Source organism: Desulfovibrio intestinivivus, from assembly GCF_053570665.1.
Window position 1 is genome coordinate 169,864 of the sequence record NZ_JBRBQT010000001.1, and the last position, 57,671, is coordinate 227,534.

Here is a 57,671-nt window from a genome sequence, read left to right on the forward strand (position 1 = left end):
CAGAATAGACAGCGGGTAGTAAATCATGGGTTTGTCATAGATGGGCATGAGCTGCTTGCTCACGCTCAGGGTCAGGGGATACAGGCGCGAGCCAGATCCACCAGCCAGAACAATGCCTTTCCAGCCGCTCATGCCGCCCCCTTCTTTCAGTTGGCCCCGCCGCAAGCGCGATGGGCGTAGTTGGCTGCAATCCATTCCCTGTAAGCGCCGCTACGGACATTTTCAACCCACGCGGTATGTTCAAGATACCAGCGAACGGTTTCACGCAGGCCGGAATCAAACTTGTGGCTCGGCTTCCAGCCAAGCTCCGCTTCTATTCTGCTGCAGTCTATGGCGTACCGAAAATCATGACCGGGCCTATCGGCCACATAGGTAAGTTGATCGGCGTAAGACCCACGAGCCGAGGGAACCAACTGGTCAAGGATGGCGCACACGGCCCGCACAACTTCAAGATTGGTCTTTTCCGCATGCCCGCCGATGTTGTAACACCGCCCTACCCTGCCCGCTTCAAACACTCGGGCTATGGCAGCGCAATGGTCTTCCACATGCAGCCAGTCGCGAATATTGGCCCCCTTGCCGTAGACAGGCAAAGGCTTGCCATCAAGGGCATTGCAGATCATCAGAGGAATGAGTTTTTCAGGGAACTGGCGCGGCCCGTAATTGTTGGAACAATTGGTGAGCAGCACCGGGAGGCCGTAGGTTTCGTGAAAAGCGCGCACCATATGGTCGCTGGCGGCCTTGGACGCAGAATAGGGGCTGTTGGGGCTGTAAGGGGTCGCTTCTGTAAAAGCTGGATCGCCCGGTTGCAACGCGCCATATACCTCATCGGTGGATACGTGCAGAAAGCGAAAGGCTGAAGCGCGTTCCGCAGGCAGCGCGCGCCACCACTGGGCAGCCACTCTCAGCAGCGTGGCCGTACCCAGCACATTGGTGCGCACAAAAGCATCGGGGTCAACAATGGAACGGTCAACGTGGCTTTCCGCAGCAAAATTCACGATGCCATCAGGCTGGAAGGTTTCCAGCAGCCAGGCAACCAGCTCGGCATTGCCGATGTCGCCTCGCACAAAGACGTAATTCGGATCGTCTTTCAGTACTGCCAGATTGGCAGGATTCCCGGCGTAGGTCAGTTTGTCGAGGTTGATGACGCGCACACCCTGCCGCCGGGCCTGAAGAACGTAGCAGGACCCGATAAAGCCTGAACCACCAGTAACCAGCTGACAGGGCATGCGCGCGTTCAAATTACAGTCTCCAGAGATCAAACCCGGCAGCAAGCATTTCCTGCTTGTTCCAGAAACCCTTGATATCCATAAGCGTGACCGTATCGCCAGCAAACATGGCGCGTATGGCCGCATGATCAAGCTGGCGGAAGCTCTCATGCGATACCGCCAGAATAAGAACATCCAGATTTTTGAGATCGCTCAGGGGCAATAGCGTCTGCCCGTATTCATGATGGGCTTCCGCAGCATCGGCCTCGGGATCATGCACCAGAGCCGTGATGCCGTATTCCTTCAGTTCCGCTATGATGTCCACCACGCGGGTATTGCGGATGTCAGGCACATTTTCCTTGAACGTAAAACCCAGCAGGCCCACGCGCGCGCCCTTGACGTGTTTGTCCGCATTGATGAGGCGTTTGACGCAGATTTCAGCCACATACTTGCCCATGCCGTCGTTGATGCGGCGGCCTGCAAGAATAACCTCGGGGTGGCAGCCGATTTCTTCGGCCTTGTAGGTCAGGTAATAGGGGTCCACGCCAATGCAGTGCCCACCCACAAGCCCTGGACGGAACGGCAGAAAGTTCCACTTGCTGCCTGCGGCCTCAAGCACTTCCAGCGTATCAATGCCCATGCGGTTGAAAATAAGGGCCAGTTCGTTCATCAGGGCGATGTTGATATCGCGCTGCGTGTTTTCAATAACCTTGGCGGCCTCGGCCACCTTGATGCACGAGGCTCGGTGGATGCCCGCTGTCACCACCGCGCCATAGACCTTTACCAATAGGTCTGCGGTGGGAGCGTCAGAGCCGGAAACAACCTTGCGGATGGTTTCAAGCCGGTGAACCTTGTCACCAGGATTGATGCGCTCGGGCGAATACCCCACGGTAAAATCCGCAGGAAAGCGCATGCCGGATTCTTTTTCCAGCAGGGGGATGCATTCGTCCTCGGTAACGCCGGGGTATACCGTAGACTCATAACACACCACGCAGCCCTTGGGCATATGGCGTCCAACCGTGCGACTGGCGCCCACAACAGGCGTAAGATCGGGCTGTCGATGGCTGTCTACCGGGGTAGGCACAGCCACGATGATCACGCCAGCCTTGGCAAGCTCGGCTGCATCGCTGGTAAAACGGGCCGTGCTGGCGGCAAGGGAAGCATCGTCAACCTCATTGGTGGCATCGTGCCCCTTGTTGAGCGCATCTACCCGCGCCACGTTGATATCAAAGCCAATGACATCAAAGTGATGGGAAAGGGCAACAGCCAAGGGCAAGCCCACATAACCCAGACCAACCACAGCCACGGAAGATTTTTTTGCCAACAGGTCTTCAAATGAAACCATTTGATTGTCCTCAATACTACTGGATTCCTTCTAAGGGAACCACAGACGCAATCTTGTGTGAAGTAAAAAAGTCCGCATCGCAGCATGGGCCGACATGCCGTCTATACGGCAAAGTTGATACAACGCCGCAGGTTCAACAGACATACGACCTATAGAAAGACCACAAAAAAAACACTATTCTTTGCGCAAGACACTTCAAACGTTCTTTTTCAAAGCCTTGCCCTCGCAGAACATTAAACATTCTACCTGCTGATGACTCACAAAGTATCCATCAAACGGCAAAAAAATTCCAGCCAAGGACATTGCGCAGGGCTTTGCAGTAACATACTCAACAAAAGATACACCGCTCGTAAAAGATTGAAAAGGGGAAAATACACGGCCACCTGACCCAAAAGGGCACGATTCCTCGAAGGGCTGCAGCCGCCAGTTCCTTTACTTCGCAGTTTGGTGCAAGCTAAACATCCTCGTTTAAGCAGTTGCACTGATTTACCTTGGCACATGTCAAGGAGCACGCCATAGTCCGTACCATGCCCCACAACACAATGGGAGACAAGAAACATCTGTCACAACGCAGTGGCATCGCTGAAAAATGTTGTTGCCGCTACAGAGTAAGCCGGGTTGGCACAGTTTAGTAGATTTTTGATGCTGACAACACGCCGACACGCTTTAATGAAAACGCTGAGAATCTACGGTCAACGTCAGATACAGGTCGTGATAACGCCGTGCAATGTCAGGCAAGGCGTATTCGCCAACCGCCTTTTTCCGAGCCGCCCAGGACAACCGTTGCTTCTGGTCTACGGAACTCAGCAGTATTTTGGCAATGCCTTCCGCCAGGGCCTTCACATCATAACATGGTGCCAGCACTCCATTTTCCCCGTCATCAACCATATCAGGGATGCCGCCGGTACGGAAGGCTACCACAGGGGTACCGCAGGCAAGCGACTCCATAATAGTGTTAGGCAAATTCTCTTCACGGGAAGGACAAATAAAAACATCTGCAGCAGAGTAAACAAGCGCCAGTGATACGTCATCATGCAGTCGGCCGAGTTCTATGGCGGGAAGCGGCGTTTCCGAGGCGGCAACGCTTCCACCAAAAACAGCGCACTGTGCTTGCCCGCGCACGGCTATCGGCAACTCGCGCAATGCATCACACAGTAGATCAAACCCCTTGTTGGGATCGCGGCCAGGTGCCACTGCTCCAAAAACTAGCAACGGCACATCTTGCGGCAACTGCAAAATATGGCGTGCAACACGCTTATCGATCGGCCGAAAACGCTCAGTGTCAACGCCATTTGGGATACGCACAATCTGGTGATTCTGAAATAAAGGACTAGCCTTTGCGAGCATTTCCATGTGTCGACTGGGCGCAACAATGGTCATACGTATTTTTTTATAGGCAGCCGCGCGCAATAAATACCCCAACGAACTCATATCCATGCCTGCCCAACTGCCCAGTTCAGGACACCGACCGCAGCCTTGCAGATAACGCTCACAGCCTTTGAGGATATGACAGCCGCCAGTCAGCGCCCATTTATCATGCAACGTCCACACTATAGGGGCAGTCAGCCTAGCCAAAGAATGCAACGGCACGAAGCTGTCCGCGACCCAATGCAGGTGCACAACATCTGGGCGCAAGGCGATAATGTCCTTATGAATTCCAGATGGTCGCCAGGAAGGAGAAAAAAGAACATTCCGATCACGCTTGGGGTAAAGCAAGAGGGGCAGCCGCTCGCTCTGCCTAAAGAAGGGCTGGAGTGCGCGGCGCAGTCGGCTGGTAAGCGCTAGGCAGCCGGGAATATCCCCGCTCTGCTGCATGACAGCAAAGACACTATCATCACCCATCTGGCGCAACCCGAGATGGAGTCGCAGAGCGGCAATGGCAGCGCCGCCGCCGCAGTCAAGGGCATTACAAAGAACTGGCCGCACTAAAAGTACCCTCTCGTCAAAAAGGTGCGAAGCTTTGCTTTGAATGCTGCCCCGTCCCAATCACGCACAAGATGACGGGGTATGGCATAGCTGTTTGTCCAGGGCCGAACCTGTCCTGGAAAGTTGGCTGCTGCGCGTTTAAGCCCAAGCCTGCGGCAGGCCTGCATGCTGTCCACGTTATAATCGCAAAACCGGCCCAAAAGAGAACGAGCACCAAAGGGATAGGCGGCAACAGTCGGGCGGAGTGATGTCCAGCTTTCCAGTTTATCCAAGGATTTTTTTATCTCTTGATATTGATCTTCAGCTCCGAGGTTGCTTAAACGCGGGTGAGTATGTGTGTGTGCGCCAAGGCAGACCAGGGGATGGCAGCTGAACTCTTGCAGGGCCGCAATCGTTAATGGGTGACACTCTTCCAGAGCCTCAGCGGCAGGAGCACACTCTTCCAGCAGTGCATAAACAGCCTTATGTTGTTCTGAAGAGGACATAGCAAGAATGCGCCCATGGTCTTCCAATCTCCCGCATATGCTTAGAGCTTCCCACCAATAGGGCCAACCGTGCTCAACATGCCCTGTGCTCACAAAAAATGTAGCAGGTATCTTAAAACGTTCTAGTATAGGCAGAGCTATGGTATAGTTATCCGCATAACCATCGTCAAAGGTCAGACAAACAGATGGACGTGTGCTATGCAACTGGACAGCATCAAAACGCAAAACATCATCAAATGTTTCGGCAATGATCTCTAGTTGCTCAGTGAAATTCTGTGGAGTCACCGTCAGTTGAAGTGGGTCTTCTTTATGCGGCGCAACCCTGTGATAAGCAAGAACGATTGTAGGAGGACAGACCAGATTTATCCCGGCGGCGCATACGCGGTAGACACCAAAACACAGTTCTCGTGCCAGCAACTTGCACGAAGGGAGGCTGACCATAACTATCTCCGAATCTTTTTTCCGCGCAAAGCATCCCACACTTTTCCCAGAAAAGGAAAACACTGCCGAATACGCGTTTTAAAAATGCCGAAGCGCCCCCCACTTTCCTTCAATAAAATCAATAGTCTAGCCTCAACCATTATTGGGTTTGGCCGCACCTCAATGGAGGTCACCTCAATGGGGGTGGTGCTTAAAGGAACGTCAAAAAGCGTGTCGACACCGCAGTTTGTGCCAGAGCCGTCTGAACCAGCATGAAAAACAAGGGAACGCCCAGGGTAAAGCGTATACATATCGTGCAAATAGGCAGCAGCATGCCACCTCACCGCCCAAGAAGAATTGCGCTTCTCGGCCACATCAGCCAGCAACCCTGTAAAGTTATAGCAACCTTGAGCATTAAAATCGTGGACGCAGGCCGCATCGCGAATGCGCTGCAACAATCTTGCAGCGTCAGGATCAAAAATATCCCAAGCCCGTTTCCATGTTCCCCAGCCCAGGCAGTCTGTACCCTTCAGAAAAAAAGTTTCGGGAGGACAAGATACCTTATGTGGGAAAAGATAGCCGTGTACCGAAGCAACGCGAGGGTTATCGGCATACATCTCGAGTCCGGTATTCATGTACTCCAGAAAGAAAGGAGCTGTAAGCAAATCGTCTTCAAGCACGATAACGCGTTCATACTTTGCTATAGTTTCTGTCACGCCGCGTATGATGCTCTCGCCGAGGCCTTGATTAATTTCTGAGGCAACAACCGTGACCGAGTGAAAACCCAAGGCGTTACGGGCGACACGGCGGGTTTCTTTCGTCAGCCTTTTTTCCGCCTCAGAACGCGCCCCGTCGCAATAAATAAACAAATCACTTTGCGCCGCGAGAGAATTGCGCTGCAGCGCCTCAAGGGTGTTTTTCAGGTGATGTGGCCGATTAAAGGCAAAAATGATGATAGGCGCAATCATATGTCCCCGACAGAAGTTGCAACTGAATACGACGCTCCAGGCAGGCAGCTTGCGAGGCTTGCCGGAAGAGGAGTAAAGTTACCGAAAATACGTGGTGGGCACAACAAGCCCGTGAGCGCCGAACTCTTCTCCCCCTGACAGGTATAATTGTCGGCCTGCCGTCTGCATGACGTCGTTCGGCCAACAGCAAACGCATGCCGGCAAACAATCTCAATAGCGCTTACGCAATGCCTGATGCAAGCGCGTCACAAAATTCCAGATACTGGGGCATTTTTTGAGGAGTTTCACTGCAGTCACAGGAAGCGAAATTTCATCATCCTGCAACTGTCGCTTTAAGTCATCGGACAGCGAATGTTTTGGCAACACGGAAAGCCAGGCGGAGAGATTGCCGCCGTTCTTATACCAGTTGAGGCAGCGTTCTGCAAAAGCGCGAGCGGCAACTTTTTTTTCAACAAGTCTGAGGCTGTCATCAACAAAGGTTTGCATGGCGGCTGTCAGAGCATCCAGATTGACCAAACACTGGGGCCAGTAGTAACCGTCAGCGCGGGACCAGAGTTTGTCGACCGCCACCGCCAACCCGGATTCGGGAGCCACGAATTCGTTCATGGGAGGGTTGTCGGGAACAATAATGGGTAGCCCGCAAGCCAGCGCTTCCGCCTGCGTCAAACCAATCCCCTCAAGGCGTGATGGATACACATAGACGTCTCCCAAATGATACAACCCTGGAGCAGAGACTTCTTTGTTATAGATGGTAAGACGCCCCTGCTCTATCAGTTTATTGGCGAGAGGCTCGACATCGGCGATGGAACTAAAAGCTCCTTCCTGCATATGCAAAATAAGATGAGCAGGGCCCGTAAGGCGCGCAAAGGCCCTCAGCACAAGATCGGTCCCTTTGCGGTAAGGACTCAGCCCTGCGGAATGAAAAAAAACGGGGCCTTCATGATCTCGCGAACCCGTAGATTGAGGGTGAAACAGCTCTAGGTCTGTCCCCCAAGGAATATACTGACAGTATGGATGTTTTTTGAATACACTATAGTGGCGTTGAGTATTACAAATAAGCCCGTCATATATGGAGAAGCTATCCACCGTTGCTTCAGTATAGTAGTCAATGTATGCAACAGTCCTGCATCCACACTCCATAGCCCAGTATACTGGTGGAAGCCACCACTGCTCGTTAAAAAGAATCAATTCAAGGTGATGGCGACGAATCCATGATACGAAATCTTTCCTGTCAATACCAGTAACCCTCTGTACAGCGCATTTTTTCCCCCAAGTGACATCGGGGGTATTCCAGGTGGGATCATTTTGTGCGTACCTTTCTCCGCCTCTGGCATAGATCAAGACCTCATCGCCGTTCTTGCGTAAAAGATCCCGATATTGACGTGAAACGTAGGCAGCGCCGCGCTCAAACCATGCAGTGACTATACCTATGCGCATTTCAGGCTTTCTTTATTGAAAAAAATTCTGAAAGGATATCTGCGATACGCTCAGACGCGCGTCCATCTCCATAAGGATTCTTTGCTGCCACCATATGCTGGTAGAGACCATTGGGATCGGCAAGGATTGCCGAAACAGTCTGAACAATTTTACCGCAATCAGTGCCGACAAGACAGCTACAGCCAGTTGCAACCCCCTCGGGGCGTTCCGTCACATCCCGCATTACCAGGACGGGCTTTTTGAGCGAGGGGGCCTCTTCCTGCACCCCACCGGAGTCTGTCAACAAACAGTATGCTCCCTGCATTACTGCAACAAATTGTCTGTAGGGCAAAGGATCTGTAAGTACAATATTAGAACAATCCGAAAGTGCATGAAATACTGTACTGCGCACATTCGGATTCAGGTGAACCGGGTAAAGAAATGCCACATTGCGATGGATTGATGCCAACTTTTTTAGAGCCTGACAAATGGATTCAAATCCCTTGCCAAAGCTTTCCCGCCGATGACCGGTGATGAGCACATAGCGCTGACCAGAGTCGATAATTTTTTGAATCTGACTTGGTAGAACTGGTGGAGACATTAAGATGTCATTGGCTGTCCAGAGCAAGGCGTCAATACCGGTATTACCGGTCAGATAAACAGCATCCGATGGAACGCCTTCATCATGCAAAGCAGCAACTGCCCGGTCTGTGGGGGCAAAGTGCAGACTGGCCACAAGCCCCGCAACCCTGCGATTCAACTCCTCCGGGAAGGGCGAATGCATGTTGTAACTTCGCAGTCCAGCTTCCACATGCCCGCAGGGAATCCCCCGGTAAAAGGCGCATAGGGAGGCAACCATCACCGTTGTTGTATCGCCTTGCACCAAAACAATATCGGGGTTTTCCCGAGCAAGAACTGCATCAATGGAGGTCATCAGCTGTGAGGAGAGCTGCGCCAAGCTCTGGTTGGCAGTCATAAGATCAAGGTTGATGTCCGGCTCCAGGGCAAAATCTCCCAAGGTCTGCTTCAGCATTTCACGGTGCTGACCGGTCGACAGCAGAACAACATCAAATAGGTCGTTTCTGCTACGCAGAGCCTTTACCACCGGCGCCATCTTTATGGCTTCCGGCCTCGTGCCTACAAAAATGAGTATTTTACGCTTCATTATTATTCACCGGCAACAAATGTTCAAAATCTGAACGAAAGGGAAAAAATGATTCTGGATAATAGATACGATCATTGTCCGGACTCAGCTCGTCAATGACAAAAGGCCGATCAGGATCAAAAGGGTACGTCTTTTTATCCACAGCATCCTGAAGAACTCCCCGATCGGCAAGATGCCCATAGATGTCATTATGGGCGTAAGTTTTGAGCTTAAATAACATCTGCTCAATGGTCAGCTGCCACGAAAAGTGACACCCGGCCATTATTGGAAACTTTTTCCCATCGTAACGCCACTTATGGGGATGCGGCCTATGGTTGTAGTAACCCGCATATGCCGCGGTGGGGGCCCAAAACGTTTCATTCTTCCACAGGTAATTCATTCTGTAAAAAAACTGGTGCAGCGGAAGAATTAGGGGTCGCCCTGGGCGCAGCAATTTGAAGATAAGCGGGTATACCTTGCGATAAATGACCTCGTCGGCATCAGCAGAAATAACGATGTCATTATCCTGCAAATTTACATACTTTTCAAAGGAATCCCATAATACGTTTTCATTATTATGCATCTGGCAGCCATTGTTACTTCCAGTGCAATCAACGGTCTCATTTGAAATATCTGCCTTGATGTACAAAATTTTGTGTCGTAGCTCGGCCGGAATAGATGAGATATAGTTTTCAAAAATATATTCTCGTGGCTCACCCACATGAGTTCTATTCCCTTCAACAACGATAAATTTATCCACATAGTGCAGACTTTCAGCAAGATTCATTTTAATAAATGGTAATTCCAAGGGCGCATAAAAAATTGTTTTGAAGTACACTTTACCGCATGGCAACGCCCTTGCGATAGAGGTACGGGAATTGTCTTTACATTTTTCCAGATATTGAAGCCAGCGAAGGCACTGTCGAACTTTAATTGGAGAAATCTTCAACGCCGTGACGCAGGCGGCCACCCCACACTTGCCATTCTGTTGTGCGCAAAACTTTTCAATGGCAAAAGTATCCTCTGGCGCAGCAATAAAACACTCAAGAAATGACTTGACTGATGATTTTAACCATTTGGATATTAAATGCATCATAAAAAATCCATGTACAGTTGGCTTTTACAAAAGAAGCCAATTTTGAGGGAACAAGTCAAAAATATACCGAGACAGCAAAACCTTTTTTGGGGCCCACTGCCTTGGAGCAATAACAATCTTTTCAAGATTTGAATTAAGCCAAGCCCCCCACCATGAAAAGGTTGAGTTTGCGATTATTTGATGCTTACAGGAAGCGATCAGGGCCAGATCTTCTTCTGGTGACAGTGCAGGGCAAACTGTTGCATCAGGCCAATCGCCAAACATATCTCGGGCAGAATCACAATCATCAGAAAAAATAAAAAATTGTGGGTTTTCAATGCCCCTGCGTAGCAATGAGGCTGCGTAGGCATCCCCCGCTGCGCCTACCGTATAAAAACATTACAGACAGGCACAACTTCAAAAAAATAAAAATATCAGTTGCACCTGCAACATTCAATCCGTAAACACTGAAGATGAGCGCACGTAAAAAAAACCACGCAGTCTCGCCTTGAACATCATAAGCCGGTATTTTCTTGATCCAATTCCCTCAAAGGGAATTCTAAGCAATGGATAAATTATATTGAACACCTGAAACCACCACGGGAGCTTATGCTTACGCAAAAGATACATACGCCCCGTTGCATAAGATATAATTTTTTGTTTGTTGGCCATTATGGCCACAGCATCAACTTCATTGTGATGAACATGAACTGAAGGTGCGTATACAACTGTCAAACATTTTTCAATGGCGCGCAACAAATAATCCGTATCTTCCCCGCAACCATATGGCAACCCAGTTCCTGGTCCTAATATTGTATCAAAAAGACCAATGTGGTTTACAGATTCTTTTCTAAAAAACTGCACATAGGTTTCTCCCCGCTTAAAAATGGATAACGGCGTACACAGCCGATTGGAAGAACAAATTAGTTTGCGATCCCTGCCAGGGGCAGACCAACTCCCCTGAATGGCATGCACATGAAGGTGCGATTCAAAAATTTTTTGGACTTCAAGCAACGTATCAGATTCGTAAAAGCAGTCATCATCGGGAAAGGCTATATATTGCCCATGCGCCAATGGCACCAAGACATTTCGCGCGTGCGAAACCCCTATATTGGGCACTTGCACAACGCGAATGGACAGACGCTCTGCATAGTTATCAATCAGTGGTTGTAAAAAACCTGACGGGTTCTGGTCTGCAATAAGAACCTCAAATGAAGCGGTGCCGATCGTCTGTTCCAACAAGCAGTCCAAAAACTTCTGTAGCGGTTGCCGTCGGTTAAGTGTAGCAACTAATAAGGAGAAAACTGGCTGTTGCCTGCTGTACGGATTGGCTGAATTTTCAGGTAGCCGCATGACCTCAGGCAACGGAGGTCTTGCGGTCCAGAGTGGAGTCTTACGAAGCAGCCTACGATAACAGTCAGCGCACATAGCTGCAAATTGCACCCCAAACAATATGGACAATCCATTGAACAGATAAGACAAAGCTAGGCGCTTCCACAACATGACACGGGCGCAGTCAGGGAAAAACTTTCGGGATACCTGTAAAACTTCGCGGTTTCGCTTTGCCAAGCCTTCTAGGTTGCCACTTATCCCTCCAAGGCTCATACAGACCAGGGCTGGCAGATCAAGATAGACCAGATTGTCAGGCTTCAGAGTGCTGCAGAGAAAGCTATAATCTCCAGTAATCACTAAAGAAGTGTCGAATCTGTTCGCTGAAAACAAACAGCGCCGATGAAATAACCCCTGATGGGGTAGCGGCATCCCCATAGGAAGGTCGTGCTTAAGAGAGCGTGATGGGAAGAGGGTATCTACCGCAAAACCATCTCCATTGACCAGGGTAACCGGAGCAGCAGCGTATTCAGCATCTTTCGCAAGATTGCCAAGGGCAGTTACCGTTTCAGACAGGCGCTTCGGTGAACATATAAAGTCATCAGCTCCCAAAAAAAGAATCCATTGTCCCTGGGGGCCTCCGTCAAACGTAACGGCCTGATTCCATGCATCACAAATGCCAGTATCACGTTGGCATATAAACCGAATAGGTAGGCGATCCAAATATTCGTCAACGATATTCTGCGTGTCATCAACAGAGCAGGCATCTTTAATGATGATTTCGATTTTGTGCGTATCGCACTCCAATAAAGAATTCAGACAGCGCCGAAGAGTCTCACCGGCATTAAATGTAGCGATAATAAATGAAATAACGGGTGAGCAACTATACATTGCTTGTCCTTTAGCGATGTTATCACTAATATTTACTTTAAATTTATTGATCATTTCAATAAAAAAGAACGATGACAGGTTTAATAACCGGAACAGGGCAACTCAAAACTGTTTTAAATTAAATGCCCCGGGCACCATATACTCTCAACTTATGCTGCCAATATAATCCGGCTTCTCCCAATAAATGAAAAGAAAAAACGTTAACGTTTATTTATGAAGTTGATGGACAAAGCAACTCCTAGATTTATACTCTAAATATTGGAAATTATTACTATAAAATTCAACGCACTCCGACAACTTCGCCCTCTGGCTCTGGCAGCCTAAAAGAACTAATTCTGACTTGCAAGGGGAAGCATTTATAGGGTGCATATCCCGCACCATGTGACTTTCATGCTGTCCTCCGCTTTGCCCCAAGGGCTTTTCTTTGATACTAGATGCCCTTGTCGCTGCCAGTACACATTCCACCAGGCCTTGCAACCTGCCCACTGCTACGCACACTCTACCTCAATCCCTTGCGGCGTGTTGCAAATAGCTCAGGTCGTTTTTCCCGATCCACATCAATAAAAATGAACATCTATGCTCACACTTACTCGCGCTGTCTAATACTGCACCCTATCAATTGGAAAAATATCCTTATCGACAGCTACATGACATAGCAGGAGGCAGCTCGTCATATTCACTTGCTAATTGCCCCGTGATGTTGCGCAACCACCTCAACTGGCATTTCGCGCACGAGCGATATAACTCAAATACTGTGAAACCACATCCGTTTCAAGATTTACCTGAAAGGCGCTTGCCACATAAGATTTGCACCACAAGTTTCCTCGGAGGCTTTAAAATAAAGCTAATTATAATCAAGCCCTCTGACTTTCCAACTCACCCGAGTCCCCATTACAAACATCTATGCATCTGGTCAAATTCCACATTGAACATGAAAGCCCCGAAAAATATCGGCATGATTGCGGGCAAGGCTCAGCTGGGGCGTGGGTGATTCCTGATCTATACTTTCTTGAATTTTATTACACGGGTCCACCTAAGCAACTAAATAGACTATTGTCAGACCAATCGACAACTTAACCTTTGGCAAGTCCAGCCCGCTGTAATGCCCATTTTATAATTATGAACATCCATGGCATTGAAGATGATCGCTTCAGACCGATTGATCAGCGACTGGCGCGTCCTATTGTGCATACACAATAGGAGTAAGTTGCGCCGATTCGCAGTTCAAGACGGTATCGGCAAGCCTTGCCCCCATGTCCCAACAAGATATTAGTCTCTTGTGTGGAACATTGCGTAAGTTGCCGATGCCTTTAACCGATCAAGCTCGCTCGCGGCCTTCAACATTGTGGTCAAGGCTAGCGTCTTTGCCACCGAGAACAAGGGCACCACACCACAACGACCGTTGCCACTTACGAAGTTCCTCTGGATGCTTTTTAACCCCTCGCAAAAAGTAAATACGACTATGCTAAATATCGTGAAGGGGGCTATTGTGATACCCTTGTGGCTGCTTCCGTGGGCATTGCCATGATCTCAAGCGGTGAAAATAGAGTTCTAACACCTGTTATGATGTGAACACGTTGCGAAGGGTATAGCCAGATCATGCAACATCCCCCGACAAACAGGATCAACTGCACAACGGCTCGCGCCGAAAGGTTTTTGAGGTTTATTCCCCGCCAGATATCGCACGGCGTTACCAGACCCACGCGGGAACAGGTTGAAACACATTGCGGACGATTTGAAATTATTTGATGGAAGACTCGCCATCTTGACCCATACGTAGAGACAAGGTAATTAGCTGAACGCGGAAAAAACACAAACAATCTATTTTTTGCGAGCAACCGTCAGAAATTCTGACGACAAGTAAAAAACACGCTTTGTTTCAGCATTGAATAAATAGAGCAACATGCTCTTTTATTTTTTTATTACTGACCGTCATGAGAGTTTTGCAGTTTGTGTCGTGGTGTTAATTTTATGCAACGAACTCACAGTCTTCCGCAATTTCTAAGAAAAAATATTATTTAGAGGCAATTGTGAAGCCAGTCATTCAAGTTGAAGGGTTAAATAAAAAATACTTGCTGCGCCACCAGACGGAAGGGTCGCATCATAAAACCCTCCGAGAGGCAATCACAAATCTGCCCAAACGACTTATCGCGGGCGCATCAGAAAATAGCCAGGAAGAATTTTGGGCGATTAAGGATATAGATTTTAATATTATGCCCGGCGACCGGGTCGGCATTGTCGGTCGTAATGGCGCTGGAAAGTCTACGTTGCTTAAGCTTCTCTCCCGCATTACCGAACCCACTAACGGCAAAATCACCTTGCGCGGTAGCGTTGCAAGCCTACTCGAAGTTGGCACTGGCTTCCACCCTGAATTGACTGGTCGAGAAAATATTTTTTTAAATGGCGCAATTCTTGGCATGAAGCGGAGAGAAGTTCAGAGTAAGTTTGACGAAATTGTAGATTTTTCTGGGGTGGAAAAATTCCTTGATACTCCTGTCAAACGATATTCTTCAGGCATGTATGTGCGTCTTGCCTTTGCGGTCGCTGCTCACTTGGAACCAGACATTCTTGTTGTAGACGAAGTGCTCGCAGTTGGTGATGCCGAGTTCCAAAAAAAATGTCTGGGAAAAATGGAACAAGTGAGCCAGGGGCGCGGGCGTACGGTGCTGTTTGTGAGCCATAATATGGCTGCGGTCCGGCAATTATGCACGAGAGGATTGTATCTTGCTGATGGTTCTTTGAAACTTGATGCGGGCATTGAGCAAGCTATAAACAGTTATGCCGAGGATATATTTGAGCACAGCGCGTTTGCTCAATTAAAGCTGCCAGGTATTGATATTACAATTACCGATGTTGAAATTACCGGTGGTGGAATCGTTGATTCTCTGCACCCTTTTCAACCCTCATATGTCAAAATTTTTGTAACGGCTGAAAAAGAATATAAGGATCTTGAACTAGCAATTACTATATCGCATCCTGATGTTCAGGGGATTGTTTTTGCCAGCAGCAGCATATTCTCCAAGAAAGGGAAGCAGGGCATCCCAAAGGGATCGAGTGTCTTTATTTGTAAATTTGCACGGCTTGGATTTTGTTCTGGAAGCTATTTTTTGGGACTGGAAGTTAACGTCAAAGATGTCAAATCTCTATATCGGAATCTTTTTTGCAAAGGATTCTCCGTTATTGATGTCCATGCGCCTGAAACAAACCGTGCCAATTTGCCCGCATATGGGCATTTTTACCCAACACACACATGGGATGTTATGCCCACCAGTAAACAGAACAACTGATAGCAGGCGTATGTTGAGTTAAAATATCTCTTCAACAGATTAGATAGGATTCTTCTTATGAAAAAATTACTTAAAAAAATTTGCTCTCGATTAGGAATTAGGGCCTCTATTCCATATCACCCCAATGCGGTTTCCAAGCCGGAATCAATGATTCCCATTGCCTATCAGATAAAGACATATACAACACTTGCTCCAAGAAATATTTTTGAAATTGGAGCCAATTACGCCCAAGATGCCGCTGGGTTAAGTAGGTATTTTAATGTCACAGCAGAAAACGTGTGGGTGTTTGAACCGCATCCACAAATATTCAAGGAAATTGAAAAGCTTTATCGCTTTAAGGCGTTCAATGTGGCTGTCTTTAATGACTCACTTATTGCAGAATTTAATATGGTAGATATGGACTTACTTGAAGCGGCTAATAACAACTCCGTCAACTTAGGCATGTCTGGCCTCATGAATCGCGAAGATATCGTTGGAGTTATGAAAAAAGTGCCGATACAAACCATCCGGATGGATGAGTTTATGGATCAGCATCAGATTGAAAACATTGATTTTCTTAAGCTAGACGTTGAAGGTGCCACCTTTGAGGCATTGGAAGGTTTCGGCTTGCGCTTAAAGGATGTGAAGGCGATGCAGCTAGAGGCTGAGCATATTCAGGTTTGGGAAAACCAAAAACTATACGGTGATATCGAAAAGTTACTCACGGAACATGGTTTTTCACTGTTGAATTTCCAACGCAAATCGCAACAATCAGATTCCATCTGGGTTCAAGAAGAATATATAAAAATCGATTAGCCCCATGCATAACTTTTGCTTTCTCTTAAAAAGTTACTCAAATGACTTTGCCTTAGCCAAGCGATTACTGCTATCATTGCATGCCCATAACAAAGACGATATCCCTGTATACATCAGCGTCCCCAAATCTGACTATTCAGTTTTTCGTGAATTTGCGGCACCCAATGTTTATCTTCTTATAGATGAAGATATTTGTAGTGAGTTGGCGACTTCTGAGGTCGCAGGTTTCACGCCCGGCTACATAAACCAGGAAATAATAAAGCTTTCTTTCTGGGAGCAAAATAGGTGTAAAAACTATTTCTGCATTGATTCAGATGCAGTGCTGATTCGTGATTTTTATTATAGTGATTTTATGTATGATGAAACAACACCTTACACACCGCTAATCGAAGATAGCGATTTAGTTTCTGATCCAAAGTATTATGCCGATTACTGGCAGCCTCGCGAAGTTTACTTGCGCAAAATTCAAAAAAAAATGTCATTAGCACAGAGAAAGATATTGACAGTCCACGGAAACACAACACTCTCTGCTGCAGTTTTAAAATCGCTGAAAGAAAATTTTTTGATTCCCAACAACCTTTCATACTTAGATTTAGTTATTTATTCACCATATGAATTTTCATGGTATGCTTTTTGGTTGCAAAAAAACACTATTATCCCCATTCATCTTTCTGCGCCAATGATTAAGACTTTCCATATGGCACACCATGTATATCTAGCACGTTTAATTGGCATCTCGGAGAAGGATCTTGCACGAGGCTATGTGGGATATGTTGTAAATTCTAATTTTATGCAATCGCTTCCTAGCGAAGAGTATGAAAAAATCCAACCGAGAGACTCGCTTGCGCGATTAGTGCCGTTCAAGATCCTGAGCAGTGCGCTTGGATTGCGTGCAATACTAAATATACAACATTTTTTTGCACGTTTTTTAAAAAAGTATCTAGCATGATGAAAGGCAAATAACGTGATTGCAGTATGTGAACCCCAATGTACTGGCGGCGCGCATGAGATGTGCAATGCTGGATTCCTCATATTATTGCGCAAGACGTTTCCTCACAAAAAAATATTATTTTTCGCAGCGCCCAGCCATGTGGAAGCTGTGCAACAATGCCTTGTGCAAGCTAATATTTCTTTAGAAAATATTGTTTTTTCCCCCGTTGAAATTCCCCGAGTTGATTCTTCGTTACAATGTTTTTTTCAGACATACACTTTTTGCAAAAAGATACTTGGATTATTGGCGTTAAGAAATATCAGACATTGCGTCTTTCTTTCATCACACACGGTCAATCTTTTAGTATTAAAGTGGCTCAAAAAGAAACTCTGCCCCAAAGTTTCTTTTGTTGTTTTTGTACATGGTATACTTGAATATGCATGTCGCTCCTTTTTGTGGGGGATAATAAAAAAACGTGAAATCAGGTGGCTGCAATATTTTAAATATGCGCTTTTGCTTGGGGATAATAGCAAAATACGCTATATCGTGTTGTCACCATTTATAAAAAAACAATTGTCAAAAAAAGCCGATTTTTCAAAACTTCCAATAAGTGCGCTTATGCATCCGTTGGTCATAGATGTAAAAGGTGAACTTTTTACGCATAACAATGTACGTTTAGGGATAATTGGTTCTTGTGACAGCGCAAACAGTGCAAGAACGATTGATACTCTCCTTAAAGAAAAAAACTGCGCAAACTATACACTGAAATACTTTTCCCGAGGAGTTCCAGAAGATACGCTTTATTCAGCAAAAAATGTGCAACCAATCTATGATGCAGAGTTTATTCCTAGGGAGCGCATCTCAAATGAGATGCAAGACCTTGATGTTTTATTGTATTGTTACCCTAAAAACTCATATATTTACACACAAAGCGGTGCTTTTTTTGAAATTTTTCAGTACAATAAACCAGCTATTTTTTTGAACAATCGAAACTTTGTATTTTTCAATGAGTCAGGCCTCCCCATAGGACGGAGTGTGCTCAATTTTAAGGAAATGGCTGACCTGTTAGCTAAATTAGTCAACAAACAGGAAAGTATTATAAAGGAATTATTGACTTTCCAAAATAACATCCAAATCCGTAGACGCGAGATCGAATTGTCCCAGATTGAGACGTGTCGGGACCTATTTAAGACGTAAGCACGGGGGAAGGGAAGAGAGATGCCCTTAAAAAGGGATATTTTCTAAATCACATCCGCAAAGGTACGTTCTGCCTGGCGGAAAACCTTGATGCCACAAATCAGAAAGACAAGCGCGCAGCCAACACTGATGAGCATGGCGCGTTGTGGAAATGCAATTGAACCCAGCACCGCCCATCGGAAGCCGTCAATAACGCCGACCATGGGGTTGCATTCATAGAGCAGACGCCACTTTTCCGGCACGATTCCAGAAGAAAAGCCAACGGGCGACAGATAAAGACCAAACTGGGTTATGAAGGGAACAATGATGCGGAAGTCGCGGTAGGTCACGTTGAGCGCACATAGAATAAGCCCCGGTCCAAGAGCCACCAGGGCCGCCAGCACGGTCAGCGGTATCACGGCAAAAAACTGTACCGACGGAAGATACTGATACCAGAACATCATGGCGCTCAGCAGCACAAAAGATATGACGAAGTCCGTCAGTGCCACGCCCATAGTTGCCGCTGGCACGATAATTCTGGGAAAATACACTTTGGCCACAAGATTGCTGTTTGCTACCAAACTGTTGGCAGAGGATGCCAGGGCTGAACTGAATAATTGCCACGGCAGCATGGCCGTAAAAACCATCAAAGGATAAGGGGCTGCCCCCTCAGAAGGCAGCTTGGCCACCTTGGCAAATACAAATGTAAAGGCCGCCATAGTCAACAATGGGCGCAACACTGCCCACAATACGCCCACCACGGTCTGCTTGTACTGCACGGCCACATCACGCCATGTCAAAATGAGAAAGAGTTCGCGATAGTGCCACAAATCTTTCCAATACTGGTGCTCGCTACGCCCGGCTTCGATGACAAGTTCTTGAGACATAAGCGCTAATAGCCCCGTTTATGCTGTTTTTGCAAAAAATCGCTGTACGCATCGCGCAGACCATCTGCAAGCCCTACACGGGGTTTCCAGCCCATGCCCAATAGCTTGCCAGAATCCATCAACTTGCGAGGGGTGCCATCCGGCTTTGAGGGGTCGGTAACGATGTTGCCGTTAAAGCCCACAACCTTGGCAACCAGCTGAGCTGTTTCCAGAATGGAGTGTTCCACTCCGCTACCTACATTCACATGCTCAAAGTCAGAATAGTTTTCAAGCAAAAACACGCAGGCTTCCGCCATGTCGTCCACGTGCAGAAATTCGCGCAGGGCTTTGCCTGTACCCCAAATGGCAACCTCTGAGGCTCCGCGTTCTTTTGCCTCATGAAAACGACGGATAAGCCCAGGAATCACATGGCTGTTTTCCGGATGATAGTTGTCGCCGGGGCCATACAGATTGGTGGGCATGGCGCTGATGGCATCAAAGCCATATTGCTTGCGGTAGGCCTGGCACATCTTGATGCCCGAGATTTTGGCCAGAGCGTACGCATCGTTGGTTGGCTCCAGCGGCCCGGTGAGCAGATACTCTTCCTTGATGGGCTGCGGGCACAGCTTGGGGTAAATGCACGATGAGCCGAGAAACAACAGTTTTTTGCAGCCATTGCGGTATGCGCTGTCGATGACATTGTTCTGGATTTGCAGGTTCTGGTAAATGAACTCTGCGGGGTACGTGGCATTGGCGTGGATGCCCCCCACCTTGGCAGCGGCCAGAATCACCACGTCAGGCCTGTGCTCGGCAAAAAAAGCCCGCACTCCGGCCTGGTCGCACAGATCCAGTTCCGCATGCGTGCGTGTGAGCTGCCGTTCATAGCCAAAACGTGTCAAGGCACGACACAGAGCGCTGCCTACAAGCCCCCTGTGGCCCGCCACATAGACCAGAGCATCTTTGCGCATTGCCTTACTCGTTGTGGCTGAAGGTTTTAAAGCCCGCCACCTTGCACACGGCATCGCGCATGCTCAAGGCAAGATCTTCGCGCGCCATTTCGGCAACCATATCTTCAAAGGAGGTTTTCGGCTCCCAACCCAGCTTTTCCTTGGCCTTGGCCGGTTGGCCCAGCAGGGTTTCCACTTCTGTGGGGCGGAAGTAGCGGGGATCAACGCGCACAATAACATCGCCGGGCTTGAGATGGCATTCCAACCCCTGACGGTTGCCAGCGACCTGCTGCAAGCGGCTCACATCAACGCTTGTTACGGTGCCTGTTTCTTCCACGCCAGCGCCCTGCCAGTTGAGGCATACGCCAAGTTCTGCGGCTGCGGCATTGACAAAGTCGCGCACGGAAAACTGCCGCCCGGTGGCGATAACAAAATCATCGGGTTTTTCCTGCTGCAACATAAGCCACTGCATTTCAACGTAATCACGCGCGTGGCCCCAGTCGCGCTTGGCGTCCATGTTGCCGAGGTACAGACAATCCTGCAAGCCAAGCACCATGCGAGACAAGGCGCGGGTGATCTTGCGGGTCACAAAGGTCTCACCACGGATGGGCGATTCGTGATTGAAAAGAATGCCGTTGCAGGCATACATGCCGTAAGCTTCGCGGTAGTTGACCGTAATCCAGTAAGCGTAGAGTTTGGCGCAAGCGTAGGGAGAGCGCGGATAAAACGGTGTTTTTTCCGTTTGCGGCACTTCCTGCACCAGACCAAAAAGTTCAGAGGTAGAAGCCTGATAAAAACGGCTGGTCTCCGTGAGTCCGGCAATACGAATGGCCTCGAGAAGGCGTAGGGTTCCGAGGGCGTCCACATCCGCAGTATATTCGGGCGACTCAAAAGAAACCTGCACATGGCTCTGTGCCGCCAGATTATAAACTTCGTCCGGCTTAACTTCCTGCATCAGGCGCACCAGATTGCTGGAGTCGCTCAGGTCGCCGTAATGCAGAATAAAGCGCCGCCGATTGGCATGCGGGTCTTCATACAGGTGGTCAATACGGTCAGTGTTGAACAACGAGGCACGCCTTTTGATGCCATGCACCTCGTAGCCCTTCTGCAACAGAAACTCCGCGAGGTAAGCCCCATCCTGCCCTGTGATGCCAGTTATAAGCGCTTTTTTCATAATTTCAGTATATTATCGTTTTGACGGTGAAGTTACGAAGGCTGAAACTCCTTACTGCCAGCAAGGAGGCGGGTAAAATACCTTGCAAGGCTACCATTGTCCACTGGTCGAAGCAGTAGCATCCTGCCAGCAATGCTACCCTTCACGCCCGTACACATCCGCAAAGCGCACGATATCGTCCTCGCCCAGATAGGAGCCGGACTGGATTTCGATAAGCACCAGAGGAATAACCCCAGGATTTTTCAAGCGATGCATGGTGCCAACAGGTATGTAGGTCGACTGGTTTTCCGTAAACAGTTTAACCAGATCGCCATTTGTCACTTCTGCCGTACCGCTCACTACGACCCAGTGCTCGGCACGGTGGTGGTGCATCTGCAAAGAAAGCTCGGCGCCCGGGTTCACAATGATGCGCTTGACCTGAAACCGCCCGTCCATGACAAGGGTTTCATAGCTGCCCCACGGGCGGTACACCAGGGGATGTTGCCTGCATTCGGGCCGCTGTGCGCTTTGCAGGCGGCCAACAATCTTTTTTACGTCCTGCACACGGTCTCGCGGTGCAACAAGCACGGCATCCTGCGTTTCCACCACCACGAGCCCGCTCACGCCTATGGCCGCCAGCAGCCTGTGGTTGGCGTTAAAATAGCAATCCTCGGCACCCTCGGTCATGACATCGCCAGAGCATACGTTGCCGGCGGCGTCTTGCTGCCCTATCTGATAAAAGGCTTCCCACGAGCCAAGGTCGCTCCAGCTGACGCCCAGCGGCACAACAGCCGCCAGATCCGTTTGCTCCATAACCGCATAGTCTATGGAATCAGACGGGGAGGAAAGGAATGCCTCGCTGTCCGGGCGGGAAAATGCCTGATCATCCTTGCGGCCCTTCCAGGCGGCATTGCAGGCGGCGTAGATCTGGGGAGCAAAACGTTCCAACTCTTTCAGATACACAGAAGCCCGCAGCAGAAACATGCCGCTGTTCCACGAATAGCCGCCTCTAGCCAGCATGCTCGTGGCTTTTTCCGCATCTGGTTTTTCCACAAAACGGGCAACCCGGTAGCCGTTCACGCCGAGAGCCTCGCCTTGTTCAATGTAGCCAAAGCCGGTTTCCGGCCCGGTGGGGGCTATGCCAAAGGTAACAATACGCCCCAGTTCCGCCAGGGCCGCCGCGCGTTTTACGCCTTCAAAAAAGGTACCTTCATCGCCAATGGCATGATCAGAGGGCAATACCAGCATGAGCGGATCTGCGCCGTCTTCCTTCAGGGCAAAGGCCGCCAGCGCAATAGCCGGCGCAGTATTGCGCGGCGCGGGTTCCAGCAGGATTTTGCCATGGACGCCGCATTCGTACAGCTCGGCGGTCACATAGAAGCGGTGAGCCTCATTGCATACAATAACAGGCTCCATGCTGTCTGGCGTGTGCTGCGCCCGCAGCACGGTATCCTTGAACAGCGTTTTCCCGCCGCCCATATCCACAAACTGCTTTGGGTATGTCTCGCGCGAAAGCGGCCACAAACGCGTACCACTACCACCGCACAGAATCACAGGAGCAATATTCTGCATGAATTTCCTCACCATTGCATCAATGTTGGAACACCGGTCTGACGCACTGCCAGTAGGGTCAACGAGCCCATGCTACGTCATCCCCCGCCCTCAAACAAGCGCCTCGCGACCTTGCATATCTGGCATTGCTCCAACCGTAAGCGGCAGAGCCTCTCACGAGTTCCTCAGGCAGGTACGGCCCCGCCCTGCTCTTTCAGAAACCGCAGTATCTCAGCCGTTTTTTCTTCCATCAGCGCAGGATTCCCCCTGCTCTCCACATTCAGGCGCAGCAGGGGTTCGGTATTGGACATGCGCAAATTGAAACGCCAATCGGCAAATTCCAGATTAACGCCGTCCATGCTGTCTTCGTGCAGAGCCGAAGCCGCATAACGATCCCTCACCTGCCGCATGAGAGCGGGGGCATCCTGCACACGGCGGTTGATTTCACCACTGCACGGATAGGCCTCCATGCGTTCTGCCACCAGCGCGGCCAGGGGCTTGCCCGTGCGGTGCAGCAACGAGGCCACCAGCAGCCAGGGCAGCATGCCCGAATCGCAGTAGGCAAAATCGCGAAAATAGTGATGCGCGCTCATCTCGCCGCCATACACGGCATCTTCGGCGCGCATGCGTTCCTTCATGAAGGCGTGTCCGGTCTTGCCCATGACGGGCTGCCCGCCTGCGGCCTGCACCACCTCTCGGGTGTTCCAGTACACTCTGGTGTCGTGCACCACCTTGCCGCCAGGCACACGCAGCAGCAGCTCCCGCGCCAGCAGGCCTATACAGTAGTAACCTTCAATAAAATTGCCGTCCGCGTCATAAAAAAAGCAGCGGTCAAAATCGCCGTCCCAGGCAACGCCCATGTCCGCGCCAGATTCGCGCACGGCAGCGGCTGTTGCCGCACGGCGCTCCGGCAGCAGGGGGTTGGGCACGCCATCGGGAAAAGTTCCGTCCGGCTGCATCTGTCGGCAGACAAATTCAAAGGGCAACGAGGCCATCAGATCGTTCAGCACTAGTCCGGCGCAGCCATTACCTGCATCAGCCACAATCTTCAGGGGCTTGCGTCCAGCAATTGGTGCAAGCTGCGCTGCACCGCTGTATTCCAGCAGCCAGGCCACATAGTCAGCACGGAACGAGGCATGGTGCAGAGGGGAGACTTCAAGGCACTCGGCAGAGTCGCCGTTTTCGGCAAGAATGGCCTCCACGCGGTCGCGCAGGGCAAACAGGCCGGAATCGCCGCTGATGGGTATGGCCCCGCCGCGCACCAGCTTGAAGCCATTTTCGTCCGCCGGATTGTGGCTGCCCGTAATCATGACGCCCGCGCCAAAGGGTTGGTTGGCGGCGGCATAATAGATTTCTTCCGTGCCGCACATGCCGATGTCCGTTACCTGCGCCCCGGCCTCACGCAAACCAAAGGCCAGCGCATCACGCAGTTCGGGGCCGGAAAGCCGGGCATCACGGCCAATCACAATGCTTTTTGCGCCCAGTATTTCAACAACGGCCCTGCCCAGTGCGCGCGCCAGCGGCGCATTGAGAACACCCGGCACACGGCCCCGGATATCGTAGGCTTTGAAGCATGAAAGTGAATTGCCCATGACGTCCCTCTTCTGAATTATATTGATGCATTGCCCTTCTCATTCCAGACCAAGAGAACAATGCATACCTTTTATCCAACTTGCAGCCCGATTGCCAATGTATTTTGACGCATACAGGCTCCGTACGGAATCTGACCGCCGTGCATACAAAACCTCAAAGTCCGCACAGCAGCCTTTACGGACATGTAACGCATAAAAAAAGGGGCCACGGTATTATCCGTAACCCCTTGATATTGTGGTGGAGAAGAAGGGATTTGAACCCTCGACCCCCGCCTTGCGAAGGCGATGCTCTCCCAGCTGAGCTACTTCCCCACAATGGAAAGCTTAACGCAGGAAATGAGCAATAGGCAAAACCGCACGACTTGTCAAGCCTTTCTCCTGTTCAGCTGTGCATCCAGCCTCCGCCGCCTGTCAGGCAAAAGTTTCGATAATCTGCTGGATACGTTGCTCATAGCCGTGCTGCGCGCGCAGATGCTCGCGCCATGCCCGCCGCAGAGCATACGCAGCTTGCGGATGCGCCCGAAACCATGCGCGCTTGACCATAAAGTCGCTCGGTCCGCGCAATGTCATGGGTTCGGTCAATTCCGCAGGGAAGATTTCCAATCCAGATGTGGCATCACTGAGCAGCAATCCGCCGCTGGCCCAAACGTCAAAATGGCGCTGGCTCAGGCTCTGCGGCAACAGGAGGCTCGTTACGTTCAGCACGGCTTCTGCCCGCGCGTACACTTCGGGCAGTGCCGTATAGTAATCCACTGGCGGCAGTATTTCCGTGCCAGGCAGCAGAGCTTTCCAGCCGTCATCGCCGATGACGCGCAGCCCGCCCTTGCCAGCCCCTGCGGCTAAAAGCCAGCGTTTTCTGTTGGCCTGCGCGCAACGCTCGGCCCCGAGGCCCGGACGGCGCACATCATAGCCAGGCCACAGCCTGCCCCCCAGTTTGTCGTGCCACCAGAAAAAATGCGGCGCATTCTGCGGCCCAGTGCTGGCCTCAAGCAGCGCTGCGGCCTCAGCCTCCAAAGCTTGCGGCACACTGGCCGCAGCAAAAAAGCGCTCTTTTTCAGGAAAGGTGGAACGCCCCACAAACAGGGGCGGCTCCATAGTAATGGATGACGGAGCAAAGCTCGGCAGATCGCGCCACATATGTGGTGCAACAGCCAGGGGCAGATGAAAAACCCGGCCCGCGCCATATGCTCTAAGGCCGTCCGCAAAGCTGACATCCGTCACAAAAATATGGGCATCCCGCCACCAGGGCAGCCGCACACCAGACAAAATATGCCAGGGATTGTCCACAAACCACAGGGCAACGGGAATCCCAAGGGCCCGGCAAAGCTCAAAAACGCGCCCGTCAGCATCCAGCCCGCGCATGTTGACCGAGAGCAGAAATGCAGGTTTGCCTCCTCGCAAAAGGACGCGCCAGCGGGCCAAAAAATCATCTTCACGGGACGCCTGCTTTCCGCTCATGTCAGATACAGGCTGTGGATGGGCATCCACCACCGGTCCGAAACCGCACCCGGCGAGAGCCGTGCGTAATTCCTGATGCAGCAACTGCCCATCGTTGCCCGGCAGCAGAACTGCCCCGCGCGCGCCTGCCCCAACTCTAGGGAAGCCTCCCCTGCCCGCTGCCGTCATGGGCCCACTCTGCGTAGCAGATGCAGGAAGGGCGAGGGTCGCATCCACGCGGCCCAGCAACGGCCCCCAAAAATCAGGATCAAGCCGTAAGGCGGGCGTGTAAAAGCAGCAAAGGCACTGCCCGGCCAGAGCCGCTGCCTGCTCTGCGGTGACCGCGCGCCAGCTGGCGGGCAACGGCTCGCGTGGCAAAAGCCCGGCCTCCAGCCTCCATACCTCCATGGCGCGGGCCACAAGTGGGGATTCCAGCCAGTATACGGCGGGAGCATTTGCAATCAGGGGCAAAACCTGCGGCAGGTTTGCTCCTGATTCTGGCCCCAGCCCGAGCAGCAGCACGGCATCGCCCTCTCCCCGGCAGGTCCAGGCTTCCGGGCCATCGGGCAGGCTCACGGCCCGGCCCGCAAAATCCAGCAGGCGAACCCGCTGCGGGCGTTTGTTTTGTTCGGCCATTTTCTTCTCCGCGAATACTGGCTCCTTGCGGAACTGTCCCATCAATAAAAAGCCCCGCTGCGGCAAGCAAGCGGGGCAGAATAATCCTAAGCTCCGCGCCGATTACGGCAGCCGGAGGTTCTCCCCTGTGGCTGGCATACTTTGCGCCGATAATGGCGCGCCATTGCCAGAACTGCAAGACCCACACAAGGGAATGCATGAACTATCCACGCAAGCAGGTAACTTTTCTGCCGCGTGAACGCAAAAAACATAATCCTACTTGATCACGCCGCAGGCGATACGCGCCCCGCCGCCGCCAAGGGGAGCTGGCTGGTCGGAATAGTTGTCGCCGCCGGCATGGATCATGAGCGAGCGGCCCTTGATGTCGGTTGTGGTCAGATCAGCCACATGCAACTTGGCCTTCACATTTTGCTGCGCATCTGCGGTTATAAGCGGCAGATCACCCTTGTGCCCATGCTTGCCGGGGCCTTCATGTTTGCCAGCGTGGGAGGGATCATAATGCCCCCCGGCGGCAAGACCGGCCACATTGACGCCATCCTTGGCAGCGGGCGCACACGAAGGATTTTCATGCACGTGCATGCCGTGGTCGCCCTGAGGGATACCGACGACATCAACCATAATATCCATGCCGCCCTTGCCGTCGTCCTCAAAAACAACAAAGCCGATGGCCTCGCCAACGCCTTCGCTGCTGATCTTGTTCACAGGAACTTTAACACTTTCCGCCCGTACCGTCTGCACTCCAAAGGCGAGCGCGCAACCCGCAAGACAAGCGGCCAACAAAATCCGTTTCATAGCCTCTCCTTACTGGTGATAGTGTGCGAGATCAAAGGTTCTGGAAACTTATTGAAAAAATATCCTGATAAATCCTGGAGGTCAACCTGTTCAGCAATTTTGCGCGGCTCATCACGAGGGGCTGCACTGCGCACTTGGCGAGCGCAAGAAAAAAGGGTATGGTCCCCTGCTGGAATTTACCATGAAAGAATATCGAGATCATTATTTTCTAAAGGCCAAGCGCGAGAACTATCCCGCCCGCTCGGTCTACAAGCTCAAGGAGCTGGACTCCAAGTTCCACCTGCTGCGCCTCGGCCAGCGGGTTCTCGACCTTGGCGCGGCCCCCGGCTCGTGGTCCATGGGTGCAGCGGAAAAGGTCGGCACGCGTGGACTTGTGCTTGCCTGCGACATTCAGAGCACCGAAACGGTGTTCCCGCCGCAGGTCACATTCATGCAGGAAGACGTGTTCAACCGCTCTGCCGAATTTGAAGCCAAGCTCAAGGAGCTGGGGCCTTTCGACGTTGTCATCAGCGACATGGCTCCGCGCACTACGGGCACGCGCTTTACGGATCAGGCCCGTTCTCTTGAGCTTACGGTTGAGGCATTGGATGTAGCCTGTCTGCACCTCAAAAAGGGCGGCAGCTTTGTGGTCAAAATTTTTATGGGGCCGGATATTCAGGAGCTGCTTGCACCTATGCGCAAAGCTTTTGATGCGGTCAAATCGTTCAAGCCCAAAAGCTCGCGGGCCGAAAGCAAGGAAACATTTTTTGTCGGCCTTGGTTTTCGTGGTCAGGCGGGCGCGGCCCCAACGGCGCACATGCCGGGCGAAACCGCCGGGGAAACTTCGCACGAAGTTGCCGACGACGCGCCGCCGGGTATATAAACATACTCTACATGAGGTTTCGGAGGTTTTATGTCAGGTCACAGTAAATGGGCCAATATCCAGCACCGTAAGGGTCGCCAGGACGCCAAGCGCGGCAAGATTTTCACCAAGGCCGCCAAAGAAATCATCATCGCAGCCAAGGGCGGCAGCGATCCTGTGGGCAACTCCCGTCTGCGCGCGGCCATAGCCGCCGCCAAGGCCGTCAATCTGCCCAAGGACAAGATTGAGGCAGCCATCCGCAAGGGTACGGGTGAAGACGCAGGCGGCGACCTGACAGAAACCTTCTACGAAGGCTACGGGCCCAGCGGCATCGCCATCATGGTGGAAGTTGCCACTGACAATAAAAACCGCACCGTGGCCGAAGTTCGTCACCTTTTTACCAAACATGGCGGCGCCATGGGTGAAAATGGCAGCGTGGGCTGGATGTTTGACCGCAAGGGCGTTATCGCCGTAGACAAGGCGGCCTACCCCGAAGACAAAATCATGGAAGCCGCTCTTGAAGCCGGCGCAGACGATGTCATCGATGATGAGGACGTGTGGACCATCCACACCGCCATGGCCGATTTCACCGCTGTGCGCGATGCGCTGGAAGCTGCCGGTATTGCCATGCAGGAAGCCGAACTGGCCATGATTCCGCAGAATCTTGTGGCTGTGAGCGCCGAAGTGGGCATGAAGGTGCTGCGCCTCATGGACGCGCTGGACGACAATGACGACGTTCAGAATGTCTATGCCAACGCGGACTTCCCCGACGATATGCCCACCGACTAACGCATTTTCACTTTGAGATGTCTGGCGGGGGAGAATCCCGTTTGTAAGACGGGTCACTCCCCCGCGCAGCCAGCCAAACTTCGCAAAATCACGCCGACCGCGCCCCCAGCGTTGCGCATCAACCGCACTTGTTCCTCCTGCCTCCCTGCGTTATACTGACAAAGCGCCACAAGGCCCGCAGGCCATCCACCTGCTGACGGCGCTCCTACATCAAGGCATTCTCACGTTGAAATACTTGCTTAAAAGCGAAACGAATTCGCCTGGCAAAATATTTTTTAGCGGGAGTTTTTACAAAAAAACGTGCAGAGCAGATGCATACTTTCAACGATAATCTGCTCCAACCGATAATCCATATCAGAGGCGACAGGCGGTATTCATGCAGGCATGGGACATTGAATTTCGGGCTCTTAGCGTGGGCTACGGCGAGCATGTGGTTCTGCGCGATGTCAATGCGGTGCTTCCGGGCGGCAAGGTTTCTGTAATTCTTGGCGGTTCCGGCTGCGGCAAATCCACCCTGCTGCGCCATATTATCGGCCTTTCGCGTCCGCAGGCTGGTCATGTGCTCATAGGCGGCAAAGATCTCTTTGCCCTGCCCCAAAAAGAATTTCGGCGCATGCGCCGCAACATGGGCGTGCTGTTTCAGGATGGCGCGCTGCTAGGCGCGCTGTCGCTGGTGCAAAACGTCACCCTGCCCCTCACAGAACATCTGAATCTTCCCAAAAAGCTTGTTCGCGAGGCGGGCCTGCGCGTACTGCGCATGGTGGGTCTTGAAGATTTTGCCGATTTTTATCCCAACCAGCTTTCTGGGGGCATGCGCAAACGCGCGGGCCTTGCGCGGGCCATTGTGGCCGAACCGCGCATTTTGCTGTGCGATGAGCCGACCTCCGGCCTTGACCCCATCACCGCCGCCCGCATGGACGAACTACTGCTTGCCATGCGTAGAGAATATACCGACATGTCGGTGATTGTGGTCAGCCACGATCTTGCCAGCCTGCGGGCCATTGCCGACCATGTTCTGGTGCTGGGCGAAGGCCGCGCGCTTTTTTCCGGCTCGCTGGCCGAGCTTGAAGCAAACAATGACCCGTATCTGCGGCAATTTTTGCTGCGCGAACCCGGCGACACGCAGGCCGCCATGGGCGAAGCGCCAGATCCGGCGGTGCGCCAGGCCCTTGACCGCTGGCTGGCATCATAAAAAATGCGCCGCCTGCATAATAAATTGCGATAACCAGGCGATTTACGATTACCTACTCAACAGTAGGGCTTGAAACTTTGTCATGGCGCACTTATACTGAGATTTGATCTTATTGCCGAATTATCTGTGGAGCTACCTGAACCTTATGAGTACTGTTCGTGAAACCGCTGTGGGCCTTTTTGTCCTGTTCGGCCTTGTATGCGTTGCTTACCTGACCATCAAGCTGGGCAAGATGGAAGTTTTCAACCAGCAGGGCTTTGAACTTTCTGCCAACTTTGATTCTGTTTCCGGCCTGCGGGTCGGGGCGGATATTGAAATGGCCGGGGTGCCGGTGGGCCGCGTGGTAAGCATTGGTCTTGACCCAGACCCGGTGCGCAATCAGGCAGTGGTACGCCTGCGGCTCGACAAAGACCTGAAACTTTCGGACGACAGCATCGCCTCCATCCGTACCAGTGGCCTCATTGGCGACAAATATGTCAGCCTTTCGCGCGGTGGTTCGGAGCATGTCCTTGCGGCTGGTGACACAATTACTGAAACGGAATCCGCCGTTGACCTCGGTTCCCTCATCGGCAAGTACGCCTTCGGAGGAGTCAAATAACAATGACCATTCATGCGATCACACGCCATATAGCCGCAGGCTTTCTGCTTGCGCTGCTGACAGTTGCGCTGTTGCCCGGCGCGGCCAGTGCGAGTTCTCCTGCGCAGCTGGCGCTGGAGACTTCCATCAGCCGCATCCTCAACTCCATCAAGAACCCCGACTACGTCAATCCTGCCACGCGCCGCCCGCTACGCCAGCAGATTGAAGATGAAGTCCTGCACATTTTTGATTTCAAAGAATTTTCTTCGCGCACGGTGGGGCCGCGCTGGGGCACATTCAGCCCGGCGCAGCAACAGCAGTTCAGCGATGCCTTTGCCGAACTGCTCCTGAATACCTACCTGAGCAAGATTGACGGCTACAATGGCGAGCAGGTCGTGTACACTGGCGAGGTTTCGTCCCCCAAGGGCGACCGCACCGAAGTGCGCACAATCATCACCATGAAGGACTCGAAGAAAGTCCCCGTTGCTTATCGCATGCTCCCCAAAAACGGATCATGGCTTGTTTATGACGTGCTGATTGAAAATATCAGCTTGGTCAAAAACTATCGCACCCAGTTTCAGGACATTCTGAACACCGGCAGCCCTGACCAGCTTATTGCCAGGGTCAAGGCCAAGGCGCAGGAGGTCCGGCAGGGCAATGGCCAGTAGCTACTCATCAACACTGCCGGGGCATCTCTATGTGCCCGGTTTTCTGCTGGCCGCACTGCTGTGCTTGTGGCATGCGCCAGCCAGTGCAGCCCCCAGTCAGGCGCCTGCCCCCTCCACTGTGTACGGCAAGTCGCCTCAGCTTCAGCCTGGGGCCATCACAGTAACGCCCTACGGAACCATGAGTGCAGACAATACCCTGGACGACTACGACAACGAGCCGATCCAGAGCATTTCTGACCCCATTGAACCGTGGAACAGGTTCTGGTTCCACTTCAACGACATTTTCTTTCTATACGTTGCCAAACCCACCTACACAGCATGGGAAACCGTCACGCCGCACCAGTTGCGGTCCGGGTTGAAAAATTTCTTTTCCAACCTTCTGTTCCCTGTGCGTTTTGTGAACAACATTCTGCAGTTCCGCTTTTTTGAAGCGGGGGTGGAATTTGGGCGGTTTGTCATCAACACCACTTCCAGCGCGGGCTTTGCCGATGTGGCAAAGGGACACAAAACCATTGTGCCCATTGATCCCACAGGCGAAGACTTTGGCCAGACTCTCGGCCGCTGGGGCCTTGGGCATGGTTTTTACATTGTCTGGCCCATCATTGGCCCAAGCTCCGTGCGCGACACTGTGGGCCGCGCTGGTGATCTGTTTGCCGACCCGCTTTTCTACCTGCAACCCACAGAACTGGGCCTTGGCGTTGGCGGCGGCCTGCGGTTCAACGCCCTTGGCGATGTGCTGCCTCTGTATGAAGACCTGAACACCGTGGCTGTCGATCCCTACATTGCCATGCGCGAGGCCTATGTGAACTTCCGCAAGGCGCAGGTGTTGCACTAGATATTGTCCTATAAGCCAGAATGAAGCCCCCGGCGGAAACGCATAGTTTTTGAGCCGGGGGCTTTTTACGTTTTGGGATATATTTTGGGCGTAGATGAGGCGCGTTTTCGGCCGATCTGTATGATACTATTTTTTTCTGCCCTTCGGGCGCAATTTTCCGCCTTCCGGCGGGGTTTGGGACGCCTGTGCGGCGCGCAGCAAGGCGGGGCCGGTTATGGGGCTACGCCCCCTTCTCGGCCCCCCTTGCATCCCCCCCCGAAGCACCCCCTTGAGTTTTCAGCTTCCACAAACCGGCGAGGGCAACGCGGCCATAGCTGCGGGAGCTTCCCTCGCTCGCTGCACTCGCTCAGGTGATCTCCCTCCGCGCCGCGTTTATGCCAGAGAACATTTCCGCTCCGAATGGAATTCCGCTTCAGCCAACTACCATTGATTTTATTGCTGCCAGAGAATGAGCCTTGTACCTTTTTAGTTGCTCTGAATATTCTGGCAGTACTACGCGTGGATAAATTCTGATAGCAAACAAAGACATGCACCACTTCGACAAGGTGCATGTGATAATGGCAAGTTTCATTCAGCCATGACCAAAGGAATACCTTACGAGTCAGAAAAATTTGTACTCCATCAGGAGCTGGTCGTTGCGTTGCCTTCCTTAAACTCGCCGGAGCGAATGCGAAGGTGATGGTTGGTGTTGGGCGAATTTGCAAAATACGCGTTTTGCGGTCTGAAAAGGAAGCGCCGGGATTTTGAGCGCAGCGTACTCACGTACGTGAGCATCAAAATTTCGGCGCTGACGCATTCAGGGCGTAAAAGTCGGGTTTGCGTAAATCAGCCTGACAGGCTCACCCACCCCGCAAAAAACCTCCCCCCTGCCTTTGCCTTTTCTTTCCCTGCCGCCCTGCCCGGCCTGCCTTCCATTACCTTGCCCTCTGCCTCAGCACCTCAGGGCACAAGGCTTTTTTTTGCCAGCACCTTCTGGTAGGCTCTGCCCATGAACAAGCCGTCCACCCAAGCCCCAAGCCCTCTGCTGCAACTGGAAAACCTCTCTGTGACCTTTGCAACCGCAGACGGCCCGCTGCCCGCCGTGCGCAGCATAAACCTCTGCCTGCATGAGGGTGAAACAGTTTGCCTCGTTGGTGAATCCGGCTGCGGTAAAAGCCTCACGGCCAAAGCCATTTTGCGGCTCACCCCGCCCAACGCGGTGCTTGAAGGGCGCATTCTGCTGCACGGTCAGAATCTGCTCGAGCTTTCAGAAAAAAAAATGCGCTCCGTGCGCGGTCGTCAGGTGGGCATGATCTTTCAGGAGCCCATGACCTCCCTCAACCCGGTGCTCAAAATTGGCGATCAGGTGGCAGAACCCTTGCGGCTGCATCAGGGCATGAGCCGCTCTGAAGCCCGCGAGGCTGCCGTAGAACTGCTGACAGAAGTGGGCATTCCCGCGCCGCAAAGCCGCTATGACGATTACCCGCACCAGCTCTCGGGCGGTATGCGCCAACGCGTCATGATTGCCATGGCATTGTCGTGCAAACCTGCCCTGCTACTGGCTGATGAACCCACCACAGCTCTGGATGCCACGATTCAGGGCCAGATTCTGCGCCTGCTGGCGGCCCGCTGCCGCGAGCGCTGCATGGCCGTGCTGCTGATTACCCACGATCTCGGCGTAGCCGCCCAGATGGCGGACACAGTGGGCGTCATGTATGCCGGGCGCCTGGTAGAATGCGCTCCAGCCCAGGAGCTGTTCGCCGACCCGCGCCACCCCTACACGCAGGGATTGCTGCACGCTGCGCCCAGCGCCCGTTCACGCGGCCTTGAGCGCCTGCCAACCATACCGGGCACGGTTCCATCCCTTGCCAACATGCCTGCGGGGTGTCCATTCCACCCCCGCTGCAAGTCAGCCCTTGCGCGTTGCGCCGCCGAAATGCCGCCCGCAGTGGCCAGCGGCGCGCACAGCACGGCCTGCTGGCTTGTCGGCCAGTCATAGCCGAGCACCCATGCGGGCAATCATCACGCTCAGCCATTGCAGCAGACCACCTTGCGCAGACATATTGCCTCTGCTATAAACTTATTTTCCAGTTCTCCGTAAATTCAGACAGTGGCTCTGTCCGGCTTGTTCCTGAAGCCGCGCCATGCCGCATCTGATTGCTCCCCCCATCGCGTTGCATCCCCCCTACTGGCAACGCTTGGCAATCGGACTTCTGAATTGCGGCGTATCCAAGCATTCCGCCAGACTGTCAGTTTCTGGGCCGCCCCCCTACGGCCCGCCAGAGCATTTCGTGGCGCGGATTTTCAGAATCCACGCGAACAGACAAACTTGTTCAATGTTCATCTGCTCTATGCTGTCAACAGCGCTGCCCGCGACAAGCGGGGCAGTTTCAGCTGAACGTGGAGGATGCCTCACATGAAACTAGGCGCAAAACTTGTGCTCTCTTTCGGCAGTCTTATTGCCGTCATTCTGGTGTCTTCTGCCATCACGATGCACAACGTGGGCGAAATGAACGGCAAGGTACGCGAGATTGACGAGGCATGGCTGCCTTCCGTCACCGCCATCCAGTCCATGAATGTGCAGCTCAATTCGCTCCGCGCCGATCTTGCGTCAATAATGTCGCAAACCTACGCCGACGAGATCCGCAAGTACGAAAAGAATCTTCAGGATTCCATGGACTCCATCCAGCGCGATCAGGCCGCCTATCTGCAACTACGCAACGCCACCCCCGGTATGGATAGTGAGCAAGGCAAGGCCCTTATGGCCCGCATTGGCGACCTTTCCCAGCAGGAAAGCAAAGCGCGCGAAGGCATCATCAAGGGTGTGCTGGACGGTCGGCGCGGCGTGGCAAACGTGGCCTTTGACAAAAAATACCGACCTGTTTTTCAGGAGCTTGGCGAGACCTATGGCGAAGTTGTGCGCATGAACGTCACGGGCAGCAAGGCCGCGGCCCAAAGCGCCACTGACGCAGGGCAAAAAACCCGCAACATGTCCATTGCCATCACTCTGGCTGCCGTTATCATCAGCATCTGCATTACCTGGATGCTCACGCGTTCTGTGGGGCGGCAACTGGGCAAAGACCCCGGCGAACTGGCCGTCATAGCCCGCCGGGTTGCCAACGGCGATTACGATATTGACGATGGCAGCGTCAAAACCGGCGTGTATGCAGATATGGTTTCCATGGCGCAGACGCTTAAAGAAAACATGGCAAAGGCGCACCAGGAATCGGAAAACGCCAGGCAAAGCGCCCAGCGGGCAGAAGAAGCCCTGCGGCAGGCGGAGGCAGCAAGCGTTGAAGCCCAGCGCAAAGCCGAAGCAATGAGCGCCGCTTCTGAGGGGCTTCAACAGGTTGCGCAGGTTGTGAGCGACGCTTCAACGCGACTGGCAGCGCACATTGAGCAGTCTGACAAGGGAGCATGCGAAACGTCGCTCAGGCTGACGGAGGCCGCCAGCGCCATTCAGCAGATGAACAAGACCGTGCTTCAGGTGGCGCAGAACGCCGCAGCCGCCAATGCCGCTTCGCTCGAAACGCGCCAAAAAGCCGAGCAAGGCGCTGAAATCGTCAAGCGCTCCCTGCACAGCATCAGCGAGGTGCACCATGTTTCGCTGGCGACCAAGAACGATATGGCGCAGCTCCGGGAACATACGCAAAACATCAACCGCATCATGAACGTTATTTCAGATATTGCCGACCAGACCAACCTGCTTGCCCTTAATGCCGCTATTGAAGCTGCCCGCGCGGGCGATGCCGGGCGCGGTTTTGCCGTGGTAGCTGATGAGGTGCGCAAACTGGCGGAAAAAACAATGGCTTCCACACATGACGTGGCCAACGCCATCACGGCCATTCAGGACAGTGCAGCAAAAAGCATGGATTCTGTGGATAACGTTGCCCTTCAGATTGAGCAGGCCAATGACTTTGCCCAACAATCCGGGCAGGCGCTGACAGATATAGTTGTGATGGTGGAATCCACCTCTGATCAGGTTACCGCCATCTCTTCGGCCAGCGAGGGGCAGTCCGCCGCCAGTGACCAGGTCACAAGCGTTATTGACCAAATCAACGGCATGTCCCGGCAAACAGCCTCTGCCATGCGTGCAGCCACAGAAGCAGTGGAAGACCTGGCGGCCCAAGCCAACGGGCTTTCGGGCCTTATTGCGCAGATGCGCGCCCAGTAATTTTTTTTCAGGGTATTCACGGTTTGTTGCAACAGATGTTGCAAAAACGCCGGCCTTCGGGTCGGCGTTTTTGTTTATGAACAGGGATAATAATATCAATTTAGCAATAAAACCTGCCAGAGATGTTCCCAATGCAACATGCATTGCCACAAAAGCCCCATATCATTTTTTGAACTTGACCAGCCGCTATTGTGCATAGAATGCAACACCACCTGTGGGGAGATCGTCTGCCATGAGCCTGAGAGCACGTCTGATTCTGTCTTTCGGAAGTATAATTATCATAATGTTAATAACGTCCGGCCTGACCATCAGGAATCTCACCCGCATGAATGCCGAGATCGCATCCATAGGCAGCACATGGATTCCTGTGGCTACATCCATCCAGAACACCTATGCCCTGCTGTTTTCTTCCAGAGGGGATCTTTCGGCCATTACAACGCTGCACGACCCCAAGGAGATAGAGAACTACAATACACATATGGCGGGGCTGCTGCGGCGCATTGGCGACAGCAAAAAGGCTTTTGCTGTCGCCCTTGAAAATATGCCGCCGTCAGACCGCAAGCAGGCCATCCTGGACATAACAGCCCAGATAGAAGCGCAATCAGGCCAATTTGTAACCATGCGCAAAGACCTGCTTGCTTTTATCAGAGCCGGTAAAAATGAAGAAGCCGCCCAGTTGCTTGCCAGCAGCCGCACTCCCTTTCTCAGGCTGGCTGACCTCTATGAACAGATTGTCAGCCTGAGCAACGAAGGCGCAAACATTGCCATTACAAACGCCAGCGGCGTCAGCGAACAATCAATTATTTTTTCATCAGGATTATCTCTGGTTGCTGTACTTATTGGCATGGCTGTCATTCTGCTTCTGCTCAGGGTGGTTCATAGGCAGCTTGGCAAAGACCCCGGCGAACTGGACACCATAGCCAGACGCGTGGCCCAGGGGGACTATGCACTTGGCGATGAGACTGAAAAGCGCGGCGTCTACGCTTCAATAATTGCCATGGTGCAGGCGCTGAAAACCCACATTGAAAGCGCCCAGCGCGAATCGCTGGCGGCACAAGAGCAGTCAGCCAAGGCAACAGAAGCCCTGCGCCAGACGGAAGCTGCCAATATAGAAGCCCAAAACAAGAGTGAGACTCTACGTGCAGCAGCCGCCAAACTTCAGGAAGTGACGCATGTAGTAAGCACCGCCACCGCGCGCCTGGCCGCGCAAATCGAGCAATCGGACAAAGGTTCGCAAGAAACAACGGGCAGGCTGAGCGAGGCGGCTTCTGCCATGCAACAGATGAACGCAACTGTGAAGGAAGTGGCGCGCAACGCATCCATTGCCTCGCAAGCCTCCACAGAAACTCGCGCCAAAGCCGAAAATGGCGCGCAGATCGTCAAGCGTTCGCTGCACAGTATTGATCAGGTGCACGAAGCGTCCATGACGCTCAAGGACGATATGGCTCTGCTGCGGGAGCACACGCAGAACATCAACCGCATCATGGGTGTTATTTCAGACATAGCCGACCAGACCAACCTGCTGGCGCTCAATGCCGCCATTGAGGCCGCCCGCGCGGGAGAGGCCGGGCGGGGATTTGCCGTGGTTGCTGATGAAGTGCGCAAGCTGGCGGAAAAAACCATGGCCTCCACCCATGACGTTGCCAACGCCATTGAGTCTATCCAGTCCAGCGCCGCCCAGAGCATGGATTCTGTGGACAGGGCGGCAAAACAGATTGAAGAAGCCAACACCTATGCCAGCCAGTCTGGTGCGGCGCTGGCCGACATTGTTGCTACGGTCGAGAGCACTGCCGATCAGGTTAATGCCATTGCAGCCGCCAGCGAGCAGCAGTCTGCCGCCAGTGATGAAGTGAGCGGCGCCATCACGCAAATCAGCGAGATGGCGCGCCAAACGTCCGAGGCCATGAGCGAGGCGGCGGAGGCCATAACCAACCTTTCCGCCCAGGCCAGCAACCTCATGAAATTGGCAGAAGCCATGAATCACGATTGATCCCGGTTCGCGACGGCGTCCCCCATATACTGCATGGCACGTACAAAGCGGTGGTTCAGAAAAACCACAGCTTTGTTGTATATTTTGTCATTCATACTACTGAAAAAAATTTAGCACGTTCTTTGCATAAGTTATACATTCATCGCAAGTGCCTGAAGCACAAACCCAGGAGGTGAAAACCTATGCGACTGATTGTAAAACTTGGACTATCATTCTTTTTTATTACACTTGTTCTGCTTGCGATGAGTGGCATGTCGATCAAAAACATTTCTGCAATGAATAAAAGATTCATTGAAATAGATACATCTTTGCTCCCATCTCTCATAGAACTTCAGGAAATGCATCTGAAATTCTGGATTATCCGCTCTGACGTATTGGCGCTTATTTCACAAACATCGCCCTCAGAGATCGAACGTTATTCCTCCAACATCACCAGCACGATGGATTCCATTAGGGAAAACCATGACAGATATTTTGCCATTGTGGGGGAATCAGAAGACCAGCACAACGTTGCGGCAAAGGAACTGATAGAAAAGATTGATGCAATTTCTCGCAAACTCAACACAGTACGCAAAGAAATCCTTGCATTTGTGCAATGTGAAGAACGTGGAGAGGCAATAAACATATTTGAAAATAAATACACTCCGCTATTCAACAGCCTTGAGCCACTCTATGAAGAGCTGATGGCACTCACCAAGTCAGACAGCAAACAGGTGTCTGCCGAGGCCGTCGCCGCAGGCGAAAGCGCAGTTAAAGGCGCATCTGCGCTCAGTGCTGCCGCCGTATTTTTCAGCATCATCGTTTCTCTTGTACTTTCGCGCTCCATAAAGCATCAACTTGGCAAAGACCCCGGAGAACTCCAGGCTGTGGCAAGCCGTGTTGCTGCCGGAGACTACGACATTCATGACGCAAATAGCGACAGCGTTGGCGTGTACGCTTCCATCGTCGCCATGGTGCAGGCACTGAAAACCCACATCGAAAGCGCTCAGCGTGAATCACTGGTGGCGCGGGAGCAATCCGCCAAGGCAACCGAAGCCCTGCGCCAGACGGAAGCCGCCAATATCGAGGCCCAGAGCAAAAGCGAAGCCCTGCGGATGGCCGCCGCCAGACTTCAGGAGGTGGCCCGGGTAGTGAGCGCGGCCACCGCGCGCCTGGCCGCGCAGATTGAACAGTCAGATAAAGGCGCGCAAGAAACATCGGCCCGACTGGGCGAGGCGGCCTCTGCCATGCAGCAGATGAATGTCACAGTGCAGGAAGTGGCGCGCAACGCGTCCGTTGCCTCGCAGGCCTCCACAGAAACACGCGCCAAGGCGGAAAACGGCTCAGAAATCGTCAAACGCTCGCTGCGCAGCATTGATCAGGTGCATCAGGCATCCATGACCCTCAAGGACGACATGGCCCAACTGCACGGACACACCCAAAACATCAACCGCATCATGGGCGTTATTTCCGACATCGCCGACCAGACCAATCTGCTTGCCCTCAACGCCGCCATTGAGGCTGCCCGCGCGGGCGATGCCGGGCGGGGCTTTGCCGTGGTGGCGGATGAAGTGCGCAAACTGGCGGAAAAAACAATGGCCTCCACCCATGACGTTGCCAATGCCATTGAGGCTATCCAGTCCAGCGCTACCCAGAGCATGGATTCTGTGGACAAGGCCGCAAGGCAGATTGAACAAGCCAATACCTACGCCAGCCAGTCTGGTGCGGCCCTGACCGATATTGTGGCCACGGTTGAGGGCACGGCGGATCAGGTCAATGCCATTGCCGCCGCAAGCGAGCAGCAGTCTGCCGCCAGCGATGAAGTAAGCCGCGCCATAACCCAGATAAGCGAAATGTCGCGCCAGACCTCTGCCGCCATGCGCGAAGCGGCGGATGCCGTGGCCGAACTGGCAGGGCAGACCCAAAATCTTATGGATCTCATGTCCAGCATGCAGCAATAGTACAAAAGAAAGGGGCTGTTCCGGCAGCGCATTGCGCATCTCTGCCGGGACAACCCCTTACAGGCCCGAAATTTTTTTGTCTACGGCTCTTCCGCCACGGCAGGCTTGCACCGCCTGCCCAGCCAGCGGGCGATCACAGGGGGCAGCCAGCCAGCGGCCTTTTGCCCGGCCCCTGCGGCGTCATCCCTGCTTGGCGTGTACTGCTTTTTGACAATATAGACGCCCACCAGCACCACCGCTATGCCCAGAACTTCCAGACCCGACAATTTCTCTGAAAATATGGCCCACGAGTAGACAGCGGCAATGGCAGGCTGGCAAAGGCAGATCACCGCAGAAAGGTTGACGCTGAGCTTGCCCTGACAATGCGTGAGCATGTTATGCCCAATCACCTGCACGCAGAGCGTAAGAGCCAGTATGGGCCACAGATCGTCCCAGCTCCGCGGAATCTGCAAGCCCTCCACAGCCCACGAGGCAAAAAACAGGCCCACAAGTCCGCCAACGGCACTGCCAAGCATGATGACGCTGCTCTCCATCCTGTCGCGCAGGCGGTAGGCAATAAGCAGAAATCCCGCGTAAAAAAAGGCCGCGGCCAGTGCCAGAAAATCACCAAAATAGTTGCCCGGCACAGGGCTGGCCTTGCCCCCCACCAGAAGCACCACCCCGGCAAGGGTAACAGCCGCGCCGGGAATGAACAGCCTCGGCAGCCGCTCGTGAAACAGAAAGTATGAGACCGGAATAACCGTGAACGGCGTCAAATTGGTGAGCAGGTTGGCATTGGCAACCGTTGTATAGCTGAATGCCGTGTTCCACAGGGCCACATCGCCCGCCAGAAACACGCCGGACAACAGCAGCAGGACAACATCCCTGCCGCTGAGCCGCCCAAGCCGGCCATAGGCCAGCGGCCAGAGCAGCGGGATGGAAAACAGCATGCGGTACATCCCCGTATTGATGGGTGACAGGCCGCTCTGCCGCACAAATATGCCCCCAGTGGCCAAAAAGGCCACTGCCAGCACCGCCAGCAGAACATATTTTGTGCCGTTCCCCCGCCGCATTCCGCCCTGCGGCGCAGTATCGCCTTGCGTGGACATGGAGCCTCCCATCCTTTTGTTGTGTTTGTTGCCCCCTTTGATACAGTGGACTTGGCACCATCAAAAGTGCCACATGACACATATTTTATGGTGCCACCTGGGGACAGACATGATCAGCACGGGCAAGGACGGCTCCGGGCCGCTGTATTTGCAGATATACAGCCAGTTGAAGCAGGATATTGCCTGCGGCGCGCTTGCAGAAGGCACGGTTCTGACCGGCAGCAGGATGCTGGCATCCATGCTGGGGGTCAGCCGCAATACTGTGGACAATGCCTATAGTCAACTGGTGGCGGAGGGCTACATAGCCGCCCGCAGGGGTGTGGGCTTTGTGGTACAGCATGTTCCCAGCATTGACGCCCCAGCCACGCCATCCGCCCACGCCGCGCCGCAGGCGGCGCAGTGCCCCACGCAGCCAGAAATATGTGCGCAAAGGCAGACGCAGGCGCACGGGCAACCTCTGGCCTACGACCTGACAAACAGCAGCCACACGGTTGATCTTTTCCCCAAAAGCCTCTGGAAAAAATACACCTTTGAATGCCTTGAGATGCTGGAGAGAGAAGAAAAAATTTCTGCCTTGCAGGTCATGCAGGGCGAACCCTACCTGCGCAGGAACCTGCTGGCCTACCTCAAGCGCATTCGCGGCGTGAACTGCACGGAGGACCAGATCGTCATAACCTGCGGATTGCAGCAGTCGCTGGAATATCTGTGCAAAATAGCAGCCCGGCGCGGGCAAAAAATCCTGATGGAAGAACCCGGCTTCAACAAGGCAGCCGCGGTATTCCGCAACAACCACCTGCCCATTGAGACCGTACCCGTGGATGAAAACGGCCTGAAAGTAGCCGACCTGCCCCACAGGCCGCAGGCCTTTGCAATCTACACCACGCCGTCCCACCAGTTCCCCACGGGGGTCACGCTCCCCATCGGGCGCAGACATGCCCTGTTGCGCTGGGCGCAGAGCAACAACGTCTACGTGCTTGAAGACGACTTTGACAGCGAGATGCGCTACTATTCCAAACCCATACCTTCGCTGCAATCCATAGATGCGGAAGCGCGGGTCATCTACCTTGGCACATTTTCCAAGGGCATATCCCCTTCCATCCGCATGGGATACATGATTCTTCCGCCGCAGCTTGCCGCCGCCTTTCGCGAAATGTTTGACGAATACAACAGCACCGTCCCCGTACTGAACCAGTACATCATTGGCCGCCTGCTCGAAACCGGCCAGTACGACAGACACATCCGCCGTCTGAGCCATGTGTTCAAAAACCGCCTTGAGCTGTTCATCCAGGAATTTTCCCGTCTTGGATCGAGCCTGCGCATTACAGGCAACGGAACGGGCCAGTATTTTCTTTTGCGTTTTTCTGCCGGTACAGACCAGAAATTACTCATAAAAAAAGCTCTGGATCAGGGGGTGCGGGTCTACCCCACCATGCAGTTCTGGCAGGACAAGGCCGAATGCACGCCGGACACGCTGTTCCTGGGATTTGGCAAAATTCGCCTTGAGGACATCCCCGATTGCGTGACGCGCCTCAAAACTGCCTGGGCGGAATGGCTGCACTGAGCGGGAGCAGATCGCCGCCTGCGCCGGGGGGGGCCAGAGCGTACACCCCTCCTGAATACTTCCGCATCCTGAATGCAAGAGGGCCTCTGCGCGGCTTTGCACCGCACAGAGGCCCTAAGTATTACAATCTGTGTCCTGAGCGAGGGTTTCGTTAATTTTTCATGTCCACAATCAGCTCGGCCAGCCCCCTGGTCTGAACTGCCAGATCAGCCACTGCTTTTTGGGCCTCATTCATGGCTTCTGCCGTTTGGTGTGCAACCTGGGTGGCATCGTCAATTGAATGGTTGATTTCTTCGCTGGCGGCAGACTGCTGCCCACTGGCCTCGGCAATGGCGTTCACCTGGCTGGCGGTGGCTTCTACGGTAGCCACGATTTCCTCCAGAGCCTTGCCCGACTGATTGGCAAAATCCGTGGCCTGCTCCACCTGCTCAACAGCATCATCCATGTCCGAAACGCTCTTGGACGTGCTTTCCTGAATGGCCTTGATGGCGTTGCCCACATCCTGGGTTGAGGCAAGGGTTTTTTCCGCCAGTTTGCGCACTTCATCAGCCACCACGGCAAAACCGCGCCCGGCGTCGCCCGCGCGGGCAGCCTCGATGGCGGCATTGAGCGCGAGCAGGTTGGTTTGATCCGCGATATCGGAAATAACGCCCATGATGCGCGTAATGGCCTGTGAATGGTCGTTGAGTTCGGCCATGCCATCCCTGAGCCGCAACGAGACTTCGTGCACATGGCCAATGCTCTGCACGGCCTTTTCCACAATGCCTGCTCCACTCAGGGCGCGCTCACGTGTCTGGCTGGCCGCGTCAGATGCGGTTGCGGCGCTGAGCGCCACCTCCTGCACGCTGGCGTTCATCTGGTTCATGGCTGTTGCGGCCTCTGCAAGCATCTGGGCGGAATGCACTGCCCCTTTGTCCGACTGCTCTATCTGGGCCGAAAGCTGGGTTGAGGCAGTGCTCACAGCCTGGGCAACCTGCTCCAGCCTTTCTGCGGCCTGGAGCATGGCGGCGGTTTTGTCCTTTGCCTTGCGCTCGGCTTCAAGAGCCTCTGTCTGCGCCTGCTGGGCTTCACTGGCGGCCGTGCCAGCAAGACGAGTCTGCTCTTCGGCCTGACCGATAAATTCCTTGAGCTTCACAACCATTGCGCTCAAAGCCTGTTGCAGAGTAGCCACTTCATCGCGCCCAGTTGTTTCAAATTCTTCATCAAGGTTGCCCTGCGCCACGGCGCGGGCATGCCGGGTTATGCCAGCCAGGGGCCGGGTTATGGACACGACCATGACATAGGAAAGCGGGCAGACCACCAGCAATAGAACCGCCAGAAAACCACCGCCATAGATCGCCAGCTTGCTGTGCAGGATGGAGCGCATGGTGGTGATGAGGTGGCTTTCGGCCTTGTCCACATTGTCAATATACACGCCCGTGCCAATCCAGAAGGGCGTGCCAGATATAGCTTCCGCATAGCCCAGCTTGAACACGTCGCCAGAGCCGGGCTTGGGAAACACAAAATCCACAAAGCCGCCGCCACGTTGGGCGGCCTTGTACAATTCGCTGACATAGTGCATGCCCCGGCTGTCGGCGGTTGACGCCAGGTCCTTGCCGATCAGCTGCTTCTGCAAGGGGTGGGCCGCGTTGACCGTGCCTTTGTACACATAAAAATACCCGGAGCTGTCATCCTCAAACCGGGCGCTGTCCACATACTGCGTTATGGTGCGCAACTGCTCGGCCTCGGGCTGACCTTGCGTCATGGCTGCCAGACCAAGCGCCTGGGAGTGCGTGATATCCTTGATGCGCGCCCTTTGGGAGTCGAGCAGCATTTCCTTGGCAAGTGCTGTGCCGTCAGCAATGACGCCTTCCGTCATGCGCACGGACAGGCCCGCGATGGCAATAATCAGGGCGATCATGAGGATGACAAAAAAGACAATCCGCTGACTGATGCTGAAATTTCTGAGCACGTCTTAATCTCCTGAAAAATCAAGGTGCAGACCGACACGCCGAAAAGCCGCAACCGACTCGCCTGCGCAGGCGCGCGCTGTTGCAGCGGGCGCGGGGCGCAAAAAAGTACAGCGCGGGCACAATGCCAGGGCAGGTCATACCAGCGTAACTGGCTGCGTAAATTGGCGGTCGCAAGGCAAAGGCGGGAAGCAATGCACACATGATAAAACCAAAAGCGGAAAGGCCATGCCCGTAAAATACGGCACACCGATGCAGCCCGCAGGATGCTCCGGCGCATGGAAGACAACAACTTTATATACAAGCTGTATGACCTGATTGTGGCAAACAGTAACTATTTTTGCAACATGTAGAAGTCGATAAAATTGATCAATTTACTATGGCAATATCCCCTGTCAGCCTGAAATAATGTCGGCTGCGTCCCAATCCTCTACGGGCAGGCTCCTTGAAGGACATCGGCTTTGTTATTTTTCAGCAGATATAAAAATTGGGGCTTCTCACGGAAATACCGCGAAAAGCCCCAACAAAACGCTTTCAGCCTGCGGCTGAAACAGCGGAACTAGTCTTTCTTGTCCTTCTTGAGCCAGGACATCATGCCGCGCAGTTCCTTGCCCACCTTTTCGATCTGGTGTTCAGATTCGTTGCGGCGGGTGGTGAGGAACATGGGGTACTTGGCGCGGGCTTCAAGAATGAAGTTGCGCGCGAACACGCCACTCTGGATGTCCTTGAGCACGCCCTTCATTTCCTTTTTCACCGTTTCGGTGATCAGGCGGGGGCCGGTGACGTAGTCGCCGTATTCAGCGGTGTTGCTGATGGAGTAACGCATGCGGGAAAGGCCGCCCTCGTACATGAGGTCAACGATGAGCTTCATTTCGTGCATGCATTCAAAGTAAGCCATTTCTGGCTGATAACCGGCTTCCACCAGGGTTTCAAAACCGGCCTTGATCAGGGCGGAAACGCCGCCGCAAAGCACGGCCTGTTCGCCGAAGAGGTCGGTTTCGGTTTCTTCACGGAAGGAGGTTTCAATAACACCGGAGCGGGCGCCGCCGATGCCCTTGGCATAGGCCAGAGCAATCTTGAGGGCTTCGCCAGTGGCGTCCTGATGAATGGCCACGAGGCAGGGCACACCGCCGCCTTCGGTGAAGGTGCGGCGCACCAGATGGCCGGGGCCTTTGGGGGCGATGAGGAACACGTCCACATCCTTGGGCGGCTGGATCTGGCTGAAGTGGATGTTGAAGCCGTGAGCGAACAACAGGGCCTTGCCCTTGGTCAGGTGGGGCTTCACGTCGTTTTCGTACACGGCGGCCTGCACTTCGTCAGGCAGCAGAATCATGATCAGGTCGGCCTGAGCGGCGGCCTCGGCAGCAGACACGGGGGTGAAGCCGTGTTCCTTGGCCAACTCGTAGTTGGCGCCGCCGGGGCGCTGACCCACCACAACCTTGACGCCGGAATCACGCAGATTCTGGGCATGGGCATGGCCCTGACTGCCATAACCGATGATGGCCACGGTCTTGTTTTTCAAACAATTAAGGTCTGCATCCTGATCGTAATAAACTTTCATCTGAACATCCTCTGAGATCACTCACGGTTAGACAAAAAAATACATCCCTTGCCGCCCTTGCGGCAAGGACAGAGGGGGGCCGACTGGATACGGCGGGCAAGGCCGCCTGTGGGACGTTTTGCCAATGACCCGGGCTGGTTTGAATGGATATACTCCCCACCCCGACCTCATGCGCGTTGTCAAGGAGACCTTTTGGGCCATTGACACGCTCACGGGCTAACGCTCCTGTAATCTCGCGGCGCAAGGCCGCGCGACCGGATTCTTTACGCGTGGGGGCAGCCATGCCTTGCGGGATGTTTTGTGCCAAACACCCCCGGCAAAAGGCCGCACTTCGCGTCCCGGAACCCTAATCCGTTTTCTTGGAACGACGCATGGCAACTGCGCCTGTGCGCGCCAGTTCCTTGATTCCAAACCGTTGCAGCAGGCTGATGATGGCGTCCAGCTTGTTCTGGTCGCCAGTGGCCTCAATGGTCATCTCATTGGGGCTTACATCAACCACCTTGCAGCGGAATATTTCAACAGTTCGCAGAATTTCGCCCCGCATGGGGCCTTCTGCCTGCACTTTGACAAAAATCATTTCACGCGCCACAGCGGGAATATCCGCAAAATCCACCACCTTGATGACCGAAACAATCTTGTGGAGCTGCTTCATGATCTGCTCCAGAATAAGACTGTCGCCATCGGTGGTGATGGTCATGTGCGAAACGCCCTCTTCCAGGGCCGGGGCCACATTGAGCGAATGAATATTGAAGCCGCGCCCGCTGAACAGGCCAGCCACGCGGGAAAGCACGCCGGGTTCGTTTTCCACCAGCACGGAAAGCACATGTCGTTGCATAGCCATCTCCCTTACACCAGCAACATTTCATCAAGCGCCGCACCGGCGGGCACGATGGGGTACACGTTTTCTTCGCGCTCTACCACCACGTCAATGAAGGCAGGGTTGGGCGAAGCAAGGGCCTTTTCAAGCACGGCCCGCATGTCTTCAGCCTTTTCAATGCGATAGCCTTCGGCCCCGTAGGCCTCGGCCAGCTTCACAAAGTCGGGCTGGGCTTCCATGTTGGTGGAACTGTAGTTGTTGTTGTAAAAGAGCTCCTGCCACTGACGCACCATGCCCAGATAGCGGTTGTTCAGAATGACGACCTTGATGGGCAGCCTGTTGGCAACCACGGTTGCCAGTTCCTGAATGTTCATCTGCAGCGAGGCGTCGCCTGCCACGGCAATGACCTTTTTATCCGGAAAGGCAAACTGCGCCCCCACCGAAGCGGGAAAGCCGTAGCCCATGGTGCCTAGGCCCCCGCTGGTCAGCAGGGTGCGCGGCTTGGTGAACGAATAGAACTGGGCCACCCACATCTGGTGCTGGCCCACCTCGGTGGCGATGATGGCATCGCCGCCGGTGATGTCATACAGGGCCTCAATGACCGACTGCGGCTTGATATTGCCGTTTTCCTGATAGCACAGGGGCTTGCTTGCCTTCCATTCGGCCACGGCGGCAATCCAGGCGGCATGTTCGCCCGCCCAGTCCTTGTTTTCCAGCTTGGCCTCGCAGATTTCTGCAATGCCCTCCAGCGCCAGGCGGCAATCACCCACCACAGGAACATGCACCTCCACATTCTTGCGAATGGATGTGGGGTCAATGTCGATGTGCACAATGCGGGCCTTGGGCGCAAAGGCCGCCAGCCTGCCTGTGACGCGGTCGTCAAAGCGCGCGCCCACGCACATCAGCACATCGCAGTTGTTGATGGCAAGGTTAGCCGCGTAGGTGCCGTGCATGCCCACCATGCCCAGCCACAGGGGGTCTGTGGCCGGGAAAGCCCCAAGCCCCATGAGGGTGCAGGTTACGGGTATGTTCAGCTTGCGCGCAAGGCTCGTTAGAGCCTCTGCCCCATTGGACAGAATAACCCCGCCGCCCGCCAGAATCACCGGGCGCTCGGCCTTTGCCAGTTCTTCCACCGAACGGCGCAACTGGTTCAGGTTGGGCTTGTAGGTGGGGTTGTAGCTGCGCATGTAGACGTCTTCAGGCCAGACAAATTCCGCCCGCTTCTGCATGACGTCCTTGGGCAGATCCACCAACACCGGGCCGGGACGGCCCGAACGCGCAAGGTAAAAGGCCTGACGGATGGTCAATGCCAGCTTGGTGATATCCTTGACCAGAAAATTATGTTTGGTGCATGGCCGAGTAATACCCACGATATCCACTTCCTGAAAGGCATCGTTGCCGATCAGCTGGGTGGGCACCTGCCCGGTGAACACCACCAGAGGAATGGAATCGGAGTAGGCTGTGGCTATGCCCGTGACCGTATTGGTAGCTCCAGGCCCCGAGGTGACCAGGCATACACCGGTCTTGCCCGAGGCACGGGCATAGCCGTCAGCCGCGTGCACAGCTCCTTGCTCGTGCCGTACCAGCACATGGCGTAGCTCGGGATGTCGCGGTAGTTCATCATAAATATCAATGACCGCACCGCCCGGATAACCGAACAGCACATCCACGCCCTCTCGCTTCATGGACTCAAGGAGAATCTGCGCACCAGTACATTCCATGTCCGACTCCTTAAAAAAAGCCCGGCTATCCTTGTTTCTTCAGACGATCAAGAACGGCCATGAGCTGGGTTTTTCCTTCAAGCTTCTGTTTTTTCAACTGCTTGAGCGTCTGCTCTTCAGTGGGCGAGCGAAAGACCTTGCCGTCGAGCTTTTCCACCTGTTTTTCGTAGAGCACGTGATCTTCCCAAAGGGATTTCAGCTCCGGATCAGTGGCAGCGTACTTTTCCAGCAGTTCCAGTTCTTGCTGATCCATAAGAAATCTCCATTGTTAGATGTTCATAGGCTGTTGCCTGCGCATCAACTGAGGCTTTTGCTCAAGGGGATCGGCCCGCCTGTGCCGTTGCGCCGATGTGGCTTTGTGCAGCGCGGCTACAAGTCGTATGGGCTTATTCTCCTGGCGCGGATTCTCAGATATCCGCATGGAGCAGTGCAAAAAAACAGTCCTCCGGCGGCGCCAGTTCTTTTAATGGAGCGTCATCGCGTACTGGGCCAGCGAGGTGATGACAATCCGGTTAAACAGCTCAATGGCCAGCAGCACCACCACGGGCGAAAAATCCATGCCGTTTGAATAGGTAAACGGCAACCACTTGCGCACACGGTAAAACACAGGCTCCGTAAGGGTGCGCAAGGTGCGCACAATGGGATTGTAGGGATCGGGGCGCACCCACGTGAGTACAGCCGCGATAATGACAATCCAGAAATAAAGACTAAGCAGAGACCCGAGCACCAGGGCAATAGCGCTCATGGTATTGGCAACAACAATCATGCGCCCTCCAGCGTGGCTTTCTTTTGTATTCGCAACGGGGTTAAGCCTTACAGGCCGGAAACAGGCGGCAACACTGCGGCCAGCGCATTGTGCAGACCGGGATAATCCGCCACCGTAATCTCTCCCCGTAACGGGCCGCCATTAAATGCGGCAAATATCACGCCCGCCCCCCCGGCTGCCTCCTTGTCGTGCTCGCTGTCGCCAACAAAAAGCACCTGTTGTGGAGGGCATTGCCACGCGGCGCATATGTGCCGCGTACCCTCGGGCGAAGGCTTGGGTGCGGCTGTATCCGCCGCGACCACAGGATTAAAATAGGAGGGCAGGGAAAAAATGTCCAGAACCGTTTGTATTCCATCGAGCTTTCGGTTGGTGTGCACGGCCATGCGCACGCCCCTGCTCCGCAGATTGCCGATAAAGTCCATAAAACCGGGCTGTAAGCGCAGCATGGGGACGATATCGCGCTGGTAAATAACCTCGTGGCGGATAACATGGTCGATCTGCCCGTGCAGGGATGGCGGCACAATATGCAGCAAGGCCTGACGCGATGTAGCCATGAAACAATAGTTTTCCTGTTCAATGGTCATGGGCGGCAGGCCAAACCAGGCGAGAACACGATTGTAAAAGATGTTGTTCGCCTCGCGCGAATCAATCATCACGCCGTCGCAGTCAAAGATCACGCCAGCAATGCCGTGAGGGAACAAACCTTGCGCGGTGAGCTGCTGCGCCTGCTGGCTGCTCATGCTCCGGCCCTCCAGGTGATCCACACCCGCTCGGCATCAAGCGGCGGCTGCCCTGTGGGGCGGGTATGCCCAAGCAGTTTCCAGCCTGGAGCGCGGACTTCGACCGCCATGGGCAGCGGCGAACCTGCGGGGGCTGAGTCAGAAGCTGCGCCAGGCGCGCCAATCAGAGCCTGACGGTCTGGAGCGGGGTCAAAAGTCAGAAGGTCCAGCACGTCTTCACGCATGGCCCCTTCAATAATAATAGGCGCATGGAGCGGCACAAAATAGAGCGCGTTGGCCACCACCAGCCGCCACGGCGGCACAAGCCCGGCATCAAGGGCTATGGGCGAACCAAGGCGCACAAGGTCGCCCGTAAGCACATCCGGCATTAGTCCGGCAAGGTCTTCATCAGGGTCAACACCCAGAAAAGCTGCCAGCCCGCCCGCGTTTTTGGTAAAATCCGCGGTCAGCTCCGCCAGATCAACCAGGCGTTCCTCCTGCTGCCAGACCCAGAGCAGGGCCTTCTGCGCCTGAGTACGCGCAAGCTGCTCCTTGCGGGCCGCCTCTGCCGCCAGAGCGGCTGCGGCATCGCCATCAGACTTTTCAAGGCCGGAGAGCATTGCCATTTCTGAACTGCGGCGCGCGGCGCGCGCGTTGCCGACGGCGGCAGCGCCTACCGGCAGGCCGGAAAGGGCCGCATCGCCCAACTGTTGCAGATCGCCAAGGCAGGCCACGGCCTCGCGGGGTGAAAAGGGATAGGTATCCGGGCAAAAAAAACCTTCGGCAGGCGCATCAGGCAGACCGGGCCACAGGCGCAAAGCGCCAGCCCAGTGAGGGTCTGATCCTTTTCCGGCGGCAGAGGCCTGGCCGGACTGAGCGGACGCTTCAAAAGCGTGCAAAGGCAATGGGCCGCGAAGCAATGGCAAAAGAATGGGGAAACTTTCTGTCATCATACTTCCTTTTGAGTCCTTAAGCATAGCCAGAGGACGCCCGAAGCGCAAGCAGCATGGCCCGATGGCGGAAGTTTTTTGCGGCGGGCTGTCCGGTTGCGGAGCATAGCAGGTATCATATTGTCAGGTGCGGCTTATTGACATATATACACGCCAGCAAAGCCGCCGCATGTGTGGCATGCAGACATCATCACCAGCCGGCCTCCGGCTCAGAAGGAGTAGAAAGATATGGAACAGGGCACCATCCGCCTGAAGACAGGCCTTGCTGAAATGCTCAAAGGCGGCGTGATCATGGACGTCACCACTCCCGAACAGGCTAAAATCGCCGAAGCAGCGGGAGCCTGCGCAGTCATGGCCCTGGAACGCGTACCTGCCGACATTCGCGCCGCAGGCGGCGTGGCCCGTATGGCCGACCCCACCATCGTCAAGCGCATCATGGAAGTGGTGAGCATTCCCGTCATGGCCAAGGCCCGTATCGGCCACTTTGTTGAAGCCCGCATTCTTGAGGCTCTGGGCGCCGACTACATTGACGAAAGTGAAGTGCTCACCCCTGCTGACGACAAATACCATATCGACAAGCGCGATTTTACCGTGCCTTTCGTATGCGGCTGCCGCAATCTGGGCGAAGCCCTGCGCCGCATCGCCGAAGGTGCAGCCATGATCCGCACCAAGGGTGAACCCGGCACCGGCAACGTGGTTGAAGCCGTGCGCCACTGCCGTCAGGTTATGGACGACGTGCGCAAGCTGTGCAGCCTGCCCGAAGCCGAAGTTGCCAACTACGCCAAAGAAATCGGCGCACCCCTTGAAGTGTGCTACGCCGTGCGCAAGGAAGGCCGCCTGCCCGTGGTGAACTTTGCCGCTGGCGGCATCGCCACCCCCGCTGACGCCGCCATGATGATGCACCTCGGCTGCGACGGCGTGTTCGTCGGCTCCGGCATCTTCAAATCCGGCGATCCGGCCAAGCGCGCCAAGGCCATTGTGCAGGCCGTGACCAACTACAATGATTTCGCCATGCTGGCCGAAATCTCCCGCGATCTGGGCGAACCCATGGTGGGCATTGAAATTTCCACCATTCCTTCTGCCCAGCGCATGCAGGAACGGGGTTGGTAATGTCGCAGCTTTGCGTAGGCGTTCTGGCTCTTCAGGGAGCCTTTCGCGAGCATGTGGCCGCTGTTGCCAGCCTTGGCGCAACGGCCCGCGAGGTGCGCCAGCTCAAGGATATTGAGGGCATCGATGCCCTGATCATTCCCGGCGGCGAAAGCACCACCATCGGCAAACTGCTTAATGAATGGAACATGCTTGAGCCCCTGCGCCAGCGCGTACTCGACGGCATGCCCGTTTACGGCAGTTGCGCCGGGCTTATACTGCTGTGCCGCGACATTGAAAACTCGGACCAGCCCCGCCTCGGCGTGCTTGACGCCACCGTGCGGCGCAACGCCTTTGGCAGGCAGGTGGACAGTTTTGAAACCAACCTGAGCATACCCGAGATCGGGGCAGACCCCCTCCCGGCTGTTTTCATTCGCGCTCCTGTCATTACCGGCGTGGGCGCGGGTGTAAAGGTGCTGGCTGAGGTTGACGGTCAGGCGGTAGCCGTGCGCCAGAACAATATTCTGGCCACGTCCTTCCACCCCGAGCTTACGCCAGACACGCGCATGCACAGCTACTTTCTGTCCTTCTGCGGCAAGTAGGCCGCTGCGGCAATCTGCCGATAAAGCCTGATATAAAGCCCGTCCCGCATTGCGGGGCGGGCTTTTTTGCATAGGGCACCCCCCGCATTTTCTGCCCGCCATCCCGCTTCTCTCTCCATCACTTTGCCGCCAACATGACGCACAAATTCACTTGAGCGTCACCATAACGCAAACCAGCACAATCATGATGCCCCAAGAGCAACAGTTCAACCATCGGAAATTCTCCGAAGGAGGCAGACATGGACAATTTGCACACTTTGCAGCGTCTTCAGGGCGAACTGAACGAAGAAATGCACCGTCTCACCCTGCTGCGCGATGTTTTTCAGGCTCAGCACTGCGCGGACGAACTGGACGCGGCCAGCCACCTTGAGGCGGCCCACATAGCCCATTGCAGCGCCCGCCGCAGTTCCCAACGCATCCGTGAACTCCAGAGCCTTGTGGCGCTCCTGCGGCACGGCGGCCCCCGCCGCTGCGAAGAATGCGGCGAGGAGATTCCCCTTGTCCGCCTCATGGCAGCACCAGGGGCGACCCGCTGCTGTGAATGCCAGCAGAATATTGAAAACGACCTGCGCACAAATATGATCCAGATGAAGGCAACGCCGCTTCCTCAGGAAGTCTGCGCCGAATGCTGTTAGACTCCCTAATTTTACCGTCGCCCGGACCGGCGCGCCGTAACGCGCAGAAAACGGAACCAGCCGGGCATGCGCCCACGCGCATGCCCAGCCCAAGCACAGGAGAATCCCCATGCCCGGCAATGCTGATATTTTACCCCTTGCACCTGGCCGCCCGCTGGTCAGAAGCGTCGGGCGGCTGGCCCGCGCCCTGGCCCGTCAGCTTTCGGGTTTTGCCCGGTTGGAAAAGATGGCCGACACACTGCCCCAGTGCGGCGACCCTCAAACCTTTGCCACCGCCTGCCTCACCGCGCTGGATGTGCGTACGGAATGCCTACGCGGCGATCTGGAGCGCATCCCTGCCCGAGGACCGGTGGTGCTTTTTGCCAACCATCCCTCCGGCGCGCTTGAAGGGTTGATGCTTGCAGCCCTCTGCGGCAAGGCACGTCCCGATCTCAAAATTCTTGCCAGCGATGCCTTGCTGCGCATTCCCCAACTGGCGCAGCTTGCCCCCATGCTGCTGCCCCTGAATCTTTCTGGCGGCGCAGCCGCCAACGCCGCGGTGCTACGCACCGCCATGACCCACCTGCGATCGGGCGGAGCACTGGGTATTTTCCCTTCTGGGAGCGTGGCCCGCTGGCAATTGGGACGCGGCATTGCGGAACAGCCCTGGTCACGCCTGCTCAGCAGGCTTGGCGGTCGCAATGCCGACATCCCTGGCCTGAATTTTGTTCCCCTGCATATGGGAGTACGGCAAAATCCTCTGTTTATCGCCGCAACGGCACTAAAAGAAAATGTGGGCGAAATCCTGCTGCCCCACACCCTGTTCAAACAGCGGGGAAGCACTGCCCGCATGATCGTGGGCGAGGCCATCCCCGCAGAAATTCTGACCGGGCTGAACCACGAGCAACGCACTCACTGTCTGGGGCTTTGCCGCTCTGCCCTAGGCTCTGAACACGGCGCTGCCGGGCATGCAGCCAATTGTCAGCCTCTGGCCCCTGCCGCTGCCAAGATGGATATAATGGTCAGCCTTGCCGCCCTGCCGGAAAACCGCATGCTGGCCCGCGAAGGACGCTACTGCGTCTATCTGCTTGAGGGCAACGAATCGCCCCTGCTGCTGGACGAACTGAGCAGAAGGCGCGAAGAGGCCTTCCGCGCGCTGGGTGAAGGATCGGGACAGGCGCGGGATACAGACCGCTACGACCCCCAGTATTCACACCTGTTGCTCATGGACGAACAAGGCAAAAACATTGCAGGTTCATACCGGGCACGCGTGGTGCAACCAGAAGGAACCTGGCAGTATGACAAAAAACGCCTCTACACTGCCTCGCTCTTTGAGTACGATCCGGAATTTTTCCGCCAGTGCGGCAATGCGCTGGAACTGGGACGCGCCTTTGTCTGCCCCGAATACCAGCGCGATTACACTCCCCTGCTTCTGCTGTGGAAGGGCATTGGGCAAATGGCCCTGCGCAATGACGTGCGTACTCTTTTTGGCCCTGCCAGCATTGGCCTCAACTATCGCCCGCAATCGGTAGACCTGCTCTGGCGGCACCTGCGCCTACGCCACTGGGATACGCCTCTGGCAAGTCTGGTGCGCGGCAAACAGCCCCGCAAACTGCGCGAAGAACTGCCCTTTGCCCAGCACCTTGATTACAAGTCCGTCAACGCGCTGGTGCGCCAGATGGAAGGCGGGCGCACCCTGCCCATACTTTTTAAGCACTACCTGCAACTGGGCGGGCGCATTGCCGCCTTTCACGAAGACAGAACCTTTGGCACCCTTGATGCCCTGCTGGTGGTGGATCTGCTCAACGCACCCGACAAACAGTTGCGCCGCTATGTGGGAGAGGAAGGCATGCGCAGGCTGCGCGAAGGCAGCTGGCCCGCATAGGACAGACGAGCATCAGGATATTTATGAGGGAAGGCCCTTACGCAGTCCTGCCCTGAAATTTTATCCCAGCTTCAAACGATGGCAGTAAGCCCCAGTGAAACGGGGCAACAACAGATAGTAGTCTGACGCGCCACCTGCGCAAAGGGGCCATCACGCATGCCCGGCGTGACGGCCCCTTTTTTGTAGGGTTCTGCGCACAAGCAAAAAGCCCCTTTCGGGGCTTCTTTGCTTGCACAAAACATCTTTGATTTTATGACTACCGCTTTTTCGCGGGTTCCTTGTCCTCAGGTTTGAGGTAGGGCAAATAGGTGGGGTCAGTGCCCATGATGTGCTGTACCAGCCAATCCTTGAGGAAGGTCAGCAGATCCATGCTCACGGTGGCGGTGCCCATACGCAACTGCTCTTCCACCTCATCCAGCTTGGCAACAAACTTTTTATGGATCTTCATGTGTTCCGCTGCGGCCTTGTAGGAGGGAACATTGAACAGCCTTTCTTCATCGCCAAAGTGGGTGGCCGTGTAATCGCGCAGCTTTTTGAGCACTCCGATCATTTCAGACGCAGGCTTGTTATGCGTCATGGCCTGATGCAGTTCGTTGATATACTCCACCAGCAGCTTGTGTTCCCTGTCCACCAGGGGCACGTGCAGTTCGAGTTTGGGCGTCCACTCCACAAACTTGTCGGAGAGGGCTTGATCAAAGTCGCCTGAAACAAGCGCGTTGACGATCATATCCAGCTCTTCCATGCCGCTCTGGAACGTCAGCAGCGAGGCCGTAAACATCTCCATGTTCTTGGAGGTGCTTTCCGCCACGCAACGCACTTCTTCCAGCGCGCCGCTGGTTCCGGAGCTCTGCTCGGACTGCTCAGCGGCACCGGCAGCGATGCTGGCAAGGTGCCCGGCTGTATCCGCCATGCTTTGCAGAATAGCACGCATCACATCACCGGCGTTGTTGGCCTTGTCTGCCGCGTCCACGCTCAGTTGGGCGGCCTTGTCCACAGTCAGCACGTTGCGCCGAGTTTCATCCTGAATGGCCTTTACGGCCTCCTCGACTTCCTTGGTGGCACCCATGGTTTTTTCAGCCAGCTTGCGCACCTCGTCGGCCACCACGGCAAATCCGCGCCCGGCCTCGCCTGCGCGCGCAGCTTCAATAGCGGCGTTGAGGGCCAGCAGATTGGTCTGATCTGCCACTTCGTTGATGACGCTCATGACCTGACCGATATTGCTGGCTTTTTCGCCCAGCCCCGCCATGGCTTCCTTGAGCAGCACGATGGTGTCGCGCACACTGTCAATGGAGCCAACTGCACCTTCCACTTCCTGCTCGCCTGTGGCGGCGCTGGCGCTTGAATTCTGGGCGTTTTCCGAGAGTTCACGCACACGCAGGGAGGCCTGACTGGCAGAATCGGCCACGCGCCCCATAGCCGCGCCTGTTTCCTCAAGCCTGTCGCGCTGCACGGCTACGCCGCCGTTCACGTCCGTAATGAGGCTGGCAAGCCTGCGCATGTCGCCAGAAAGTCTGGTGCACACCGCATGGGCCTTGTGCAGGGCGATAACACCTTTTTCGCGCCGCCCACGCAAGGTTACGACAAGTTCCTCAGATTCCTTGAGCTGCTTGGCAAGTTCGCTGTTCTGCGCCTGCAAGGATTCCACAACCTGAGCGTCCGCCTTGGTTTTCAGCGTTTCACGCAGGCTTTCAATGCACTGCATGGCCCGCTGTTCCACATCGCCATCAGCAGATGGCGATGTGGCCTGAGCGTCCAGATACTGCGCCAGACGGGCAGCACGGGATCGCCCGCTCAGCCAGAGCCAGATGCTTGCACCGGCGCAGACAAAAATAATGCCGACCACCAGCCAGCTCATTCCCTGTATACCGCCCAAAACGGCCAAACCGCCCAAAGCGGCAATGATTACTACCTGAAGCGCAATGCCCATATATGCCTACCTTAGTTTATCTTGCTTATCGGCTTTTTTCTAACTACCCTTACCCCTAATAGTTGTAAATCGC

Annotated in this window: 47 protein-coding genes and 1 tRNA gene (1 of these 48 running past the window's edge); 19 read left to right on the top strand and 29 right to left on the bottom strand. The window is 54.2% G+C overall.

Annotated elements, in window-relative coordinates; all coding sequences use genetic code 11:
• The 11 genes from rfbA to ACUZ9P_RS00815 form a co-directional block, all read right to left on the bottom strand.
• Nucleotides 1-132, bottom strand: partial view of a glucose-1-phosphate thymidylyltransferase RfbA gene (rfbA, locus tag ACUZ9P_RS00765; RefSeq protein WP_449248254.1) — the beginning only. Its footprint begins 762 nt before the window's first position; only the first 132 of its 894 coding nucleotides appear in the window; it begins with the start codon at nt 130-132; its stop codon lies off the left edge, out of view.
• A 14-nt stretch (nt 133-146) separates the two neighbouring features.
• Entirely contained in the window at nt 147-1,226 is a 1,080-nt protein-coding gene (rfbB, locus tag ACUZ9P_RS00770) for a dTDP-glucose 4,6-dehydratase (RefSeq protein WP_449250218.1), read from the bottom strand.
• Between the two features lie 13 nt (nt 1,227-1,239).
• Nucleotides 1,240-2,550, bottom strand: coding sequence for a nucleotide sugar dehydrogenase (locus tag ACUZ9P_RS00775; RefSeq protein WP_449248255.1), 1,311 nt, complete (start codon nt 2,548-2,550; stop codon nt 1,240-1,242).
• Nucleotides 2,551-3,216: 666 nt separating this feature from the next.
• Nucleotides 3,217-4,476: a glycosyltransferase gene (locus ACUZ9P_RS00780; RefSeq protein WP_449248256.1), complete on the bottom strand. Its 1,260-nt coding sequence runs from the start codon at nt 4,474-4,476 to the stop codon at nt 3,217-3,219.
• Nucleotides 4,476-5,402, bottom strand: coding sequence for a polysaccharide deacetylase family protein (locus tag ACUZ9P_RS00785; protein WP_449248257.1), 927 nt, complete (start codon nt 5,400-5,402; stop codon nt 4,476-4,478). Before ACUZ9P_RS00785 ends, ACUZ9P_RS00780 begins: the two co-directional genes overlap by 1 nt.
• A 2-nt stretch (nt 5,403-5,404) precedes the next feature.
• Entirely contained in the window at nt 5,405-6,349 is a 945-nt protein-coding gene (locus ACUZ9P_RS00790) for a glycosyltransferase family A protein (protein ID WP_449248258.1), read from the bottom strand.
• Between the two features lie 210 nt (nt 6,350-6,559).
• Nucleotides 6,560-7,786 (bottom strand): glycosyltransferase family 4 protein, encoded by a 1,227-nt coding sequence (locus tag ACUZ9P_RS00795; protein ID WP_449248259.1) that lies wholly within the window; start codon nt 7,784-7,786, stop codon nt 6,560-6,562.
• Between the two features lies 1 nt (nt 7,787).
• Entirely contained in the window at nt 7,788-8,930 is a 1,143-nt protein-coding gene (gene wecB / locus ACUZ9P_RS00800) for a non-hydrolyzing UDP-N-acetylglucosamine 2-epimerase (protein ID WP_449248260.1), read from the bottom strand.
• Nucleotides 8,920-10,005 carry a hypothetical protein gene (locus ACUZ9P_RS00805; protein WP_449248261.1) on the bottom strand — a complete coding sequence of 362 codons (1,086 nt, stop codon included), beginning with the start codon at nt 10,003-10,005 and terminating at the stop codon, nt 8,920-8,922. The genes wecB and ACUZ9P_RS00805 overlap by 11 nt, the downstream gene beginning before the upstream one ends.
• 24 nt (nt 10,006-10,029) lie before the next feature.
• Complete coding sequence (locus ACUZ9P_RS00810) at nt 10,030-10,338, bottom strand: alpha-1,2-fucosyltransferase (RefSeq protein WP_449248262.1); 309 nt, start codon at nt 10,336-10,338, stop codon at nt 10,030-10,032.
• A gap of 99 nt (nt 10,339-10,437) precedes the next feature.
• Nucleotides 10,438-12,258 carry a glycosyltransferase family 2 protein gene (locus tag ACUZ9P_RS00815; RefSeq protein WP_449248263.1) on the bottom strand — a complete coding sequence of 607 codons (1,821 nt, stop codon included), beginning with the start codon at nt 12,256-12,258 and terminating at the stop codon, nt 10,438-10,440.
• Between the two features lie 1,976 nt (nt 12,259-14,234).
• Between ACUZ9P_RS00815 and ACUZ9P_RS00820 the strand changes: the two genes are divergently transcribed.
• From ACUZ9P_RS00820 to ACUZ9P_RS00835, 4 genes are read left to right on the top strand one after another with little or no spacing between them, the layout of a single operon-like run.
• Nucleotides 14,235-15,491, top strand: a complete 1,257-nt coding sequence (locus ACUZ9P_RS00820) for an ABC transporter ATP-binding protein (protein WP_449248264.1) — start codon at nt 14,235-14,237, stop codon at nt 15,489-15,491.
• 57 nt (nt 15,492-15,548) lie between these two features.
• Complete coding sequence (locus ACUZ9P_RS00825) at nt 15,549-16,286, top strand: FkbM family methyltransferase (protein WP_449248265.1); 738 nt, start codon at nt 15,549-15,551, stop codon at nt 16,284-16,286.
• 4 nt (nt 16,287-16,290) lie between these two features.
• The gene (locus ACUZ9P_RS00830) at nt 16,291-17,235 is read left to right on the top strand and encodes a DUF6492 family protein (protein WP_449248266.1); all 945 of its coding nucleotides are present in this window, start codon (nt 16,291-16,293) and stop codon (nt 17,233-17,235) included.
• Nucleotides 17,236-17,250: 15 nt separating this feature from the next.
• Nucleotides 17,251-18,414, top strand: coding sequence for a hypothetical protein (locus tag ACUZ9P_RS00835; protein WP_449248267.1), 1,164 nt, complete (start codon nt 17,251-17,253; stop codon nt 18,412-18,414).
• A 44-nt stretch (nt 18,415-18,458) separates the two neighbouring features.
• Here the strand turns inward: ACUZ9P_RS00835 and ACUZ9P_RS00840 are convergent, their stop codons facing one another.
• The 8 genes from ACUZ9P_RS00840 to ACUZ9P_RS00875 all read right to left on the bottom strand — a co-directional run bounded on the left by ACUZ9P_RS00840 (nt 18,459) and on the right by ACUZ9P_RS00875 (nt 27,367).
• The gene (locus tag ACUZ9P_RS00840) at nt 18,459-19,280 is read right to left on the bottom strand and encodes an ABC transporter permease (RefSeq protein ID WP_449248268.1); all 822 of its coding nucleotides are present in this window, start codon (nt 19,278-19,280) and stop codon (nt 18,459-18,461) included.
• A 5-nt stretch (nt 19,281-19,285) separates the two neighbouring features.
• Entirely contained in the window at nt 19,286-20,227 is a 942-nt protein-coding gene (locus tag ACUZ9P_RS00845) for a GDP-L-fucose synthase family protein (protein ID WP_449248269.1), read from the bottom strand.
• 4 nt (nt 20,228-20,231) lie between these two features.
• Nucleotides 20,232-21,380, bottom strand: a complete 1,149-nt coding sequence (gene gmd / locus ACUZ9P_RS00850) for a GDP-mannose 4,6-dehydratase (RefSeq protein WP_449248270.1) — start codon at nt 21,378-21,380, stop codon at nt 20,232-20,234.
• 135 nt (nt 21,381-21,515) lie between these two features.
• Nucleotides 21,516-22,931 (bottom strand): mannose-1-phosphate guanylyltransferase/mannose-6-phosphate isomerase, encoded by a 1,416-nt coding sequence (locus ACUZ9P_RS00855; RefSeq protein WP_449248271.1) that lies wholly within the window; start codon nt 22,929-22,931, stop codon nt 21,516-21,518.
• A gap of 164 nt (nt 22,932-23,095) precedes the next feature.
• Nucleotides 23,096-24,502: a phosphomannomutase gene (locus ACUZ9P_RS00860; RefSeq protein WP_449248272.1), complete on the bottom strand. Its 1,407-nt coding sequence runs from the start codon at nt 24,500-24,502 to the stop codon at nt 23,096-23,098.
• A gap of 236 nt (nt 24,503-24,738) precedes the next feature.
• Nucleotides 24,739-24,814: transfer RNA gene (locus tag ACUZ9P_RS00865), tRNA-Ala, on the bottom strand.
• Between the two features lie 99 nt (nt 24,815-24,913).
• Nucleotides 24,914-26,575 carry a glycosyltransferase family protein gene (locus ACUZ9P_RS00870; RefSeq protein WP_449248273.1) on the bottom strand — a complete coding sequence of 554 codons (1,662 nt, stop codon included), beginning with the start codon at nt 26,573-26,575 and terminating at the stop codon, nt 24,914-24,916.
• Nucleotides 26,576-26,830: 255 nt separating this feature from the next.
• The gene (locus ACUZ9P_RS00875) at nt 26,831-27,367 is read right to left on the bottom strand and encodes a superoxide dismutase family protein (protein ID WP_449248274.1); all 537 of its coding nucleotides are present in this window, start codon (nt 27,365-27,367) and stop codon (nt 26,831-26,833) included.
• Nucleotides 27,368-27,548: 181 nt separating this feature from the next.
• Between ACUZ9P_RS00875 and ACUZ9P_RS00880 the strand changes: the two genes are divergently transcribed.
• The 10 genes from ACUZ9P_RS00880 to ACUZ9P_RS00925 all read left to right on the top strand — a co-directional run bounded on the left by ACUZ9P_RS00880 (nt 27,549) and on the right by ACUZ9P_RS00925 (nt 40,352).
• Nucleotides 27,549-28,229 carry an RlmE family RNA methyltransferase gene (locus ACUZ9P_RS00880; protein WP_449248275.1) on the top strand — a complete coding sequence of 227 codons (681 nt, stop codon included), beginning with the start codon at nt 27,549-27,551 and terminating at the stop codon, nt 28,227-28,229.
• 30 nt (nt 28,230-28,259) lie between these two features.
• On the top strand, nt 28,260-28,997 hold the full coding sequence (locus tag ACUZ9P_RS00885; RefSeq protein WP_298994801.1) for a YebC/PmpR family DNA-binding transcriptional regulator: 738 nt from the start codon (nt 28,260-28,262) through the stop codon (nt 28,995-28,997).
• A 376-nt stretch (nt 28,998-29,373) separates the two neighbouring features.
• Nucleotides 29,374-30,189 carry an ABC transporter ATP-binding protein gene (locus ACUZ9P_RS00890; RefSeq protein WP_449248276.1) on the top strand — a complete coding sequence of 272 codons (816 nt, stop codon included), beginning with the start codon at nt 29,374-29,376 and terminating at the stop codon, nt 30,187-30,189.
• A 145-nt stretch (nt 30,190-30,334) separates the two neighbouring features.
• Nucleotides 30,335-30,787 carry an outer membrane lipid asymmetry maintenance protein MlaD gene (gene mlaD, locus ACUZ9P_RS00895; protein ID WP_022659649.1) on the top strand — a complete coding sequence of 151 codons (453 nt, stop codon included), beginning with the start codon at nt 30,335-30,337 and terminating at the stop codon, nt 30,785-30,787.
• A gap of 2 nt (nt 30,788-30,789) precedes the next feature.
• Nucleotides 30,790-31,434, top strand: a complete 645-nt coding sequence (locus tag ACUZ9P_RS00900) for a Tgt2/MlaC family protein (protein WP_298994803.1) — start codon at nt 30,790-30,792, stop codon at nt 31,432-31,434.
• Nucleotides 31,424-32,269, top strand: coding sequence for an MlaA family lipoprotein (locus ACUZ9P_RS00905; RefSeq protein WP_298994804.1), 846 nt, complete (start codon nt 31,424-31,426; stop codon nt 32,267-32,269). Before ACUZ9P_RS00900 ends, ACUZ9P_RS00905 begins: the two co-directional genes overlap by 11 nt.
• A 988-nt stretch (nt 32,270-33,257) precedes the next feature.
• On the top strand, nt 33,258-34,247 hold the full coding sequence (locus ACUZ9P_RS00910; protein ID WP_449248277.1) for an ABC transporter ATP-binding protein: 990 nt from the start codon (nt 33,258-33,260) through the stop codon (nt 34,245-34,247).
• Nucleotides 34,248-34,664: 417 nt separating this feature from the next.
• A complete protein-coding gene (locus tag ACUZ9P_RS00915; protein ID WP_449248278.1) occupies nt 34,665-36,422 on the top strand; it encodes a methyl-accepting chemotaxis protein in 1,758 nt (585 codons plus the stop codon).
• A 232-nt stretch (nt 36,423-36,654) separates the two neighbouring features.
• Entirely contained in the window at nt 36,655-38,412 is a 1,758-nt protein-coding gene (locus ACUZ9P_RS00920) for a methyl-accepting chemotaxis protein (RefSeq protein ID WP_449248279.1), read from the top strand.
• Nucleotides 38,413-38,594: 182 nt separating this feature from the next.
• Nucleotides 38,595-40,352 (top strand): HAMP domain-containing methyl-accepting chemotaxis protein, encoded by a 1,758-nt coding sequence (locus ACUZ9P_RS00925; RefSeq protein ID WP_449248280.1) that lies wholly within the window; start codon nt 38,595-38,597, stop codon nt 40,350-40,352.
• An 80-nt stretch (nt 40,353-40,432) separates the two neighbouring features.
• Here ACUZ9P_RS00925 and ACUZ9P_RS00930 read toward each other — a convergent pair whose 3' ends face one another.
• The gene (locus ACUZ9P_RS00930; RefSeq protein WP_449248281.1) at nt 40,433-41,440 is read right to left on the bottom strand and encodes a DMT family transporter; all 1,008 of its coding nucleotides are present in this window, start codon (nt 41,438-41,440) and stop codon (nt 40,433-40,435) included.
• Nucleotides 41,441-41,513: 73 nt separating this feature from the next.
• On the opposite strand from ACUZ9P_RS00930, the gene pdxR reads away from it, so the two are divergent.
• Entirely contained in the window at nt 41,514-43,001 is a 1,488-nt protein-coding gene (gene pdxR / locus ACUZ9P_RS00935) for a MocR-like pyridoxine biosynthesis transcription factor PdxR (RefSeq protein ID WP_449248282.1), read from the top strand.
• A 151-nt stretch (nt 43,002-43,152) separates the two neighbouring features.
• Here pdxR and ACUZ9P_RS00940 read toward each other — a convergent pair whose 3' ends face one another.
• The 8 genes from ACUZ9P_RS00940 to ACUZ9P_RS00975 all read right to left on the bottom strand — a co-directional run bounded on the left by ACUZ9P_RS00940 (nt 43,153) and on the right by ACUZ9P_RS00975 (nt 51,484).
• Entirely contained in the window at nt 43,153-44,952 is a 1,800-nt protein-coding gene (locus tag ACUZ9P_RS00940; protein WP_449248283.1) for a methyl-accepting chemotaxis protein, read from the bottom strand.
• Between the two features lie 557 nt (nt 44,953-45,509).
• Nucleotides 45,510-46,511, bottom strand: coding sequence for a ketol-acid reductoisomerase (gene ilvC / locus ACUZ9P_RS00945; protein ID WP_022659635.1), 1,002 nt, complete (start codon nt 46,509-46,511; stop codon nt 45,510-45,512).
• Between the two features lie 346 nt (nt 46,512-46,857).
• Complete coding sequence (ilvN, locus tag ACUZ9P_RS00950) at nt 46,858-47,346, bottom strand: acetolactate synthase small subunit (protein ID WP_022659634.1); 489 nt, start codon at nt 47,344-47,346, stop codon at nt 46,858-46,860.
• A gap of 11 nt (nt 47,347-47,357) precedes the next feature.
• On the bottom strand, nt 47,358-49,049 hold the full coding sequence (ilvB, locus tag ACUZ9P_RS00955) for a biosynthetic-type acetolactate synthase large subunit (RefSeq protein WP_298994877.1): 1,692 nt from the start codon (nt 49,047-49,049) through the stop codon (nt 47,358-47,360).
• Between the two features lie 25 nt (nt 49,050-49,074).
• The gene (locus tag ACUZ9P_RS00960; RefSeq protein WP_449248284.1) at nt 49,075-49,302 is read right to left on the bottom strand and encodes a DUF465 domain-containing protein; all 228 of its coding nucleotides are present in this window, start codon (nt 49,300-49,302) and stop codon (nt 49,075-49,077) included.
• A gap of 210 nt (nt 49,303-49,512) precedes the next feature.
• The gene (locus tag ACUZ9P_RS00965) at nt 49,513-49,815 is read right to left on the bottom strand and encodes a YggT family protein (RefSeq protein ID WP_449248285.1); all 303 of its coding nucleotides are present in this window, start codon (nt 49,813-49,815) and stop codon (nt 49,513-49,515) included.
• A 47-nt stretch (nt 49,816-49,862) separates the two neighbouring features.
• On the bottom strand, nt 49,863-50,555 hold the full coding sequence (locus ACUZ9P_RS00970; RefSeq protein ID WP_298994868.1) for an HAD family hydrolase: 693 nt from the start codon (nt 50,553-50,555) through the stop codon (nt 49,863-49,865).
• A complete protein-coding gene (locus tag ACUZ9P_RS00975; RefSeq protein WP_449248286.1) occupies nt 50,552-51,484 on the bottom strand; it encodes a hypothetical protein in 933 nt (310 codons plus the stop codon). Before ACUZ9P_RS00975 ends, ACUZ9P_RS00970 begins: the two co-directional genes overlap by 4 nt.
• A 228-nt stretch (nt 51,485-51,712) precedes the next feature.
• On the opposite strand from ACUZ9P_RS00975, the gene pdxS reads away from it, so the two are divergent.
• From pdxS to ACUZ9P_RS00995, 4 genes are all read left to right on the top strand, one after another.
• Nucleotides 51,713-52,594, top strand: a complete 882-nt coding sequence (pdxS, locus tag ACUZ9P_RS00980; RefSeq protein ID WP_022659628.1) for a pyridoxal 5'-phosphate synthase lyase subunit PdxS — start codon at nt 51,713-51,715, stop codon at nt 52,592-52,594.
• Nucleotides 52,594-53,172, top strand: coding sequence for a pyridoxal 5'-phosphate synthase glutaminase subunit PdxT (gene pdxT / locus ACUZ9P_RS00985; protein WP_449248287.1), 579 nt, complete (start codon nt 52,594-52,596; stop codon nt 53,170-53,172). Before pdxS ends, pdxT begins: the two co-directional genes overlap by 1 nt.
• 239 nt (nt 53,173-53,411) lie before the next feature.
• The gene (locus tag ACUZ9P_RS00990) at nt 53,412-53,807 is read left to right on the top strand and encodes a TraR/DksA family transcriptional regulator (RefSeq protein WP_298994858.1); all 396 of its coding nucleotides are present in this window, start codon (nt 53,412-53,414) and stop codon (nt 53,805-53,807) included.
• A gap of 109 nt (nt 53,808-53,916) precedes the next feature.
• Complete coding sequence (locus ACUZ9P_RS00995; RefSeq protein WP_449248288.1) at nt 53,917-55,671, top strand: lysophospholipid acyltransferase family protein; 1,755 nt, start codon at nt 53,917-53,919, stop codon at nt 55,669-55,671.
• Nucleotides 55,672-55,927: 256 nt separating this feature from the next.
• Here the strand turns inward: ACUZ9P_RS00995 and ACUZ9P_RS01000 are convergent, their stop codons facing one another.
• Nucleotides 55,928-57,598: a bacteriohemerythrin gene (locus ACUZ9P_RS01000; RefSeq protein ID WP_449248289.1), complete on the bottom strand. Its 1,671-nt coding sequence runs from the start codon at nt 57,596-57,598 to the stop codon at nt 55,928-55,930.
• Between the last annotated feature and the right edge of the window lie 73 nt (nt 57,599-57,671).

Excerpts from the sequence above, each read along its gene's own strand:
- rfbB (WP_449250218.1), bottom strand. The coding sequence starts at position 1,226 with ATGCCCTGTCAGCTGGTTACTGGTGGTTCAGGCTTTATCGGGTCCTGC.
- ACUZ9P_RS00775 (WP_449248255.1), bottom strand. The coding sequence starts at position 2,550 with ATGGTTTCATTTGAAGACCTGTTGGCAAAAAAATCTTCCGTGGCTGTG.
- ACUZ9P_RS00785 (WP_449248257.1), bottom strand. The coding sequence starts at position 5,402 with ATGGTCAGCCTCCCTTCGTGCAAGTTGCTGGCACGAGAACTGTGTTTT.
- ACUZ9P_RS00790 (WP_449248258.1), bottom strand. The coding sequence starts at position 6,349 with ATGATTGCGCCTATCATCATTTTTGCCTTTAATCGGCCACATCACCTG.
- ACUZ9P_RS00795 (WP_449248259.1), bottom strand. The coding sequence starts at position 7,786 with ATGCGCATAGGTATAGTCACTGCATGGTTTGAGCGCGGCGCTGCCTAC.
- wecB (WP_449248260.1), bottom strand. The coding sequence starts at position 8,930 with ATGAAGCGTAAAATACTCATTTTTGTAGGCACGAGGCCGGAAGCCATA.
- ACUZ9P_RS00805 (WP_449248261.1), bottom strand. The coding sequence starts at position 10,005 with ATGATGCATTTAATATCCAAATGGTTAAAATCATCAGTCAAGTCATTT.
- ACUZ9P_RS00815 (WP_449248263.1), bottom strand. The coding sequence starts at position 12,258 with ATGATCAATAAATTTAAAGTAAATATTAGTGATAACATCGCTAAAGGA.
- ACUZ9P_RS00825 (WP_449248265.1), top strand. The coding sequence starts at position 15,549 with ATGAAAAAATTACTTAAAAAAATTTGCTCTCGATTAGGAATTAGGGCC.
- ACUZ9P_RS00830 (WP_449248266.1), top strand. The coding sequence starts at position 16,291 with ATGCATAACTTTTGCTTTCTCTTAAAAAGTTACTCAAATGACTTTGCC.
- ACUZ9P_RS00840 (WP_449248268.1), bottom strand. The coding sequence starts at position 19,280 with ATGTCTCAAGAACTTGTCATCGAAGCCGGGCGTAGCGAGCACCAGTAT.
- ACUZ9P_RS00845 (WP_449248269.1), bottom strand. The coding sequence starts at position 20,227 with ATGCGCAAAGATGCTCTGGTCTATGTGGCGGGCCACAGGGGGCTTGTA.
- gmd (WP_449248270.1), bottom strand. The coding sequence starts at position 21,380 with ATGAAAAAAGCGCTTATAACTGGCATCACAGGGCAGGATGGGGCTTAC.
- ACUZ9P_RS00855 (WP_449248271.1), bottom strand. The coding sequence starts at position 22,931 with ATGCAGAATATTGCTCCTGTGATTCTGTGCGGTGGTAGTGGTACGCGT.
- ACUZ9P_RS00860 (WP_449248272.1), bottom strand. The coding sequence starts at position 24,502 with ATGGGCAATTCACTTTCATGCTTCAAAGCCTACGATATCCGGGGCCGT.
- ACUZ9P_RS00870 (WP_449248273.1), bottom strand. The coding sequence starts at position 26,575 with ATGGCCGAACAAAACAAACGCCCGCAGCGGGTTCGCCTGCTGGATTTT.
- ACUZ9P_RS00875 (WP_449248274.1), bottom strand. The coding sequence starts at position 27,367 with ATGAAACGGATTTTGTTGGCCGCTTGTCTTGCGGGTTGCGCGCTCGCC.
- ACUZ9P_RS00880 (WP_449248275.1), top strand. The coding sequence starts at position 27,549 with ATGAAAGAATATCGAGATCATTATTTTCTAAAGGCCAAGCGCGAGAAC.
- ACUZ9P_RS00885 (WP_298994801.1), top strand. The coding sequence starts at position 28,260 with ATGTCAGGTCACAGTAAATGGGCCAATATCCAGCACCGTAAGGGTCGC.
- ACUZ9P_RS00890 (WP_449248276.1), top strand. The coding sequence starts at position 29,374 with ATGCAGGCATGGGACATTGAATTTCGGGCTCTTAGCGTGGGCTACGGC.
- mlaD (WP_022659649.1), top strand. The coding sequence starts at position 30,335 with ATGAGTACTGTTCGTGAAACCGCTGTGGGCCTTTTTGTCCTGTTCGGC.
- ACUZ9P_RS00900 (WP_298994803.1), top strand. The coding sequence starts at position 30,790 with ATGACCATTCATGCGATCACACGCCATATAGCCGCAGGCTTTCTGCTT.
- ACUZ9P_RS00905 (WP_298994804.1), top strand. The coding sequence starts at position 31,424 with ATGGCCAGTAGCTACTCATCAACACTGCCGGGGCATCTCTATGTGCCC.
- ACUZ9P_RS00910 (WP_449248277.1), top strand. The coding sequence starts at position 33,258 with ATGAACAAGCCGTCCACCCAAGCCCCAAGCCCTCTGCTGCAACTGGAA.
- ACUZ9P_RS00915 (WP_449248278.1), top strand. The coding sequence starts at position 34,665 with ATGAAACTAGGCGCAAAACTTGTGCTCTCTTTCGGCAGTCTTATTGCC.
- ACUZ9P_RS00920 (WP_449248279.1), top strand. The coding sequence starts at position 36,655 with ATGAGCCTGAGAGCACGTCTGATTCTGTCTTTCGGAAGTATAATTATC.
- ACUZ9P_RS00925 (WP_449248280.1), top strand. The coding sequence starts at position 38,595 with ATGCGACTGATTGTAAAACTTGGACTATCATTCTTTTTTATTACACTT.
- ACUZ9P_RS00930 (WP_449248281.1), bottom strand. The coding sequence starts at position 41,440 with ATGTCCACGCAAGGCGATACTGCGCCGCAGGGCGGAATGCGGCGGGGG.
- pdxR (WP_449248282.1), top strand. The coding sequence starts at position 41,514 with ATGACACATATTTTATGGTGCCACCTGGGGACAGACATGATCAGCACG.
- ilvC (WP_022659635.1), bottom strand. The coding sequence starts at position 46,511 with ATGAAAGTTTATTACGATCAGGATGCAGACCTTAATTGTTTGAAAAAC.
- ilvN (WP_022659634.1), bottom strand. The coding sequence starts at position 47,346 with ATGCAACGACATGTGCTTTCCGTGCTGGTGGAAAACGAACCCGGCGTG.
- ilvB (WP_298994877.1), bottom strand. The coding sequence starts at position 49,049 with ATGGAATGTACTGGTGCGCAGATTCTCCTTGAGTCCATGAAGCGAGAG.
- ACUZ9P_RS00960 (WP_449248284.1), bottom strand. The coding sequence starts at position 49,302 with ATGGATCAGCAAGAACTGGAACTGCTGGAAAAGTACGCTGCCACTGAT.
- ACUZ9P_RS00965 (WP_449248285.1), bottom strand. The coding sequence starts at position 49,815 with ATGATTGTTGTTGCCAATACCATGAGCGCTATTGCCCTGGTGCTCGGG.
- ACUZ9P_RS00970 (WP_298994868.1), bottom strand. The coding sequence starts at position 50,555 with ATGAGCAGCCAGCAGGCGCAGCAGCTCACCGCGCAAGGTTTGTTCCCT.
- ACUZ9P_RS00975 (WP_449248286.1), bottom strand. The coding sequence starts at position 51,484 with ATGACAGAAAGTTTCCCCATTCTTTTGCCATTGCTTCGCGGCCCATTG.
- pdxS (WP_022659628.1), top strand. The coding sequence starts at position 51,713 with ATGGAACAGGGCACCATCCGCCTGAAGACAGGCCTTGCTGAAATGCTC.
- pdxT (WP_449248287.1), top strand. The coding sequence starts at position 52,594 with ATGTCGCAGCTTTGCGTAGGCGTTCTGGCTCTTCAGGGAGCCTTTCGC.
- ACUZ9P_RS00990 (WP_298994858.1), top strand. The coding sequence starts at position 53,412 with ATGGACAATTTGCACACTTTGCAGCGTCTTCAGGGCGAACTGAACGAA.
- ACUZ9P_RS00995 (WP_449248288.1), top strand. The coding sequence starts at position 53,917 with ATGCCCGGCAATGCTGATATTTTACCCCTTGCACCTGGCCGCCCGCTG.
- ACUZ9P_RS01000 (WP_449248289.1), bottom strand. The coding sequence starts at position 57,598 with ATGGGCATTGCGCTTCAGGTAGTAATCATTGCCGCTTTGGGCGGTTTG.